50 protein-coding genes (2 of these 50 cut by a window edge) are annotated in these 57,406 nt (G+C 72.2%); 26 read left to right on the top strand and 24 right to left on the bottom strand.

The genetic code is table 11. The features are described from left to right. The 7 genes from valS to FHU36_RS28755 form a co-directional block, all read left to right on the top strand. Positions 1–1,490, top strand: partial view of a valine--tRNA ligase gene (gene valS / locus FHU36_RS28785; protein WP_185086909.1) — the 3' portion only. It extends 1,000 nt beyond the left edge of the window; only the last 1,490 of its 2,490 coding nucleotides appear in the window; its start codon lies beyond the left edge, outside the window; its stop codon occupies positions 1,488–1,490. 100 nt (positions 1,491–1,590) lie between these two features. Continuing rightward, positions 1,591–2,871, top strand: coding sequence for an AI-2E family transporter (locus tag FHU36_RS28780; protein ID WP_312891893.1), 1,281 nt, complete (start codon positions 1,591–1,593; stop codon positions 2,869–2,871). 40 nt (positions 2,872–2,911) lie between these two features. Further along, positions 2,912–3,466: a PaaI family thioesterase gene (locus FHU36_RS28775; RefSeq protein WP_185086908.1), complete on the top strand. Its 555-nt coding sequence runs from the start codon at positions 2,912–2,914 to the stop codon at positions 3,464–3,466. Continuing rightward, on the top strand, positions 3,463–3,939 hold the full coding sequence (gene dut / locus FHU36_RS28770; protein ID WP_246502595.1) for a dUTP diphosphatase: 477 nt from the start codon (positions 3,463–3,465) through the stop codon (positions 3,937–3,939). The genes FHU36_RS28775 and dut overlap by 4 nt, the downstream gene beginning before the upstream one ends. A 39-nt stretch (positions 3,940–3,978) precedes the next feature. Beyond that, positions 3,979–4,614, top strand: coding sequence for a DUF3710 domain-containing protein (locus FHU36_RS28765; protein ID WP_312891892.1), 636 nt, complete (start codon positions 3,979–3,981; stop codon positions 4,612–4,614). A gap of 39 nt (positions 4,615–4,653) precedes the next feature. Continuing rightward, on the top strand, positions 4,654–5,040 hold the full coding sequence (locus tag FHU36_RS28760) for an OB-fold nucleic acid binding domain-containing protein (RefSeq protein ID WP_185086907.1): 387 nt from the start codon (positions 4,654–4,656) through the stop codon (positions 5,038–5,040). A gap of 3 nt (positions 5,041–5,043) precedes the next feature. Continuing rightward, a complete protein-coding gene (locus FHU36_RS28755) occupies positions 5,044–5,712 on the top strand; it encodes a DUF3159 domain-containing protein (RefSeq protein WP_185086906.1) in 669 nt (222 codons plus the stop codon). 92 nt (positions 5,713–5,804) lie between these two features. On the opposite strand, the gene FHU36_RS28750 is transcribed toward FHU36_RS28755, so the two are convergent. Together FHU36_RS28750 and FHU36_RS28745 are read right to left on the bottom strand one after the other, a co-directional pair. Next, the gene (locus FHU36_RS28750; protein ID WP_185086905.1) at positions 5,805–6,464 is read right to left on the bottom strand and encodes a potassium channel family protein; all 660 of its coding nucleotides are present in this window, start codon (positions 6,462–6,464) and stop codon (positions 5,805–5,807) included. After that, positions 6,464–7,129, bottom strand: coding sequence for a potassium channel family protein (locus tag FHU36_RS28745; protein WP_185086904.1), 666 nt, complete (start codon positions 7,127–7,129; stop codon positions 6,464–6,466). The genes FHU36_RS28750 and FHU36_RS28745 overlap by 1 nt, the downstream gene beginning before the upstream one ends. A gap of 111 nt (positions 7,130–7,240) precedes the next feature. Between FHU36_RS28745 and FHU36_RS28740 the strand changes: the two genes are divergently transcribed. Further along, positions 7,241–9,271, top strand: a complete 2,031-nt coding sequence (locus tag FHU36_RS28740) for an APC family permease (protein WP_221496947.1) — start codon at positions 7,241–7,243, stop codon at positions 9,269–9,271. A gap of 56 nt (positions 9,272–9,327) precedes the next feature. Next, a complete protein-coding gene (locus FHU36_RS28735) occupies positions 9,328–10,587 on the top strand; it encodes a class I SAM-dependent RNA methyltransferase (protein ID WP_312891890.1) in 1,260 nt (419 codons plus the stop codon). A 21-nt stretch (positions 10,588–10,608) separates the two neighbouring features. Here the strand turns inward: FHU36_RS28735 and FHU36_RS45900 are convergent, their stop codons facing one another. After that, complete coding sequence (locus FHU36_RS45900; protein ID WP_185086902.1) at positions 10,609–10,893, bottom strand: iron chelate uptake ABC transporter family permease subunit; 285 nt, start codon at positions 10,891–10,893, stop codon at positions 10,609–10,611. Between FHU36_RS45900 and FHU36_RS28725 the strand changes: the two genes are divergently transcribed. Then, on the top strand, positions 10,892–11,377 hold the full coding sequence (locus FHU36_RS28725) for a DUF732 domain-containing protein (protein ID WP_185086901.1): 486 nt from the start codon (positions 10,892–10,894) through the stop codon (positions 11,375–11,377). The two genes, FHU36_RS45900 and FHU36_RS28725, sit on opposite strands and share 2 nt — an antisense overlap. 90 nt (positions 11,378–11,467) lie before the next feature. Here FHU36_RS28725 and FHU36_RS28720 read toward each other — a convergent pair whose 3' ends face one another. Genes FHU36_RS28720 through FHU36_RS28710 form a run of 3 tightly spaced genes read right to left on the bottom strand, consistent with a single transcriptional unit; the run spans position 11,468 to position 16,391 of the window. Further along, positions 11,468–13,936 carry a polynucleotide kinase-phosphatase gene (locus FHU36_RS28720; RefSeq protein WP_185086900.1) on the bottom strand — a complete coding sequence of 823 codons (2,469 nt, stop codon included), beginning with the start codon at positions 13,934–13,936 and terminating at the stop codon, positions 11,468–11,470. Beyond that, positions 13,920–15,422: a 3' terminal RNA ribose 2'-O-methyltransferase Hen1 gene (locus FHU36_RS28715; protein WP_185086899.1), complete on the bottom strand. Its 1,503-nt coding sequence runs from the start codon at positions 15,420–15,422 to the stop codon at positions 13,920–13,922. Before FHU36_RS28715 ends, FHU36_RS28720 begins: the two co-directional genes overlap by 17 nt. A 54-nt stretch (positions 15,423–15,476) precedes the next feature. After that, a complete protein-coding gene (locus FHU36_RS28710) occupies positions 15,477–16,391 on the bottom strand; it encodes an LLM class F420-dependent oxidoreductase (protein ID WP_185086898.1) in 915 nt (304 codons plus the stop codon). A gap of 152 nt (positions 16,392–16,543) precedes the next feature. Here FHU36_RS28710 and FHU36_RS28705 point away from each other — a divergent pair, with 152 nt between their 5' ends. The 5 genes from FHU36_RS28705 to FHU36_RS28685 all read left to right on the top strand — a co-directional run bounded on the left by FHU36_RS28705 (position 16,544) and on the right by FHU36_RS28685 (position 22,116). Continuing rightward, positions 16,544–17,749, top strand: a complete 1,206-nt coding sequence (locus FHU36_RS28705; protein WP_185086897.1) for a glycoside hydrolase family 18 protein — start codon at positions 16,544–16,546, stop codon at positions 17,747–17,749. Between the two features lie 50 nt (positions 17,750–17,799). After that, positions 17,800–18,924: a sensor histidine kinase gene (locus FHU36_RS46560; protein ID WP_185086896.1), complete on the top strand. Its 1,125-nt coding sequence runs from the start codon at positions 17,800–17,802 to the stop codon at positions 18,922–18,924. Then, complete coding sequence (locus tag FHU36_RS28695) at positions 18,921–20,048, top strand: sensor histidine kinase (protein ID WP_185086895.1); 1,128 nt, start codon at positions 18,921–18,923, stop codon at positions 20,046–20,048. Before FHU36_RS46560 ends, FHU36_RS28695 begins: the two co-directional genes overlap by 4 nt. Beyond that, a complete protein-coding gene (locus FHU36_RS28690) occupies positions 20,045–20,644 on the top strand; it encodes a response regulator transcription factor (RefSeq protein WP_185086894.1) in 600 nt (199 codons plus the stop codon). The genes FHU36_RS28695 and FHU36_RS28690 overlap by 4 nt, the downstream gene beginning before the upstream one ends. A gap of 71 nt (positions 20,645–20,715) precedes the next feature. Then, on the top strand, positions 20,716–22,116 hold the full coding sequence (locus FHU36_RS28685; protein WP_185086893.1) for a sugar porter family MFS transporter: 1,401 nt from the start codon (positions 20,716–20,718) through the stop codon (positions 22,114–22,116). Between the two features lie 47 nt (positions 22,117–22,163). On the opposite strand, the gene FHU36_RS28680 is transcribed toward FHU36_RS28685, so the two are convergent. The 4 genes from FHU36_RS28680 to FHU36_RS28665 are packed head-to-tail and all read right to left on the bottom strand — an operon-like array spanning position 22,164 to position 24,214. Continuing rightward, a complete protein-coding gene (locus FHU36_RS28680; RefSeq protein WP_185086892.1) occupies positions 22,164–22,619 on the bottom strand; it encodes a nuclear transport factor 2 family protein in 456 nt (151 codons plus the stop codon). A gap of 35 nt (positions 22,620–22,654) precedes the next feature. Continuing rightward, entirely contained in the window at positions 22,655–22,846 is a 192-nt protein-coding gene (locus tag FHU36_RS28675) for a ferredoxin (RefSeq protein WP_185086891.1), read from the bottom strand. Between the two features lie 11 nt (positions 22,847–22,857). After that, positions 22,858–23,754, bottom strand: coding sequence for a pyridoxamine 5'-phosphate oxidase family protein (locus FHU36_RS28670; protein WP_185086890.1), 897 nt, complete (start codon positions 23,752–23,754; stop codon positions 22,858–22,860). 7 nt (positions 23,755–23,761) lie between these two features. Next, on the bottom strand, positions 23,762–24,214 hold the full coding sequence (locus tag FHU36_RS28665; protein ID WP_185086889.1) for a VOC family protein: 453 nt from the start codon (positions 24,212–24,214) through the stop codon (positions 23,762–23,764). 99 nt (positions 24,215–24,313) lie between these two features. On the opposite strand from FHU36_RS28665, the gene FHU36_RS28660 reads away from it, so the two are divergent. After that, positions 24,314–24,916, top strand: coding sequence for a CGNR zinc finger domain-containing protein (locus FHU36_RS28660; protein WP_312891888.1), 603 nt, complete (start codon positions 24,314–24,316; stop codon positions 24,914–24,916). Between the two features lie 108 nt (positions 24,917–25,024). Here the strand turns inward: FHU36_RS28660 and FHU36_RS28655 are convergent, their stop codons facing one another. From FHU36_RS28655 to kdpF, 6 genes are read right to left on the bottom strand one after another with little or no spacing between them, the layout of a single operon-like run. Next, positions 25,025–25,693 carry a response regulator gene (locus tag FHU36_RS28655; protein ID WP_185086888.1) on the bottom strand — a complete coding sequence of 223 codons (669 nt, stop codon included), beginning with the start codon at positions 25,691–25,693 and terminating at the stop codon, positions 25,025–25,027. Positions 25,694–25,697: 4 nt separating this feature from the next. Beyond that, positions 25,698–28,229 (bottom strand): DUF4118 domain-containing protein, encoded by a 2,532-nt coding sequence (locus FHU36_RS28650; protein WP_185086887.1) that lies wholly within the window; start codon positions 28,227–28,229, stop codon positions 25,698–25,700. Then, the gene (locus FHU36_RS28645) at positions 28,226–29,086 is read right to left on the bottom strand and encodes a potassium-transporting ATPase subunit C (protein ID WP_185086886.1); all 861 of its coding nucleotides are present in this window, start codon (positions 29,084–29,086) and stop codon (positions 28,226–28,228) included. Before FHU36_RS28645 ends, FHU36_RS28650 begins: the two co-directional genes overlap by 4 nt. Then, a complete protein-coding gene (kdpB, locus tag FHU36_RS28640) occupies positions 29,087–31,198 on the bottom strand; it encodes a potassium-transporting ATPase subunit KdpB (RefSeq protein ID WP_185086885.1) in 2,112 nt (703 codons plus the stop codon). 2 nt (positions 31,199–31,200) lie between these two features. After that, positions 31,201–32,862, bottom strand: a complete 1,662-nt coding sequence (kdpA, locus tag FHU36_RS28635) for a potassium-transporting ATPase subunit KdpA (protein WP_185086884.1) — start codon at positions 32,860–32,862, stop codon at positions 31,201–31,203. Beyond that, on the bottom strand, positions 32,862–32,951 hold the full coding sequence (kdpF, locus tag FHU36_RS44950) for a K(+)-transporting ATPase subunit F (protein ID WP_185086883.1): 90 nt from the start codon (positions 32,949–32,951) through the stop codon (positions 32,862–32,864). Before kdpF ends, kdpA begins: the two co-directional genes overlap by 1 nt. Before the next feature lie 625 nt (positions 32,952–33,576). Between kdpF and FHU36_RS28620 the strand changes: the two genes are divergently transcribed. After that, positions 33,577–36,993: a M28 family peptidase gene (locus tag FHU36_RS28620; protein ID WP_246502594.1), complete on the top strand. Its 3,417-nt coding sequence runs from the start codon at positions 33,577–33,579 to the stop codon at positions 36,991–36,993. A 47-nt stretch (positions 36,994–37,040) separates the two neighbouring features. On the opposite strand, the gene FHU36_RS28615 is transcribed toward FHU36_RS28620, so the two are convergent. Then, positions 37,041–39,992 carry an ATP-binding protein gene (locus FHU36_RS28615; protein ID WP_185086882.1) on the bottom strand — a complete coding sequence of 984 codons (2,952 nt, stop codon included), beginning with the start codon at positions 39,990–39,992 and terminating at the stop codon, positions 37,041–37,043. Positions 39,993–40,297: 305 nt separating this feature from the next. Here FHU36_RS28615 and FHU36_RS28610 point away from each other — a divergent pair, with 305 nt between their 5' ends. Then, positions 40,298–42,148, top strand: coding sequence for a glycoside hydrolase family 15 protein (locus FHU36_RS28610; protein ID WP_185086881.1), 1,851 nt, complete (start codon positions 40,298–40,300; stop codon positions 42,146–42,148). Positions 42,149–42,442: 294 nt separating this feature from the next. Next, positions 42,443–43,429, top strand: a complete 987-nt coding sequence (locus FHU36_RS28605) for a S1 family peptidase (protein WP_221496613.1) — start codon at positions 42,443–42,445, stop codon at positions 43,427–43,429. Between the two features lie 14 nt (positions 43,430–43,443). On the opposite strand, the gene FHU36_RS28600 is transcribed toward FHU36_RS28605, so the two are convergent. From FHU36_RS28600 to FHU36_RS28590, 3 genes are read right to left on the bottom strand one after another with little or no spacing between them, the layout of a single operon-like run. After that, positions 43,444–44,085, bottom strand: a complete 642-nt coding sequence (locus FHU36_RS28600; RefSeq protein ID WP_185086880.1) for a TspO/MBR family protein — start codon at positions 44,083–44,085, stop codon at positions 43,444–43,446. Positions 44,086–44,113: 28 nt separating this feature from the next. Further along, complete coding sequence (locus tag FHU36_RS28595) at positions 44,114–44,722, bottom strand: DUF1707 SHOCT-like domain-containing protein (RefSeq protein WP_185086879.1); 609 nt, start codon at positions 44,720–44,722, stop codon at positions 44,114–44,116. Between the two features lie 4 nt (positions 44,723–44,726). After that, on the bottom strand, positions 44,727–45,485 hold the full coding sequence (locus FHU36_RS28590) for a PadR family transcriptional regulator (RefSeq protein WP_185086878.1): 759 nt from the start codon (positions 45,483–45,485) through the stop codon (positions 44,727–44,729). Between the two features lie 324 nt (positions 45,486–45,809). On the opposite strand from FHU36_RS28590, the gene FHU36_RS28585 reads away from it, so the two are divergent. Continuing rightward, complete coding sequence (locus FHU36_RS28585) at positions 45,810–46,538, top strand: metal-dependent hydrolase (RefSeq protein WP_185086877.1); 729 nt, start codon at positions 45,810–45,812, stop codon at positions 46,536–46,538. 153 nt (positions 46,539–46,691) lie between these two features. After that, positions 46,692–49,469, top strand: a complete 2,778-nt coding sequence (acnA, locus tag FHU36_RS28580; protein WP_376774176.1) for an aconitate hydratase AcnA — start codon at positions 46,692–46,694, stop codon at positions 49,467–49,469. Positions 49,470–49,600: 131 nt separating this feature from the next. Here the strand turns inward: acnA and FHU36_RS28575 are convergent, their stop codons facing one another. Both FHU36_RS28575 and FHU36_RS28570 read right to left on the bottom strand, forming a co-directional pair. After that, positions 49,601–49,933 carry a type II toxin-antitoxin system PemK/MazF family toxin gene (locus FHU36_RS28575; RefSeq protein ID WP_185086875.1) on the bottom strand — a complete coding sequence of 111 codons (333 nt, stop codon included), beginning with the start codon at positions 49,931–49,933 and terminating at the stop codon, positions 49,601–49,603. Beyond that, positions 49,914–50,237, bottom strand: a complete 324-nt coding sequence (locus FHU36_RS28570; RefSeq protein ID WP_185086874.1) for a hypothetical protein — start codon at positions 50,235–50,237, stop codon at positions 49,914–49,916. Before FHU36_RS28570 ends, FHU36_RS28575 begins: the two co-directional genes overlap by 20 nt. A gap of 100 nt (positions 50,238–50,337) precedes the next feature. Here FHU36_RS28570 and FHU36_RS28565 point away from each other — a divergent pair, with 100 nt between their 5' ends. The 5 genes from FHU36_RS28565 (at position 50,338) to FHU36_RS28545 (ending at position 55,722) form a co-directional block, all read left to right on the top strand. Continuing rightward, positions 50,338–51,063, top strand: a complete 726-nt coding sequence (locus FHU36_RS28565; protein ID WP_246502593.1) for a sulfite exporter TauE/SafE family protein — start codon at positions 50,338–50,340, stop codon at positions 51,061–51,063. A 209-nt stretch (positions 51,064–51,272) separates the two neighbouring features. After that, positions 51,273–52,385, top strand: a complete 1,113-nt coding sequence (locus tag FHU36_RS28560; RefSeq protein WP_185086873.1) for a sugar ABC transporter substrate-binding protein — start codon at positions 51,273–51,275, stop codon at positions 52,383–52,385. Between the two features lie 63 nt (positions 52,386–52,448). Further along, positions 52,449–53,213, top strand: coding sequence for an ATP-binding cassette domain-containing protein (locus FHU36_RS28555; RefSeq protein WP_185086872.1), 765 nt, complete (start codon positions 52,449–52,451; stop codon positions 53,211–53,213). Beyond that, positions 53,210–54,472 (top strand): sugar ABC transporter permease, encoded by a 1,263-nt coding sequence (locus FHU36_RS28550; RefSeq protein ID WP_185086871.1) that lies wholly within the window; start codon positions 53,210–53,212, stop codon positions 54,470–54,472. Before FHU36_RS28555 ends, FHU36_RS28550 begins: the two co-directional genes overlap by 4 nt. A 35-nt stretch (positions 54,473–54,507) precedes the next feature. Then, positions 54,508–55,722: an ROK family transcriptional regulator gene (locus FHU36_RS28545; protein WP_185086870.1), complete on the top strand. Its 1,215-nt coding sequence runs from the start codon at positions 54,508–54,510 to the stop codon at positions 55,720–55,722. Between the two features lie 25 nt (positions 55,723–55,747). On the opposite strand, the gene FHU36_RS28540 is transcribed toward FHU36_RS28545, so the two are convergent. Both FHU36_RS28540 and FHU36_RS28535 read right to left on the bottom strand, forming a co-directional pair. Next, positions 55,748–56,500, bottom strand: coding sequence for a neutral zinc metallopeptidase (locus FHU36_RS28540; RefSeq protein WP_185086869.1), 753 nt, complete (start codon positions 56,498–56,500; stop codon positions 55,748–55,750). A gap of 175 nt (positions 56,501–56,675) precedes the next feature. Beyond that, positions 56,676–57,406, bottom strand: the 3' portion of a protein-coding gene (locus FHU36_RS28535) for a neutral zinc metallopeptidase (protein ID WP_246502592.1). It continues 106 nt past the right edge of the window; 731 of the gene's 837 nt are visible here — the last part of the coding sequence; its start codon lies beyond the right edge, outside the window; its stop codon occupies positions 56,676–56,678.

Genomic DNA, 57,406 nt, shown 5'->3' with positions numbered 1-57,406 from the left:
CCGGCAAGACCGTGCACAGCGCCCGCGAGCGGATCGTGGAGCTGCTGCGCGAGTCCGGCGACCTCGACGGCGACCCGCGGCCCGTGCAGCGGACGGTGAAGTTCTACGAGAAGGGCGACCGGCCGCTCGAGATCGTCACCACCCGGCAGTGGTACATCCGCAACGGCGGCCGCGACGCCGGGCTGCGCGAGCAACTGCTGGCCCGGGGCGCCGAGCTGCGCTGGCACCCGCCGCACATGCGGGTCCGCTACGACAACTGGGTGCAGGGGCTGGCCGGCGACTGGCTCATCTCCCGGCAGCGGTTCTTCGGCGTGCCGTTCCCGGTCTGGTATCCGCTGGACGACTCCGGCGAGCCCGACTACACCCGCCCGCTGCTGCCCCGCGAGGAGGAGCTGCCGATCGACCCCTCCTCGCAGGTCCCCCACGGCTACACCGAGGACCTGCGCGGCAAGCCGGGCGGCTTCGTCGGCGACCCCGACGTCATGGACACCTGGGCCACCTCGTCGCTCTCCCCGGAGATCGCCGGCGGCTGGGAGCGCGACCCCGACCTGTTCGCCCGGGTCTTCCCGATGGACCTGCGGCCGCAGGCCCACGAGATCATCCGCACCTGGCTGTTCTCCACCGTGGTCCGGGCGCACCAGGAGTTCGGCACGCTGCCGTGGAACGACGTGGCCATCTCGGGGTGGATCCTCGACCCCGACCGCAAGAAGATGTCCAAGTCCAAGGGCAACGTGACGACGCCGCTCGGGCTGCTGGAGGAGTACGGCTCCGACGCGGTCCGCTACTGGGCGGCCAGCGGGCGGCCCGGCACCGACACGGCCTTCGACACCGGGCAGATCAAGGTCGGGCGCCGGCTCGCGATCAAGATCCTCAACGCGTCGAAGTTCGTGCTCGGCTTCCCCGCGGCCGAGGCCGAGGTCACCGAGCCGCTCGACCTGTCCATGCTGGCCGCGCTGGCCGACGTGGTGGAGGAGGCGACGCGGGCGTTCGAGGGCTACGACTACACCCGGGCGCTGGAGGCGGCCGAGCGGTTCTTCTGGTCGTTCTGCGACGACTACCTGGAGCTGGTCAAGGCCCGCGCCTACGAGTCCGGCCCGCGGGCGGCCTCCGCCCACGTGGCGCTGCGCCGGGCACTCGACGTGCAGTTGCGGCTGTTCGCGCCGTTCCTGCCGTTCGTCACCGAGGAGGTCTGGTCGTGGTGGCGCGAGGGCAGCGTGCACCGCGCAGCCTGGCCCGCCGCCGAGCGGGGCACCGGTGACCCGGCCGTGCTGAGCGTCGCCTCCGAGGTGCTGCGCCAGGTCCGCAAGGCCAAGTCGGCGGCCAAGCTGTCGATGCGCGCCGAGGTCTCCCGCCTCACCGTGTCGGGCCCCGAGGCCGGGCTCGTGCGGCTCGCCCAGGACGACCTGTGCGGGGCGGGCACCGTGGAGGAGTTCGTCCTGCGCGACGGCCCGGAGCTGACCGTCGAGGTCACCCTGGAGGAGAGCCGGTAGCGCCGGGCGGCGCGGCGCCCGCCGTCCGGGAGCGGGTGCCGCGCCAGACCCGATCATTTAACCGCGCGCATCTCCGCGCCGGACGTGCCAGTCTGGGGGTGTGCTGAAGGACCGCCCCACCAAGCTCGTGCCACCCGTGCTGGCCACGATGGCCGCCTGGTGCGCCTGCCTCATCCTCGTCGGTGTGGTGGTCTACTTCTTCGCCCAGGGCATCGGCCGCCTCAGCTTCGTCGCGCTGCCCGTGGCGATCGCCCTGCTGCTGACCGCGCTGCTGTTCCCGCTGACCAACAGCCTGCGCCAGGCCGGGATGCGGCCCATCTACGCCACCTGGATCACCATGCTGGTCGCGCTGACCGTGCTCGTCGGCACCGGCTGGCTGATCGGCGCGCGCGCCACCGAGGAGTTCCCCAACCTCGTCGAGCAGGTGCAGGCGACCGCCCGCGACGTCCAGACCTGGCTGATCACCGGCCCGCTGCACCTGCAGCAGGCGCAGATCACCCAGTACGTCGACGAGGTCGCGACGATGGTCAACACCCAGCGCACGGCCATCACCGGCACCGTCCTGACGGCCGGCGCGGTCGCCGTCGAGGTGCTCGCCTCGCTCGTGCTGATGCTCTTCGTCACGTTCTTCCTGCTCAAGGACGGCGAGCGGATCTGGGGGTGGTTCCTCAAGGGGTTCGGCTCGATGTCGCCGCGCGTCGACCGGGCCGGCCGCGCCGCGTGGACCACGCTCTCCCACTACGTGCAGGGCACGGTGGCCGTCGCGGCCGTCCACGGGCTCATCATGGGCATCGTGCTCGCCGGCATGGGGGTGCCGCTGTGGGCGCCGCTGGCCGTGCTCATCTTCCTGGCCAGCTTCATCCCGATCGTCGGCATCTTCTTCGCCGGCACGATCGCCACGCTCGTCACGCTGGGCGCCAAGGGCATCGTGTACGCGCTGATCTTCGTCGGCATCCTGGTGGTGGAGCAGCAACTGGAGAACCACGTGCTCCAGCCGCTGATCGTCGGCCGGGCGCTCAACTTCCACCCGCTGGCGATCATCATCGTGCTGGCGGTCGGCGGCATCCTCGGCGGCATCGCCGGGGCGGCCGTGGCGGTGCCGGTCGCGGCCGTGATCTACCGGGCGTTGCCGGAGCTACGCCACGACGAGCCGATGGCCTTGCCACCGGCCGGACCATCGGCCCCACCGGGCGGCCCGGAGCCACCGGGCCCGGCGGAGCCGTCCGGCGACGATGACGCCACGCGGCTGGAGACCCCGGGCGCCGAGGGTGCCGCGACGCCCGAGAGCCAGGGTTCCGAGACGCCCGTGCGGCCCCGCGCCTCGGCCCTCGGAGGGACCGCCCGCCCGCCCGGCACCTCGCGCGGGGCCGAACCCGCCTGACCGTCCGCCACCGCCCGGCCAGGCAGTAACCTCGTCATTCGTGACCCGTTCACCCGTGACGACCCCGCCGCCGGAGGCCGACCAGCCCGCGGCGCACTTTGACGCACCACCCCCGGGCTCCGCGCTCGGATCCCACTACAGCCGCTGCTTCGGCTGCGGCGCCGACCACCCCACCGGCCTGCACCTCGCGGCCGTCACGCCCGACGGCGCGACCGTCGAGGCGGAGTTCACCGTGGGGGAGGCCCATCAGGGGGCGCCGATGCTCGCCCACGGCGGAGTGCTGGCCGCCGCGATGGACGAGATCATCGGCATGTCCGTCTGGCTGTTCCAGCGCCCGTACGTCACCGCGCGGCTGGAGACCGACTACGTCCGCCCCGTCCCCGTCGGCACGACACTCCATCTGCGCGCCTGGTGCAACGGGATCGCCGGCCGCAAGGCGTACCTTGAGGCTGAGGGGCGCATCGGCGCCCCCGACGGTCCGGTCGCCGTCCGGGCGGCCGCGCTCTTCGTCCAGGTGGACATGGAGCACTTCGCCCGGCACGGCGACGCGGCGGCCATCGCCGCCGAACACCACGATTTCGAGGTGAATCCTTGACCGGCACCGACCCCGGGGCGACGGGCGACCGGCCGGGCGCGCTGGAGATCGTCATCCAGCGGCTCGACCCCGGCCTGCCCGCGCCCGGCTACGCCCACCCTGGCGACGCGGGCGCCGACCTGTACGCGGCCGAGGACGTCGAGCTGCTGCCCGGCGAGCGGGCGGTCGTCGGCACCGGTCTGGCGATCGCGCTGCCCGACGGCTACGCCGCGTTCGTGCACCCGCGCTCGGGGCTGGCCGCCAGGCACGGCGTCACCCTCGTCAACGCGCCCGGCACCGTCGACGCCGGCTACCGGGGCGAGATCAAGGTGACGATCATCAACACCGACACCAAGGAGCCCTTCCGCGTCAGGCGGGGGGACCGGGTGGCGCAGCTGGTCGTCCAGCGGGTGGAGCGGGCGGTGTTCCGCGAGGTGGAGCTGCTGCCCGGCTCGGCCCGGGGCGCCGGCGGATTCGGTTCGACAGGACGTTGAGCGTCCGGCAGGACGCCCAGGCAGGGGAGAGTGAGACACGTGTTCCGACGTCGTCGTCGCGAGCAGCCCGAGCGGAACGTGCCCGCCGAGCCGGCCGCGCCCATGCGCGAGTCCGGCCCGTGGGACGCCGAAGAACCCCACCCCGACAGTGACAGGATCGACCTCGGCGGCCTGCGGCTGCCGCACAACCCCGACTTCGACGTCCGGCTGGCCTCGGTGGGAGACCAGCACATCGGCGTCGTCGTCATCCACGGCGACAGCACGCTGCAGCTCCAGGCGCTCGCCGCGCCCAAGACGCTGGGCCTGTGGGACGAGGTCAAGACCAAGGTCATGCAGCAGGTGAGCGCGTTGCGCGAGCAGCAGGGGCCGTTCGGCGCGGAGCTGGCCGGCGAGATCGCCGGCGAGGGTGTCACCCGCCCGGCCCGCTACATCGGGGTGGACGGCCCGCGCTGGTGCCTGCTGGCCATCATCCACGGCAAGGCGGCCGACGACGATGCCGCGGCCGAGCCGTTCCTCGACTTCCTGCGCGACGTCGTGGTCGTGCGCGGTGCCGAGCCGATGGCCCGCGAGGAGCCGATCGTGCTGCGCAGGCCCACCGAGCCCGGCGTCGAGGCCGAGGAACGGCCGGGGCTCAACCCGTTCAGACGAGGGCCGGAGATCAGCGAGACTCGCTGACGGTTCGCATCCGGCTCTCATCGCATAAGCTGATTCATCATGACTACGGCAGGGCCCCCCAGACGCGGGGGATTGCGCGGGTTCTTCAGCCGGCTGGCCTCCCCCCAGACCGAGATCGAGGCCCAGGAACTGCGGGCGGAGGCCGAGCAGACCGGCGCGACGCCGATCGCCTCGTGTGGCGGACGGCGTCGCTTCTGCGTAGCCGGTACGCTGCGTACGGTGACATTGCGCCCGCGGGGAGGGTCCCCCGCGCTTGAGGCCGAGCTGTATGACGGCTCGGACGTCATCGACCTGGTCTGGCTCGGCCGCCGCAAGATCGCGGGTATCGAGCCGGGCCGCATCGTCAAGGCCGAGGGTCTGGTCAGCATGCAGGATGGGCGCAAGGTGATGTTCAATCCACGCTACGAGCTGCGCCCAGGGAGTTGATCAGTGAGTACCGAGGCGGACGAGGTCGCCCACGACACCGTGGAGGCGGCCGTACGCTCCCAGCTCGCCAGGGCGTTCGGCGGGGTACGCGGCATCATCGAGGCGGCGGTGCCCACGGCGGCGTTCACGCTGTCCTGGATCACCACCGAGGACCTGAGGCTGTCGCTCATCATCAGCATCGCGCTGTCGGTGGTGCTGCTGGTGGCGCGGCTGGTGCAGCGCTCCACCCCGCAGTTCGTGATCAACAGCCTGATCGGCATCGCCATCGGCGCGTTCTTCGCCAGCCGCACGGGTGACGCCAAGGACTACTTCCTGCCCGGCATCCTGTGGAACGGCGCCTACGCGGTCGCCATGCTCGTCTCCATCGTGACCCGCTGGCCCGTCGTCGGGTTCCTCATCGGCTCGGTGACGGGCGACCCGACCGGCTGGCACAAGGACCCCGGCGTCGTGCGGCTGTGCACCCGGCTGACGTGGCTGCTCATGCTGCCGTGCGTGGTGCGGGTGGCGGTGCAGCTCCCCGTCTACCTGTTCGGCGGCGGCGACCAGGCCGTGGCCGCGCTGGGCCTCGCCAAGATCGCGATGGGCTGGCCGTTGCAGGTGGCGGCGCTGGGCGCGATGGTATGGATGCTCGGCAGGGGCCGCACCCCGATCAAGCCCGTCGCGCCCGCCTGAGCCGCCGGCGCCCAGCCGACGGCGGCCGCGTGCTCGCGCGCCGCGTGCTCGCGCGCCCGCGAGCGGAACGCGCGAGCCGGCCGCCCGGGGCGTCAGTGCTGGGACAGCAGGTGGGCGAGCTCCTGCTCGACCTCCTGGCTGGCCACGAACAGCAGCTCGTCGCCGGCCTCCAGCGGGTCGTCGTCGGAGGGCACCAGGACGCGGCCCTCGCGCAGGATGGCCACCAGCGCCGAGTCGACCGGCCACGGCACCGAGCCGGCCCGCTGGCCCACCACCGGGGCGTCGTCGGCGAGGGTCAGCTCCACGAGGTTGGCCTGCCCCTGGCGGAACGTCATCAGCCGCACCAGGTCGCCGACGCTGACCGCCTCCTCCACCAGGGCGCTCAGCAGGCGCGGGGTGGAGACGGCCACGTCCACGCCCCACGACTCGTTGAACAGCCACTCGTTGTTGGGGTGGTTGATCCGGGCCACCACGCGCGGCACCCCGTACTCGGTCTTGGCCAGCAGCGACACGACGAGGTTGACCTTGTCGTCACCGGTGGAGGCGACGACGACGTGGCAGTTGTTGAGGCCCGCCTCGTCGAGCGAGGCGATCTCGCAGGCGTCGGCGAGCAGCCACTCGGCGCGTGGCACACTGTCGATCTTGATGGCCCTGGGGTCGATGTCGACGAGCAGGACCTCGTGGCCGTTCTCCAGGAGCTCCGCGGCGATGGACCGGCCGACCGCGCCGGCCCCGGCGATCGCGACGCGCATCAGTCGTCCTTCCCCGGTGCGGCGGCGAGCACCTTGTTGATCCGGTCCATGTCGTTCTCGGCGGCGATGACGTGCAGGATGTCGCCCTCCTGCAGCACGGTGTCGTCGGCGATGACCAGCGCCTCGCCCATGCGGTTGATGAACGCGGCCCGGCACCGGGCGCGCGGCTCCAGGTCCGCGGCGCGGATGCCGATCCAGGCGGGGTGCACGGGCACCTCGGCCAGCACGACGGCCCCGGTCGGGTCGCGCCAGAGCGGCTCGGCCCCCTCGGGCATGACGCGGCGCAGGATCTGGTCGGCCGTCCAGCGCACGGTCGCCACAGTGGGGATGCCCAGCCGCTGGTAGACCTCGGCGCGGCGCGGGTCGTAGATGCGGGCGACGACGTTGTCGACGCCGAACGTCTCCCGCGCCACCCGTGCGGAGATGATGTTGGAGTTGTCGCCGCTGGACACCGCGACGTAGGCGGTCGCGGTCTCGATGCCCGCGTCGGTGAGCACCCCGCGGTCGAAGCCGATGCCCGTCACCCTCCGGCCGCGGAACCCGGCACGCAGGCGCCGGAACGCCTGTGGGTCGCGGTCGATGATCGCGACCGAGTGGCCGTTGTCCTCCAGGATGTGCGCCAGGGTCGATCCGACCCGGCCACATCCCATGATCACTATATGCATACTCCCCCGCATCTCGCGGTCGGCCGGTTGCTCGACACCAGTATGGCCTGATAGGGGAGTGCTCGACTGCAACCACGGAACCAAGGACTACGCTCTCGTTCTGTGGCGAAGATGACGGATCTTCTCAAACGCCTCCTCGTGGGGCGGGCGCTGCGCAGCGGGCAGCTCCACGAGCAACTGCTGCCCAAACGCATCGCCCTGCCGGTGTTCGCGAGTGACCCGCTGTCCTCGGTGGCGTACGCACCCCTGGAGATTCTCGTCGCCCTGTCGGTGGCCGGGGTGGCGGCGTACGCGTACGCGCCCTGGATCGCCGTGGCCATCGTCGTGCTCATGTTCACCGTCGTGGCCTCATACCGGCAGACGGTGCACGCCTATCCGAGCGGCGGCGGCGACTACGAGGTCGCGATGACCAACCTGGGCCCGAACGCCGGTCTGACGGTGGCGAGCGCGCTTCTCGTCGACTACGTGCTGACCGTCGCCGTGTCGGTGTCCTCCGGTGTCGACAACATCGGCTCGGCCATCCCCTTCGTGGCCGAGCACAAAGTCGGGGTGGCCGTCACCATGGTCGTCCTGCTGACCGTGCTGAACCTGCGCGGCATCCGCGAATCGGGCACCATCTTCGCCGTCCCGACCTACGCGTTCGTCGTCGGAGTCCTCGGCATGATCGCGTGGGGGCTCACCAGAGTCGGCGTTTTCGGTGACGAGCTGGTAGCGCCGAGCGCGGGTTACGAGCTGCGGGCCGAGCACGAGGGGTCCGCTCTAGCCGGTCTCGCTCTGGCGTTCATGCTGCTGCGAGCCTTCTCCAACGGATGCGCTGCGCTCACGGGGGTCGAGGCCATCAGCAACGGCGTGCCCGCCTTTCGCAAGCCCAAGAGCAAGAACGCGGCGACGACCCTGGCGATGATGGGTCTTGTCGCGGTCTCGATGTTCGTCGGCGTCATCGCGCTGGCGCTCATGTCGGGAGTCAAGGCGGCGGAGGACCCGGCCAGGCAGCTCCTCATCGACGGGCGGCCCGCGCCCGCCGGATTCACCAACGAGGCGATCCTCCCGCAGGTCGCCTCCGCGGTGTTCGGCCACGACTCGGCCGGGTTCCTGTTCATCAGCGCCATCACCGCGCTGATCCTCTTCCTGGCCGCCAACACCGCGTTCAACGGCTTCCCGGTCCTGGGCTCGATCCTCGCGCAGGACCGCTACCTGCCCCGCCAACTGCACACCCGCGGCGACCGGCTGGCCTTCTCCAACGGGATCGTGTTGCTGGCCGGGTTCGCCTGCCTGCTGATCTTCGTCTTCAACGCCAACCCCAGCGCGCTCGTCCACCTGTACATCGTCGGGGTGTTCGTGTCGTTCACGCTGAGCCAGATCGGCATGGTGATCCACTGGACCAGGCTGCTGCGGACGGAAACCGACCGACAGGCCCGTAGGCGGATGGTCCGCTCCCGGCTCATCAACGGCTTCGGCGCCGCGTTCACCGGGCTGGTACTGATGGTGGTGCTGGTGACGAAGTTCCTGATCGGCGCGTGGATCGTGGTGCTGGCCATGCCGGTGCTGTTCATCCTGATGCGGAGCATCCGCAGCCATTACGACAAGGTGGCGTCCGAACTGGAGATCACCGGTGACTACGACGCCACCGTGCTGCCGGCCCGCAACCACGCCATCGTCCTCATCTCCAAGATCCACAAGCCGACGATGCGGGCGCTCGCCTACGCCCGGGCCACCAGGCCGTCCACGCTGGAGGCCGTCACCGTCGGGGTGGACGGGGCGGAGGCCCGCCGGCTCCAGGAGGAGTGGGAGCGCCACGGCATCCCGGTGCCGCTGAAGATGCTCGACTCGCCGTACCGGGAGATCACCCAGCCGATCCTCGACTACGTCAAGCACCTGCGGCGCCGCTCGCCCCGCGACGTCGTGACGGTGTTCATCCCCGAGTACGTCGTCGGCCACTGGTGGGAGCACCTGCTGCACAACCAGAGCGCGCTGCGGCTGAAGGCGCGGCTGCTGTTCAAGCCCGGGGTCATGGTGACGAGCGTGCCGTGGCAGCTCCACTCCTCCGACCGGCTGACGGGGCGTCCCGAGCCGTCCGCGCCGGGGTCGGTGCGCCGGCCGTCGCGGCGCCGTGCCGAGGACGAGGAGATCAGCGCCCGCTGACTCCTGTCCGGGCACGGCCGACCGGGGCGAGTCCGGCCACGGCATAGGGTGTCCGTGTGGACAGTAGGGACAGGGAATCTCTGGAGCTGACGGTCGGTCCGGTCGCGCACGGTGGTTGGTGCGTCGCCCGCCATGAAGGGCGGGTGGTGTTCGTCCGGCACGCGCTGCCGGGCGAGCGGGTCGTCGCCGAGGTCACCGAGGAGACGGCCCGGTTCCTGCGCGCCGACGCGGTGCGCGTCCTCGACCCGTCGCCCGACCGGGTGACACCGCCGTGCCCCTACGCGGGCCCGGGCCGCTGCGGCGGCTGCGATTGGCAGCACGCGAGCCTGGAGGCGCAGCGGGCGCTGAAGGCCGACGTGGTGGCCGAGCAGCTCCAGCGGCTGGCCGGCATCGAGGCGAAGGTCGTGGTCGAGGAGGTGCCGGGCGCGCCCGGCGGGCTCGGCTGGCGCACCCGGGTGCAGTTCGCCGCCCGCCCCGGCGGCGAGCTGGGCTTCCGCAAGCACCGCTCGCACGACATCCAGGTGGTCGACGCCTGCCTCATCGCCCACCCCGAGGTGGAGGCCGTCGGCGCGGAGCGGCGCACGTGGCGGGGCGCGGCCGGCGTCGAGGTGATCGCCTCCGTCGGCGGCGACCGGGCCGTGGTCGTCAGGCCGCGCTCGCACCGCACCGTCGCCGTGCCCGACCTCGACGCCCCCGCCTCGATCCTGCTCGACCAGGGCAAGGGCCGCACGGTGGCGCGGCACGGCTCCGGAGTGCTGCGCGAGCGGGCCGGCGAGCGGGAGTTCCGGGTGTCGGGCAGCGGCTTCTGGCAGGTGCACCCCGGCGCCGCCGAGACCCTCCTCGACGCCGTGCTGGCCTACGCGGCGCCGGAGCCGGGGGAGTGGGCGCTCGACCTCTACTGCGGCGTCGGCCTGTTCGCCGCCGGGCTGGCCGAGATGGTCGGCCCGGAGGGCGCGGTGTTCGGCCTGGAGTCCGACGCCGCCGCCGTCCGCGACGCCCGCGCCAACCTGCGCGACCTGCCGCAGGCCAGGGTAGAGCGCGGCCGGGTGGAGGAGGCGCTCGACCGGTTCGAGATCGAACGCGCCGACCTGGTGGTCGTCGACCCGCCGCGGTCGGGGCTCGGCCGCGAGGTGGTCGAGCGGATCGCCGGGCTGGAGGCGCCGCGCATCGTGTACGTCTCGTGCGACCCGGCGACGCTGGCCCGCGACCTGGCGTGGCTGGCCGAGCGCGGCTACCGGCTCGACGGCCTGCGCGCGTTCGACGCCTTCCCGATGACCCACCACGTGGAGTGCGTGGCCCTGCTGGTCCGCGGCTAGCCGGACGGGCCGCCGTCCCGCTCAGCGTGGCGGCCGGGAGCGGGCCAGCAGCCACAGCAGCAGTGGCGCCCCGAGCACCCCGGTGACCACGCCGACCGGCAGTTCCACGTCCGGGATCAGCCGCCGGGCGGCCAGGTCGCTCGCCAGCACGAGGAACGACCCGGCCAGCGCGGAGACGAGCGGCGGCGGCCAGGCCCTGGTGCAGCGCGGCGCGCCATAGGGGGCGGGCCGGGGTGCCGTTTCCGGGTGTCCGGTTCGGGAAATGCCGGGTGGCGGGGTACGGATGGGGCGTACGGTGCTGATCATGCGTCTTCACCGGTACCGGCCCCGCACCGCCGAGCCCGGTCCGCCGGAGGTCCCGCCGCGCCGGCGGGGCCTGATGACGGCGGCGCTCGTCACGGCGGGCATCGCGGCCGCCGTCGCGGGGGCCGCCGGGGTGGCCGGCCGAGTCCCCGGCGACGTGCTGTCGTCGAGCGGCGGCTCCGTCAGCGGCTCCGTCGGCGAGTCCGTCGGCGGTGTCCCCGGCTCGCTGACCCACGGCGAAGCCCGGGCGGAGCCGCCCGCGCCCGGGCAGCGGGTGGAGTTCCTGGCCCGGCTCGGCCTGATCGCCCCCTGGCTGGCGGCCGAGAAGGACCGCTCGCTGATCCGCGCCCGTGCCACCTGCGACGACATCCGCCGGGGCAGGCCGGACGGCCAGCTCGTCAGCGACGCCCAGGAGCGCTTCACCGACGTCACCGCCGGCCAGGCCGCCGAGATCGTCGAAGCCGTCAGGCGCTGGTGCGCGCCCTGACGGCCCCTGCGCCCGGTGCCCGGGACCGTCCGGCGCCTGGAGCGGCGGCGGCCCGGGACCGTCCGGCGCCTGGAGCGGGCCGTCCGGCGCCTAGAGCCGCGGGTCCACCGGCTCCGACTCCAGGGCGAGGACGGCGAATACCGGCTCGTGCACCCGCCAGCCCGGCTCCCCGTCGGTGAGGCGGGACAGCGCCTCCAGACCCAGCGCGTACTCCCGCAGCGCCATCGACCGCTTCTTGCCCAGGAAACGCCGGCGCAGCACGTCCAGCGACTCGGTGTAGTCGGGCCCGTAGATGATGCGCAGGTACTCCCGCCCGCGCACCTTGACGCCCGGCTGGACCCGGCCCGGCACGTACCCGGCCGGCTTGACCACCATGCCCTCGCCCCCGGCGGCCGTCAGCGACTCCCACCAGTCCACCGCCTCCGCCCGCGACCGGGCGGAGTCCAGCGACACGAACACGTGCCGCGTCGGCGTGATCAGCGGCGAGTCGAGCCGCGAGAGCGCCGACAGGTGCCAGGCGTGCGGCTCCAGCGCCGTGGTGCGGCCCTCGCAGGCCAGGATCTGGAACGGCGCCAGCCGCACCCCCTCCAGCCCGTCCACCGGCCAGCAGTAGCGCGCGTAAGCGTCGCGGAACAGGGCAGCGTTCGCGGAACGGCGCCGGGTGCGGTCGAGCAGTCCGCCCACATCCAGGCCGCGCCCGGCCGCCGTCTCCAGCGCCGACACGGCCTCCGGCAGCGCCGTCCGCGCCGCGGCGCCCACCGAGGCGTACTGGCTGCGGATCAGCTCACCGGCCTTGGCCGACCAGGGCAGCAGCTCGCAGTCGAGCACCACCCAGTCCGACCCCAGCTCGGCCCACAGCGGCTCGCACGCCTCCCGCAGCCGGTCCACCAACGGCGCCGTGTCGTCGAAGAACGGCCGCCCCGTGCGCGTGTAGACGCTGCCCGTGCTGCCGTCGGCGACGCCGAACCGCTCCCGCGCCACCTCCGGGGTACGGGCCAGCACGGCCACGGCCCGCGAGCCCATGTGCTTCTCCTCGCACACGACCTCGCTCACCCCGGCGGCGGCGAACTCCTCGAACGCCTCGTGCGGGTGCTCCAGGTAACCGTCGAGCGCAGACGTCTCCGGCGGCGCCATCGTCGGCGGCAGGTAGACCAGCCAGCGCGGGTCCACCGCGAACCGGGTCATCACCTCCAGCGCGGCGGCGGCGTTCTCCTCCACGACCTTGACCCGGGTGCCGAACCGCGTCTCCACGTGCCGGGTGCCCCGCACGTCGTCGATGTCCAGCATGCCCGGCTCGCGGCCGGAGCCGGGACCGCCGCCGAGGGGTTTGGCCGGCTCGTACCAGACCTTCTCGGCCTGCACCTGGACCAGCTCGCGCTCGGGGTAGCGCAGCGCCGTCAGGTGGCCGCCGAAGACGCAGCCGGTGTCGAGGCAGATGGTGTTGTTGACCCATTCGGGACGGACCGTGGGGGTGTGGCCGTAGACGACCATGGCACGGCCCCGGTAGTCGTCGGCCCACGGGTAGCGCACCGGCAGGCCGTACTCGTCGGTCTCGCCGGTCGTCTCGCCGTACAGGGCGAACGCGCGGACCCGGCCGGAGGCGCGGCCGTGGAACGCCTCCTTCAGCCCCGCGTGCGCGACGACGAGCCGGCCGCCGTCGAGCTGGTAGTGGCTGATCAGCCCGTCCATGAACGCCCGCGCCCGCGCGGTGAACTCCGGCGGCTCGGCCGCGAGCTGGTCGAGCGACTCCTGCAGGCCGTGCGCCACCTTGACCTTGCGGCCGTTCAGCGCGCGGACCAGCTTCTGCTCGTGGTTGCCCGCCACGCAGATCGCGGTGCCGGCCTCGACCATGTCCATGACCAGGCGCAGCACGCCCGGCGTGTCCGGGCCCCGGTCCACCAGGTCGCCGACGAACACCGCCGTGCGCCCCTCGGGGTGCCGCACGCCCTGCCAGCCGAGCCGCTCCAGCAGCGACTCCAACTCGGCACGGCAGCCGTGCACGTCGCCGATGATGTCGAACGGGCCGCTCAGCTCCCGCTTGTCGGTCCACGCCCGCTCGAACCCGACGACGGCGGCGTCGATCTCGTCGAGGCCGCGCAGCACGTGCACCCGGCGGAAGCCGTCCTTGGAGATCTTCGACAGCGACCGGCGCAGTTCCTTGCGCTGCCGGACCACCACGCCCGCGCCGAAGTCGCGGTCGGGCCGGGTGGCGTTGCGCTCGATCGCCACCTCCTCCGGCACGTCGAGCACGATCGCATCGGCCAGCACGTCGTGGCTCCTGGCCAGGTCGATCAGCGCCTTGCGGGCGGGGTACTGCACGTTCGTGGCGTCCACGACGGTCAGCAGGCCGCGCGACAGGCGGACCCCGACGATGTGGTGCAGCAGGTCGAACGCCGCGGGCGTGGCCGACTGGTCGGTCTCGTCGTCGGAGACCAGGCCGCGGCAGTAGTCGGACGAGATGATCTGCGTCGGCTTGAAGTGCCGGGCGGCGAACGTCGACTTCCCGCTGCCCGAGACGCCGACGAGCACCACGAGGGACAGCTCAGGAACCCTGATCACGGGTGAAGACTCCCATCTGGGTGGGCGGGCCGAGCTCCGGGTCGTCGTCGCCCACGGGTTTGACGGCGAAGCGGTAGCCGTACCGGGCGGCCACGTCCGTGGCCCAGCGCGCGAACTCGGCGCGGGTCCACTCGAAACGGTGGTCCGGGTGGCGCATCCCGGTCAGGAACTCGTAGCGCACGTTGTACTCGGCGTTCGGCGTGGTCACCAGCACGTGCGGCGGCCGGGCGTGCCCGAACACCACCCGCTCCAGCGCCTCCAGGCGCGGCGGGTCGACGTGCTCGACGACCTCCATGAGCACGGCCGCGTCGTAGCCGGACAGCCGCTTGTCGGTGTAGGTGAGCGAGCCCTGGAACAGGTGCAGCCTGGCGCGCTTGCGCTCCGGCATCCGGTCCAGCTTGAGCTTGCGCGCGGCGATGGTCAGCGCCATGGACGACACGTCCATCGCGCCGACGCGGGCGAAACGCGGCCTGGCCAGCAGCTCGCCGGTCAGCTCGCCCTGGCCGCAGCCCAGGTCGATGACGCTGGACGCGCCCAGCTCCTCCAGCGTCGCCAGGACGGCCTCGCGCCGCTTGACGCTGAGCGGGCTCGCGGGCCTGGCCGGCGACTCCTCCCGCGGCACGGCGGCCTCCCCGGCCGGTTCGGCCGCGGCCGTCTCCTCGGCGGGGGATGTTGCCTCGGTGGGGGACGTCTCCTCGGCGGGGGTCGGCTCCTCCGCCACAGCGGGCTCCAACCGCTCCTCGGTGTCGTCACCGAGCTCCGCCAGCCGGGCCAGCGCCGTACGGGCCAGCGCCCGGTGCCGTCCCAGGTAGCGCCGCGTGATCAGCCCGCGCTCGGGGTGGTCGCGTAACCATCCCTCGCCGGCTCGGATCAGCTTGTCCACCTCGTCGGGCGCGATCCAGTAGTGCTTGCCGTGGTCGAGCACGGGCAGCAGCACGTACAGGTGGTTGAGCGCGTCGGCCAGCCGCACGGCGCCGCGCAGCTCCAGCCGCACGTAGCGCGAGTCGCCCCACTCGGGGAAGCCCTCGTCCAGGGGCACGGCCTGCGCGGACACCTCCCAGCCGAGCGGCTCGAACAGGCGTCCGGCCAGCTCGGGTCCGCCGCGACAGGGCAGCACGGGCAGCCGGACCTCCAGCGGCAGCGGCCGTTCGGCCAGCTCCGGCCGGATCCGGCACCGCCCGGCCCGGGCGGTGCGGAACACGTCGGCCAGCGCCACGGCGAGCAACGACGACGCCGCGTACGGCCGGTCGTTGACGTACTGCGACAGGCTGAAGTCGGGCGAGCCCTTGCCGCGCGAGCGGGCCAGCGACACCGGGTCCACGTCGAGCAGCAGCGCCGCCGTGCAGCGCTCCTCGCCCGCCTCGGGATAGAACACCGTGGCCGTGCCGAAGGACTGGCCGAACTCCTGCACCCGGTCGGGATGCTTGTGCAGGAGGAAGCCGAGGTCCGTGGCCGGGCGCGCGGTGGTCGAGATCGTCAACAGCACGGGGCAAGTCTGCCGGAGCGGGCAAGTCGGCGCTATCGGATATGCCGCGAGAAGCTACACGTGAGGCAGCACCTCCGCCGCGATCAGCTCCAGATGCTCCAGGTCGGACAGATCCATCACCTGGAGGTAGACCCGCTCGGCCCCCAGCTTCGCCAGCTCGCCGATCCTCTCGACCACCTCGCCGGGCGTGCCCGCGAGCCCGCTCTCGCGCAGCCCGTCCAGGCCGGTGCCGATGGCGGCCGCCCGCCGCTCCAGCTCGGCCTGGTCACGGCCCACGCACACGGTCTGGGCCGCCGACAGGATGATCGTCCGCCCGGCGTCCGCCGCGGCCCGCCGTACCCGCTCGAAGGCCGCGCCCGTGTCGGGCAGCGTCCGGAACGGCACGTTGTACTCGTCGGCGTAGGCCGCGGCCAGCCGCGGCGTGCGCTTGGCGCCGAACCCGCCGATGATGATCGGCGGGCGGGGCCGCTGCGCCGGTTTCGGCAGCGCGGGGGAGTCGGCGAGCCGGTAGTAGCGCCCCTCGAACGAGTACGGTCCCTCCGCCGTCCAGAGGCCCTTGATGATCTCGAGCTGCTCCTCGAACCGCCCGAAGCGCTCGCTCACCGGCGGGAACGGGATGCCGTACGCCGTGTGCTCGGCGTCGAACCAGCCCGTGCCCAGCCCCAGCTCCACCCGGCCGCCGCTCATCCGGTCCACCTGCGCGACGCTGATCGCCAGCGGACCGGGCAGCCGGAACGTGGCCGGCGTCACCAGCGTGCCGAGCCGGATCGTGGAGGTCTCCCTGGCCAGCCCGGCGAGGGTGATCCAGGCGTCGGTGGAGCCCGGTCCCGGGTCGCCCGCGCCGATGCGCTGGTAGTGGTCCGAACGGAAGAACGCGTCGAAGCCGAGCCGTTCGGCGGCCCGGGCGACGGTGAGCAAATCGTCGTAGGTGGCGCCCTGCTGGGGCTCGGTGAAGATCCGCAACTTCATGACGCCATTATCGGCACAGAACGGACGGCATCCGGAGAATGCCCCCCGCGCCGCCCCCGGCCCTTGCTAACGTCTGCCGCCAGCGCTCTGTGTGACCAGGTGACGACTCGGGGTGGGCAATGTCGGATTCGCGGCGCCAACGGGAGCCGGGCATGCTCCCACGCCCTCTCGCGTTCCTCGCTGCGCTGGCGCTGTCCGGCACGACCGGGGCGGTGATCGCGCTGCTTCCCGGCCGGGCGGAGCCCGACACGGGTCCCGGCTCGCCGCCCGCGGCTGGGTCCGGCGCGGCCGCGGACGCCGCCCGGCCGCCCGGTCCCTCCGCCGCGGGCGGTGGGCGGTCTCCCTCCCCAGGGGTGGGGGCCGCGGCGGGCTCGGACGAGGGGGAGGGCGCCCCGGGGGTGGGGTTCGTCGCCTTCGCGGACGCCGCCCGCGGGCCGGCGCTCGATCTCGCCGCCCACGCCCGCCGGACGGGCCTGCGCCGGTACGCCGTCGGCCACGTGATCGCCGCCCCCGTCGGCTGCGCGCCCCGCTGGGCCGGCCCGGCGGCCACGAGCGGCCCGTCGATCCCGGGCGGCCCGGCAGCCCCCAAGGGGACGGCGGCCGCCGAGGGACCGGAGGCCGCCGGTGGCGCGGCCGTCGCGTTCGGCGACCTGCGCGGGCGCTTCGCGGAGCTGCGCGCCGAAGGGGGAGAGGCGGGGCTGGTGCTCGGCGGGCCCGCGGGCCGCGGGCTGGCCGGCGCCTGTGCGACCACCGGCGACCTCACCGCCGCCTACCGCCGGCTCGTCACCGTGACCGGCGCCGCGTTCCTCGACTTCGAGGTGAGTGACGGCGCCGACCACGCCGCCGCCGAACGCCGGGCGCTGGCCGTCCGCGCGCTGCAGGACGACCTGCCGCTGCGGGTCGGCTTCACGCTGCCGCTGCACCCGGACGGCCTGAGCGCGCACGACGTCGAACTGCTCCGGCTCACCCACCGGCTCGGCGTGGACGTCACCACCGTCAACCTCCTGGCTCCCGTCGAGCCGCGCGAGCGGAGCTCGTCCTCCCCCGTGCACGAGGTGGCCGCCTCGTGGGACCGGCGGCCGGAGACCGGGGCGTCCGGGGGCCGGTTGCGCCGGGTGGCGTCCGCCGTCCGGGCGGCGCGCGACCAGATCGCCGACGCCCAGGGCCTGGCCGACGCCCGCGAGGCGGCGCGCCGCCTCGCGCTGACCCCCGTGCTCACCGGCCCCCACGGCCTGAGCGAGGCCGACGCCCGCAGGCTCGCTGCGTTCGCCGACCGCCACGGCCTCGCCTGGCTCTCCCTGCGCGGCACCCCGCAGAACCCCGCCGTGGCCCGCATCCTCTGGCGTATCCCCGCCTGAACTATAGGATCTCGCACGAAAGCGATGATGTGCGGTGAGGGGGAGGGGCGGTGACGGCCCGGCCGGATACAGCGAGAAAGGTCCTCCTCTACTGGATGGACGGCCTGGTCGGCCTGTACATGTTGGGCATCACCGCCTACATCGTGTTACGGACCGCCCAGGGCAGGATCTCGGTCCCGCGCGCCGTGGCCGCCGAGGCGTGCCTGCTGACGCTCTTCGGGCTCTTTCCGTTCCTGCTGCGCCACGCGTTCGACGCCCGGCCGCGCCCCACGGTGCAGCTCGCCGTCGCCGGGCTCGCCGCGGCCGCGGCCGTGGCGCTCGTGCCGGCGCCGCCGGACGGCATCACCATCGAGGGCTCCTGGGCGATGGTGGCGTTCCTGTGGCTGTCGGCCGCCGTCCTCTACCTGCCCGTGTGGGGGGCGCTCGCCCTGAGCGTCGTGGTGGTCGGCCTGACCAGCTCGTACGTGATCCTGATCAGCGGCCGGCCGTGGCCGGGCGTGCTGGTCACCGAGGCGGTCACCGCGGCCGTGACGGCCGTGGCCATGTGGCTGTGGCGCTGGCTGTGGTGGACGATCAGGGACGCGCACGACAGCAAGGAGGCCAAGGCACGGCTGGCCGTCTCCGAGGAGCGCCTGCGCTTCGCCCGCGACCTGCACGACCTGCTCGGCCACAGCCTGTCGGTCATCACGCTCAAGAGCGAGCTGGCCGCCAAGCTCGCCACCAAGGACGCCGGGCGGGCGGCGCGCGAGATGGCCGACGTGCGCCGGCTCGTCGCCGATTCGCTGGCCGAGGTGCGGCAGGCCGTGGACGGCTACCAGGCGCTCGACCTGGAGGCGGAGCTCGCCGGGGTGCGCGCCGCGCTCGAGGCGGCGGGCACCCGCTGCACGATCGAGGCCAGGGCCGGTGACCTGTCGCCGGCCGCCCGCGTGCTGCTCGCCTGGGTGGTGCGCGAGGGCGGCACGAACGTGCTCAAGCACAGCGCGGCCACCCGGTGCGCGATCACGATCGACGGCGGGGTGCTGGAGATGCGCAACGACGGCGTCCGGGGGCCGGCGGCCGGGCCGGGCAGCGGCCTGCGCGGGCTGGCCGAGCGGATGACCACCGCCGGCGGCTCGCTGACCGCGACGGGGATGCCGGACGGCGAGTTCGTGCTCCGGGCGGCGGTGCCCGCATGAGCGGGCCCGCACCCCGCGGTCTCGGGCGGTTCGCCCGGAAGGCGACCAAGCTCGACAAGGTCCGCTGGCTGATCGTCTACTCCACCGACATCGTGCACGGGATCGCCCTGTTCGGCTGGTTGGACCTGTATCTCATGTGGGACCGGCATGGCCTGCCGGCCGCCTCGGCGATCTTCGCCGCCGTCCTGCTGGCCGTGCTCGTCGTGCTGGCGGGGCGGGGGTTCCGGGTCGCGGTCCGGGGCGGCTCGCGACCCACGATCCTCCTCGGGGTCGCCGGGGTGATCGCGCTGCTGCTGGCCGCCATGCCGATCGTGTACGCGGCCGCGCTCTGGCCCGGCATGCTGGCGCCGTTCGTGCGCCGGCGCAGCGTGGTCCTGACCTCCGTCGCGACGGTCGTCGGGCTCAACGCGTTCGTGACGCTGGTCGATGCCCTGTCCTGGCCGCTCGTCGTCATCCAGAGCGCGCTGACCGGGGTCGTGGTCGCCGCCGTGCTGGCCGACCTGGGGCTGTGGCGGGTGGCCAGGGAGGCGCACGAAGGGCAGGAGGCCAAGGCGTTGCTCGCCGTCTCCGAGGAGCGGCTGCGCTTCGCCCGCGACCTGAACGACCTGCTCGGCGAGAGCCTGGCCGGAATCTCCGCCAGGACCGCGCACGCGCAGGAGAGGCTGCGCGACGACCCCGCCGCGGCCGCCGCCGAGATGTTCGAGGTGCGCGACCTGACCCGGCAGGCGCTGCGCGAGGTGCGGACCACCGTGCAGAGCTACCGGGCCCTGGACCTCGACGAGGTGCTCTCCAGCGTGCGGGCGGTGCTGGAGGCGGCCGGCGTGCGCTGCGCCGTGGACGCCGACACGGCGCCGCTGGCGCCGGAGACCCGCACCCTGCTGGCCACCGTCGTCCGCGAGGGGGCCACGAACGTGCTCAAGCACAGCAAGGCCGAGCACTGCAGGATCACGATCAAGGACGGAGTGCTGGAGATGTCCAACGACGGAGTGACCGGCCCGGCCGGAGACCCCAACCCGAACGGGCTCGGCGGGCTGTCCCAGCGCGTCGGCGCCGCGGGCGGCTCGCTGTCGGCCGCGCCCACGCCCGAGGGAACCTTCCTGCTCCGGGCGGCGGTGCCGGCATGACGACGCGCGTGCTGCTGGCCGACGACGAGCACCTCATCCGCGGCGCCCTGGCCGCCCTGCTCGACCTGGAGGACGGCATCGAGGTCGTCGCCCAGGTCGGCCGGGGCGACGAGGTGCTGGCCGCCGTCGCCGAGCACCGGCCGGACGTGGCGGTGCTCGACATCGAGATGCCCGGCATGGACGGGCTGAGCGCGGCCGAGCAGATCAGCTCCCTGTGCAAGATCGTGATTCTGACCAGCCTGGGCCGTCCCGGCTACCTGCGCCGCGCCATGGCCGCCGGGGTCAGCGGCTTCCTCGGCAAGGACGCCTCCGCCGAGGAGCTGGCCATGGCCATCCGCAAGGTGCGGACGGGCGGCCGTTACCTCGACGCCGAGCTGGCCGCCGCCGCCATGGCCGCGGGAGACAGCCCGCTCACCGAACGCGAGCGCGACGCGCTGCGGCTGGCCAGCGACGGCGCCGCCATCTCGCGCATCGCCGCCGAGCTGCATCTGACGGAGGGGACGGTGCGCAACTACCTGTCCAGCGCCATGACCAAGCTCGGTGCCCAGAACCGGCTGGAGGCCATCCGCACCGCCCAGCGCATGGGCTGGCTGTGATCGGCCGGAACGGCCCGGTGCCATAAACCCTGTTTCGCCGGGTAGGGGCCGTCACCTGGGAAGGGGCGGACATGGCTACTCGCGACACGCATCAGGAGCACCTCGGCCACGTCGTCTTCATCACGGCGGCGGCCGCCATCGGTGGGTTCCTGTTCGGGTACGACAGCTCGGTGATCAACGGAGCCGTCGTCGGCATCCAGAAACACTTCGCCGTGGGGCCCGTGGAGATCGGCATCGTGGTCGCCATCGCGCTCCTCGGCTCGGCCATCGGCGCCTACATGGGGGGCCGTCTGGCCGACCGTTGGGGGCGGACCAGGACGATGCAGGTGGCGGCCGCGATGTTCGCCGTCAGCTCGATCGGGCAGATGCTGCCGTTCACCGTCTGGGACCTCGCCGGGTGGCGTGTGCTGGCCGGTATCGCGATCGGCATGGCGTCCGTGCTCGGGCCCGCCTACATCGCCGAGGTGGCGCCGGCGGCCTACCGCGGGCGGCTGGGGTCGTTCCAGCAGCTCGCCATCGTGCTCGGCATCGCGGTCTCCCAACTGGTCAACTACGTGATCGCGCGGCTGGCGGGCGGCAACGTCAACAACCCGCTGTGGGGGCTGGAGGCCTGGCAGTGGATGCTGGGCGCCTGCGTCGTGCCCGCGCTGCTCTACTGGCTGTTCGCCGCGAACATCCCCGAGTCGCCCCGCTACCTGATCATGGCCGGCCGGGACAAGCAGGCGCGCAAGGTGCTCGCCGAGGTCGAGGGCGACCACGTGGATCTGGACGCCCGGCTCGCGGAGATCCACAAGGTGCTCAGGACCGAGGACAAGCCGACGCTGCGCGACCTGCGCGGCTCCGCCCTGGGCCTGCTGCCGATCGTCTGGGTGGGCATCGTCCTGTCGGTGTTCCAGCAGTTCGTCGGCATCAACGTGATCTTCTACTACTCGTCGGTGCTGTGGCAGTCGGTCGGCATCACGCAGGCCAACTCGCTGCTGATCAGCTTCTCCAGCTCCGTCATCAACATCATCGGCACGTTCATCGCGATCGCGCTGGTGGACCGGATCGGACGCAAGCCGCTGCTGCTCATCGGCTCGGCGGGCATGGCGATCTCGCTGGCCACCGCCGCCTGGGCGTTCAGCACCGCCCGGACGGTGGACGGCTCCGTCTCGCTGCCCAGCCCGCAGGGCCCGATCGCGCTGGTGGCCGCCAACTCGTTCGTGCTCTTCTTCGCCCTGTCCTGGGGCGTGGTGGTCTGGGTGCTGCTGGGTGAGATGTTCCCGAACCGGATCCGCGCCGCCGCCCTCGGCGTCGCCGCGTCGGCGCAGTGGATCGCCAACTGGGTGATCACGGTGACGTTCCCCGCGCTGTCGGAGTGGAACTTGCCGCTCACCTACGCCATGTACGCGGGTTTCGCGGTGCTGTCGTTCCTGTTCGTCTGGCGCTGGGTCCGCGAGACCAAGGGGCGGCGGCTGGAGGAGATGGGCTGACCCGGCGGCCCCCGTCATCCTCCCCGGGCGGGTGCACCGGGCGGGCCTCAGGCGAGCGGGATCGGCGTGTCGTCCTCGCCCGGCCGGCGCGGGCCGAAGATCCGCCGCTCGGCCGCGGTGATGGCGACGTCGTTGATGCTCGCCTCCCGCCGCCGCATCAGGCCCTGCGCGTCGAACTCCCACAGCTCGTTGCCGTAGCTGCGCCACCACCGCCCGTCCGCGTCGCGCCACTCGTACTGGAAGCGGACGGCGATGTGGTCGTCGGTGAACGCCCACAGCTCCTTGCGCAGGGCGTAGTCGAGCTCCCTCTCCCATTTGCGGGTGAGGAAGGCGGCGATCTCCTCCCGGCCCGTGACGAACTCGTCACGGTTGCGCCAGACGGAGTCGGGGGTGTAGGCGAGCGCCACGCGGTGCGGGTCTCGGGTGTTCCACGCGTCCTCGGCGGCCCGCACCTTGGCACGGGCCGTCTCGGCGGTGAACGGCGGGACGGGCGGTCGGGTCATGGGTTTCCTTCCGATCTCCACTGGTGGTGCGGGGCTCAGTCGTGGTGCAGGGTGATGGCCTGCACCGGACAGGCCCGGGCGGCCAGCTCGACCTCGCCGGTCAGGGCGTCGTCCGGCGCGGCCTCGTAGGTCAGGACGTCGTCGCCGTCGAGGGCGAAGACGTCCGGCGCGGCGAACACGCACTGGGCGTGGGTCTGGCACAGGGTCATGTCGACGTGGACGCGCATGGCGGGTCCCTTCAGGTGGTGACGGGCGGGTTGAACCGGGAGTACCCGCCGAACGTCCAGCGCTGCGGGAGGGCTCCGGCGACCTCGACGACCCGCTCGACGTCGAAGTCGACCAGTCGCTGCGCGCCCGGGACGGCCGCGGCCCGCTCCGGGTCCCAGTCGATGCGGGCGCGGCCGGTCAGGTGCAGTGCCCTGCCGCCCTCCCAGTCGAGGAACAGCAGCCCGCAGCGGGGGTCGAGCTCCAGGTTGCCCAGGGTCATGAACATGGCGTTGCCGGCGTAGTCGGGCCAGGTCAGCCGCCGGGCGCCGGTCACCCGGACGAAGCCGGGGGCGCCGCCCCGGTGCGAGGCGTCGGCGCCCTTGCCCGGCGCGCGGGTGGCGACGAAGAACGTGTCGGCCCCCGCGATCCAGTGGAGCTGGTCCTCGGCGACCTCGCCGCTCCTGGCGACCGTCCTGGGCCCCTCCGGTGTGCCGTCGCCGTCGGGCGTACGGGTCTGGATGTACTTCGGGCAGTTCGCGTACACCTGTTCCGTACGGACCCGGAGGCCGGAGCCGTCCCGGCGGGCGCGGCCGTTGACCCGCATCCGCCTGCGGCTGCCCGGCTCCAGCGCCAGCATCCCGACGTCGTGCTCCTCGTCGAACAGGCCGGCAAGCGGGTCGCCTGCGGCGGGCAGCCGGTCCACCACGACGGTGCGCTCGTCCGGCGCGGCGGCGAACCCCGGCGGCCCGGTCAGCGGGCTCGCCCACAGCGCCCCGTCGCCGTCCGCGGCGGCGATCACCAGCAGCCGCTGCCGGGCGAGGAACTCCGCGGCCACGGCGGGCACGGCGGCCCGCACCCCGGCCGACCCCCAGCCGGAGCCGGTGAACCCGGCCCGCCGCTGCACCGTCAGCTCTCCCTCGTGCATCATCGTGTTCCTAGAAGAATCCGCAGGTCGGTGCGCCCTGCGTGGGCGCCGGAGCGGCGCCGGCACCGCTCGGGGCGTAGATCTCCAGGCGGATCCCGTCGGGGTCGGTGAAGAACACCCCGCCGGACGAAGCGCCCTCGCCGTGGGGCACGACACCGTCGTAGACGAGGGTCGCGCCGAGCTCGCGCAGCACCTTCTCGGCCCGGTGCACCGCCTCGACGTCGGGCACCTGGAACGACAGGTGGTGCAGGCCCGGCCGGTCGGTCGCGAACGCACCGCCGCTCTGCTGCCACAGCGTGACCATCAGCGTGCCCTCGCGACCGAGGAGGGCGTACCGGCGGTCGCCGGTGGTCTGCTCGCGGACCACCTCGAAGTCGAAGACCTGCCGGTAGAAGGCGATGGAACGGGCCAGGTCGGTGACGTTGAGGCCGACGTGGCCGGTCTGCAGGGTGGGCGTGCTCATGCGGGACCTCCAGCAGTTTCTAACGGTTGATTACACTGCCTACCATTAGAATAGTGGCGGAGATTTCTCACGTCGTCAACCGTTGGGTAGCGTTAGAACGTGAATGTGGCCGACTTCATCGGCGGGGGCGCCCCGCTGCTCGGAGAGCCGCCGCCCATCGAGCTGGCCAACACCGTCCACGCGGTGCGCGGCCACCGGCGCGACGGCCTGCGCACGATCGAGCACCTGGCCGCCTGGCTGCGGGACGTCCGCCCGCGCCTGGCGGTCCCGCTGACGGACGCCGAGCTGTGCGAGGTGACCGGCGAGGACCTGGCCGACGCCAGGGAGCTCCGCGACGCCATCCGCGCCCTGGCCTCCGCCGCCGCCCCCGAATCCGGCGATGCCGCGCTGGACCCCCGGGCCGCCGAGACGCTGAACCGCCACGCGAGGCGCTCGCCCCGGTGGCGCGAGCTGCTCCTCGACCCGGAGCCGCACGCGGTGGTGCGTGGCACGGGCCGTCCCGTCGCCGCGGCCCTGGCGGCCGTCGCCGAAGAGGCGGTCGACCTGTTCGCCGGCCCCGCGCGGCACAGGCTGCGCGCCTGCCAGGGGCCCGGCTGCGTCCTGCACTTCGTCCGCGAGTCGCCCCGGCGCGAATGGTGCTCGGCCGGCTGCGGCAACCGCGCCCGTGCCGCCCGCCACTACGCCAAGGTGCGCCGCCCCTGATCGACCCCTCCTCCGACGTCGCTGTTCAGCGGCCTCGACCCGGGCCTGATGTCCGAGGCCACCGGCCACGGCGGCCCGAGAGGCCGGTGCCGAGCCGGTGCATGGACGTCAAGAGGTGAAGCGGTAGCCCATGCCGGGTTCGGTGATCAGGTGGACCGGGTGGGCGGGGTCGCGTTCGAGTTTCTTGCGGAGCTGGGCCATGTACTGGCGCAGGTAGTTGGTCTCCTTGACGTAGCTGCTGCCCCACACCTCGGTCAGCAGGTAGCGCTGGGGGATGAGCTTTCCGGGATTGCGGAGCAGGACTTCCAGGATGTGCCATTCGGTGGGGGTGAGCCGTACGCCCCCCGAGATGGCCTTACGGGTCAGGTCCACGGTGTGGTCGCCGATCTTGATGCTGGCCAGTTCGGCCTCCTGGACGGCGGCTCGGCGGGCGACGGCGCGGATGCGGGCGAGGAACTCGTCGATGCCGAACGGCTTGGTGACATAGTCGTCGGCTCCCGCGTCCAGGGCTTCGATCTTGTCGGCGCTGCCGGCCCGGCCCGACAGGACGACGATGGGGACCTTGGTCCAGCCGCGCAGGCCGTGGATGACGTCGATGCCGTCGATGTCGGGCAGCCCGAGGTCGAGGACGACGAGATCGGGATGCCATTCGGCGGCTTCACGCAGGGCGGAGCCGCCGTCGGCGGCGACCGCGACCTGGTAGTGGCGAGCGGCCAGATTGATGCGCAGCGCGCGCAGGATCTGCGGCTCGTCGTCGACGACGAGGATCTTGGTCATGGTGTCACCGCCCGGAGTGGATCGGCATTCTGATGATCATCGTGAGTCCGCCTCCTGGTGTCTCTTCGGGAATGAGGGCGCCGCCCATGGCCTCGGTGAGCCCGCGTGACAGCGCGAGGCCGAGGCCGACGCCGGTGCCGTTGTCGCGGTCACCGAGCCGCTGAAACGGCAGGAAGACCCGCTCGTACGCCTCGGGCGGGATGCCGGGGCCGCGGTCGATGACGCGGATCTCGACCTGGTCGTCGTGCCAGCTGGCGGTGACGAGAACCTTCTGCGCGGGCGGGCTGTAGCGGACGGCGTTGCTCATCAGGTTGACCAGCACCCGTTCGAGCAGGGCCGGGTCGGCGACGATCTCGGGCAGGTCGACGGGGATGTCGCCCTCGACCCGGTCGCGCAGCGGCCCGAGGTCGTCGATGGCGTGGGGGACGACCTCTTCCGGGGCGAGGGGCTGGAGGGAGAGCCCGAGCGCGCCCGCCTGCAGGCGGCTCATGTCGAGCAGGTTCTCCACCAGCCGGTCCAGCCTGGCCAGGGATTCGTCGGCGGTGGCCAGCAGCTCCTCGCGGTCTTCCGGAGTCCAGTCGACGTCGTGGCTGCGCAGGCTCTCGACGGCGGCCTTGGCCGCCGACAGCGGGGTGCGCAGGTCATGGCTGACGGCCGCCAGCAGCGCGGTGCGCATCCGGTCGGCCTCGGCCAGCGGCTTGGCCTGTTCCGCCTCCCGCTGCAGGCGTTCCTGGCGCAGCGCGACGGCGGCCTCGGCGGCGAACGCCTCCAGCACCCGCCGGTCGCTGGCATCCAGCAGCCTTCCCCGCGCGGCGAGCACCAGTTGGTCACTGATGGTCACGTCGGTGTCGGCCGCGGCGGGGGTGGTGCAGGGCGCGGAGCCGGAGGTGGCGACGATGCGCCAGGCGCCGGCTTCGGATTGATCGTCCGGCGTGGGCTCGCCGACGCGTTCGAGCAGGGTGACCGAGTCCAGGGCGAACGTCTCGCGCAGCCGCCCGAGCAGGGAGGACAGCGCGGCCTCGCCGCGCAGCACGTGCCCGGCCAGGGTGGACAGCGTCGCGGCGTCGGCGCGGGCGCGGGCCGTCTCCCTGGTACGCCGGGCGGCCAGGTCGACGATCGCGCTGACCGCGGTCGCCATCAGGACGAACACCACCAGGGCGAGAAGGTTCTCCGGGTCCTCGATGGTCCAGGTGTACAGGGGAGGGGTGAAGAACCAGTTGAGCAGGAGAAATCCGCCGATCGCCGCGCTGATCGCCGGCCAGGTCCCGCCGATCAGCGCGACCCCGATGACCAGGCTCAGGAACAGCAGGATCTCGGTGGGCAGCGAGAGCACGCCGGCGAGCGGGGCGAGCGCGGCGGTCAGCAGCGGCAGGCCCGCCGCCGCGACCGCCCATCCGGCCAGCCTGCGCTTCCTGGTGAGCGCGGCCCGGGAGCGCTCGGGGTGGCGACGGCCCTTCTTGGCCTCCTCGTGGGTGACCAGGTGGACGTCGATGGGGCCGGACAGGGCCGTGGTCTCGACTCCGACGCCGCGGGAGAAGATCTGGGCGAAACGCCCCCTTCTCGACGCTCCCAGGACGAGCTGGGTGGCGTTGACGCCGCCGGCGAAGTCGAGCAGCGCCCGCGGGATGTCGTCGCCGACGACCTGGTGGTAGGTGCCACCCATGCTTTCGATCAGGGTGCGCTGGCGGGCCAGGTTGGCCGGGTCGCCCCCGTCCAGCCCGTCGGCGCTCGTGACGTGGACGGCCAGCAGGTCGGCGCCCTTCGTGCGGGCGGCGATGCGGGCGGCCCGGCGTACCAGCGTGTCTCCCTCCGGGCCGCCGGTCAGCGCCACCACCACGCGCTCGCGCGTCTCCCAGGTGCCTTCGATGCCGTGGTCGGCGCGGTAGCGGTCGAGCTGCTCGTCCACCTTGCCCGCGACCCAGAGCAGGGCGAGCTCGCGCAGCGCGGTCAGGTTGCCGACGCGGAAGTAGTTGGACAGCGCGGCGTCCACCTTCTCGGGGGCGTAGACGTTGCCGTGCGCCAGGCGGCGGCGCAGCGCCTCGGGGGACATGTCGACCAGCTCGATCTGGTTCGCCTGCCGCACCACCTCGTCGGGCACGGTCTCGCGCTGCGGGATGCCGGTGATCTGCCGCACCACGTCGTTGACCGACTCCAGGTGCTGGATGTTCACCGTGGAGACGACGTCGATGCCCGCTTCCAGGATCTCGTCGATGTCCTGCCAGCGCTTGACGTTCTTCGAGCCGGGCACGTTGGTGTGGGCCAGCTCGTCGATCAGCGCCACCTTCGGCGCGCGGGCGATGACGGCGTCCACGTCCAGTTCGGTGAAGGTGGCCCCGCGGTAGACCAGCGTCCTGCGGGGGACCACCTCCAGGCCCTCCAGCAGGGCGGCGGTGCGGGCGCGGCCGTGGGTCTCGACGAACCCCACGACCACGTCCCGGCCGCGCTCACAGGCCCGGCGGCCCTCGCCGAGCATCGCGTACGTCTTGCCCACCCCGGGGGCCGCCCCGAGGTAGACCCGCAGGCGGCCCCTTTTCACGAGCGGTCGAGTCCGAGGTTGAGTTCGAGCACGTTCACCGCCGGCTCGCCCATGAAGCCGAGCGCCCGGCCGACGGTGTGCTCCTTGATGAGCCGCTCCACCCTGGCCTGGTCGAGACCGCGTTCCTTGGCCACGCGAGACGCCTGCAACTCGGCGTAGGCCACCGAGATGTGCGGGTCGAGGCCGGAAGCGCTCGCCGTGACCGCGTCGGAGGGCACGGCCGGCGTTCCCGTGTTCCCTCTGACCGGCACGGTCTTCCCGGCCGCGTAGTCCTCGCCCGGCCTGGCGCACTCCACCTTCAGGCCCTGGTAGGCGGGGGTGAAGGGGGTGGCGGGGCAGGCCTGGTTGACGCTGACGGCGCGGTCGGAGAACACCTTCAGCACCGCGCCCACCCCGTCCGGGGTGCAGTACGGACGGGCCCCGCTGACGCCCTCCAACTCGCCGACCGCCTTGGAGCGAGCGCACACCTGGGTGAGCAGCGACTGCTTGCCCTCGTCCGGATTGCCCTCCTCGTCCTTCGCGCCGGGCACCGGCAGAACGTCCACGACGTCCTCGGGGCCCAGATTGCCGGCGCTGGTCGAGGTGGGATCGTAGCCGTCACCGGCGGCCGACGGGCGGGACTGGAAGTACGTCCTGATCGGGTTGCCGTCCGCGTCGGTGAAGGACTGGCCGATCAGCGCGCTGCCCACGGTCTTGCCGTCCTTCTCGACGAGCGAGCCGTTGGCGTTCCCGTTGAACAGTGCCTGGGCCACGCCGGTGGCGGCCAGAGGGTAGACGATGCCGGTGACCACCGTGAGCACGAGCAGCGCGCGAAGCGCGGCGACGTGCTGGCGGACCCAACTGGGCATGCGGTTCATTTATGACATCCCCGGAAGGAACTGGATCAGAAGATCGATGACCTTGATGCCGGCGAACGGCACCACGATGCCGCCCAGGCCGTAGACGTAGAGGTTGCGCGACAGCAGTTTGGAGGCGCTGGAGGGCCGGTAGCGCACCCCGCGCAGCGCCAGCGGGATCAGGGCGATGATCACGAGGGCGTTGAAGATGACCGCCGCCAGGATCGCCGACTGCGGGCTGGCCAGGCGCATGATGTTGAGCGCGTCCAGGCCCGGGTAGACCGCCGCGAACATCGCCGGGATGATCGCGAAGTACTTGGCGATGTCGTTGGCGATCGAGAACGTCGTCAGCGCGCCCCGCGTGATGAGCAGTTGCTTGCCGATCTCGACGATCTCGATGAGCTTGGTCGGGTTGGAGTCCAGGTCGACCATGTTCCCGGCCTCCTTGGCGGCGCTGGTGCCGGTGTTCATGGCGACGCCGACGTCGGACTGGGCCAGGGCGGGGGCGTCGTTGGTGCCGTCGCCGGTCATCGCGACCAGGCGGCCGCCCTCCTGCTCCCTCTTGATCAGCGCCAGCTTGTCCTCGGGCGTGGCCTCGGCCAGGAAGTCGTCCACCCCGGCCTCGTCCGCGATCGCCTTGGCGGTCAGCGGGTTGTCACCGGTGATCATGACGGTGCGGATGCCCATCCGGCGCATCTCGTCGAACCGTTCTCGCATGCCTTCCTTGACCACGTCCTTGAGGTGGATCACCCCCAGGACCCGGCCCCTCTCGGCCACCACCAGCGGGGTGCCACCGGAGCCGGAGATGCCGTCCACGATGTCGCCGACGCCGTCGGTCGGGTGGCCGCCGTTGTCACGGACCCACTTCATGACCGCGGTGGCGGCGCCCTTGCGGACCTCGCGGCCGTCCAGGTTCACCCCCGACATGCGGGTCTGCGCGGTGAACTGGACCCACTCGGCGCCGTGGATCTCGCGCTCGCGCAGCCCGTACCGCTGCTTGGCGAACACCACGATGGAGCGGCCCTCGGGGGTCTCGTCGGCCAGGCTGGACAACTGGGCCGCTTCCGCCAGTTCCCGCTCGCTCACGCCGGGCACGGGGACGAACTCGCCGGCCTGCCGGTTGCCCAGGGTGATCGTGCCGGTCTTGTCCAGCAGCAGCGTGGACACGTCGCCGGCGGCCTCGACCGCGCGGCCGGACATGGCCAGGACGTTGCGCTGCACCAGGCGGTCCATGCCGGCGATGCCGATGGCCGACAGCAACGCGCCGATCGTGGTCGGGATCAGGCAGACGATCAGCGACACCAGCACGATCCCCGACACGCCGTCGGCGGTCAGCGCCAGGGAGTCGGGCACGCCCGGGTTGACGGACTTGGCGAAGATCGCCAGTGGCTGCATCGTCGCGGTGGCCACCAGGAAGATGATCGTCAGCGCGGCGAGCAGGATGTTGAGCGCGATCTCGTTCGGTGTCTTCTGCCGGTTCGCACCCTCCACCAGCGCGATCATGCGGTCGACGAAACTCTCGCCGGGCTTCTGCGTGATCTGCACGATGATCCGGTCGGACAGCACCTTCGTGCCGCCGGTCACCGCGGACCGATCGCCGCCGGACTCGCGGATCACCGGCGCGGACTCGCCGGTGATGGCCGACTCGTCCACCGACGCGATGCCCTCCACCACATCGCCGTCACCGGGGATGATCTCCCCGGCCTCGACGACCACGAAGTCGCCCTGCCTGAGTTCGGGCGCGCCGACCACGTCCCACTCGGCCGAGGCACGGCTCTTGAGCCGGCGGGCGGTGGTGTCGCGCTTGGCCGCCCGCAACGTGGCGGCCTGCGCCTTGCCGCGCCCCTCGGCCACGGCCTCGGCCAGGTTGGCGAAGACGACGGTCAGCCACAGCCACACCACGATCGCCCAGGCGAACCAGGAGGGATCGCCGATCGCCAGGACGGTGGTGAAGACCGCGCCGATCTCGACGATGAACATCACCGGGTTGCGCCACATGGTGGCCGGGTTGAGCTTCTTCAGCGCGTCCGGCAGCGATCGGATCATCTGCTTGGGGTCGAGCAGCCCGCCGCCGACCTTTCCACCCTGGGGTGCGGGGGTACGGCCCGGCGCCTGCACTGTCTGCGTGGCCATGGCTAGCGAATTCCTTCTGCGAGCGGCCCGAGCGCCAGCGCGGGCAGGAAGGTGAGGGCGACCAGGATGATCGTCACGCCGACGACCATGCCGACGAACTGCGGCCGGTGGGTGGGCAGCGTGCCGGCCGACGCCGGGACGGGTGCCTGCCGGGCCAGCGAGCCGGCCAGCGCCAGCACCAGCACGATGGGCAGGAACCGGCCGAGGGCCATGCACAGTCCGAGGGTGGTGTTGTGGAACGGGGTGTTCACGCTGACTCCGGCGAAGGCGGAGCCGTTGTTGTTGGAGGCCGAGGTGTAGGCGTACAGGATCTCCGACAGGCCGTGCGGGCCGCTGTTCAGCATCGCCGAGCGGCCGGTCTCGGTGGCCATCGCCACCGCCGTGCCGACCAGCACCAGTGCCGGGGTGATGAGGAAGTAGAGCGAGGCGAGCTTGATCTCGCGGGCGCCGATCTTCTTGCCCAGGTATTCGGGGGTGCGGCCGACCATCAGCCCGGCCACGAACACGGTGATCACGGCGAGGATCAGCATGCCGTACAGACCCGCGCCGACTCCGCCGGGAGCGACCTCGCCGAGCAGCATGTTGAAGATCAGCATGCCGCCGCCGAGCGCCGTGTAGGAGTCGTGGAAGGAGTCGACCGAGCCGGTACTGGTCAGGGTGGTGGAGGAGGCGAACATGGCCGAGTTCGACACCCCGAAGCGCGCCTCGCGCCCCTCCATCGCCGCCCCGACGGCCTGCGGCACCGTGCCGCCCGCGCTCAGTTCGGCCCAGTTGGTCAGCGTCACGCTGATCAGGAAGATGCTCGCCATCACCGCGACGATGGCGTAGCCCTGCCGGTTGTCGCCGACCATCCGGCCGAAGGCGCGCGGCAGCGAGAACGAGATCACCAGCAGCAGGAAGATCGTCAGCCAGTTGGTCCACGTCGTCGGGTTCTCGAACGGGTGGGCCGAGTTGACGTTGAAGATGCCGCCGCCGTTGGTGCCCAGGTCCTTGATCGCCTCCTGCGAGGCGGCCGCGGCCGGGGTGAACGTCTGCTCCCCGCCGGTCAGCGTCGCCCACGTGCTGTGATCGGCGAACGTCTGGATCGCGCCCCCCGCCACCAGTACCAGCGCCGCGACGAAGGCGATCGGCAGCAGGATGCGGATCGTGCCGCGGACCAGGTCCACCCAGAAGTTGCCCAGCGTCTCGCTCTGCCTCCGGGCGAACCCGCGCACCAGCGCGACCGCCACCGCCATGCCGGCCGCCGCGGAGACGAAGTTCTGCACCGCCAGGCCCGCGGTCTGCACCACGTGGCCCATCGTGGACTCGCCGGAATAGGCCTGCCAGTTGGTGTTGGTGACGAAGCTGACCGCGGTGTTCCAGGCCAGTGCCGGCTCCACCGGCTCCATGCCCAGGGACAGGAACAGGTGGTTCTGCAGCCGCTGCAGGCCGTACAGGAACAGGACCGACACCAGCGAGAACGCCAGCACGCCACGCGCGTAGACGCCCCAGCGCTGCTCGCTGTCGGGTCGCACACCGATCAGCCGGTAGATCATCCGCTCGACCCGGGAGTGCTTGGTGCCGGTGTAGACGCGGTACATGTAGTCGCCCAGCGGCCGATGGCACAGCACGAGGGCGAGCAGCAGGGACGCGATGAACAGGATCCCCGCCAGAGTCGAGGACATCAGAAGCGCTCCGGGAACAGCAGGGCCGCGACCACGAAGACCAGCAGGCCGACGACCACGACCAGACCTGCGGCGTTGACGGCGCTCACAGCCGTTCCACCGCCTTCACAACCAGCCCGAGGATCACGAAGACCGCGATCGTCAGGCCGACGAAGATGACGTCGGTCATCCTCACTCCTCGACTGGATGATGGGTGTTTCGCCCGCCGGAGCCGGCGGCGCCAGGGCCAGCAAATCCCGGAATTTCGGGTGTTTTGCCGTTCTTGACGGGTTTCATACGAGTGGAGCCCGAGAATTGACGCCATTGCTACGCGCCGGGTGATCAGGGGATGATCTCGGTGCCGGCCGTCGGACGGCGCCCGTGGGGCTGGGTGGGGAGGCGCCGGTTCGAGTACGGCGGCCTGATCGGTCATCCGCGACTCGACCAAGACGGCTCCGTCGTCTGGAGCTCGTCGTGAAGACGCGGACTGAGCTGCACCGAAAGGGCGAGTCCTGATTTATCGGTATGCCTACCGATAGGTCTACGGATATTCGGCTGTGCCGGCAGCGCCTACCGTCTGGCGGCAGCAGGGCGTACACCCCCACCACGGAAGACGAGCGCGCGCCCTGCACCACCCCCCGTTCCCGGCAGGCCGTGCTCCCAGGCGATCCCTGCGGCACGGTCGGCGCGCGCCCACCCGGGCGCCCGGCCGGGAAAGCCGAAAGGAGCCCAGCCTTGAAACGCAAGCCACTGGCCGCCGCGACCGTGGGAGTAGCCACGGCCGCGGCCATGGTGTTATCCGCCTTACCCGCGCACGCGGCGCCGCCCGGAGCCCAGGGAGCCGGCGGGCAGGCGCGCGCCGCCGCCGCGGCCGACCCGGAGTCGCAGGCCGCCGCCGTCGCCGACCAGGCGGTCGCCAGCAGTCTCGACAACCTGGCCAAGGGGCCCGACGAGGCATACCGCCGGCTGAACGTGGTCCGCGGCGCCGGCGACATGTTCTTCGTCTCCTACGAGCGCACGTACAAGGGGCTGCCGATGGTCGGCGGCGACGCCGTCGTCGTCACCGACTCCGCCGGGCGCGTCCGCGACACCGTCGCCGAGTCCGGGCCGAGCCCGAGCGACGTGGCCACCACCCCCAAGATCAGCGCCGCGCGGGCCACCCGGGTGGCCAAGACCCGGCTCTCACGCGTGGACGAGACCGGTGACCCGCGCCTGGTGGTGCTGGCCTGGGGCGGCAAGCCGAAACTGACCTGGGAGGCGGTCGTCGGCGGCGTGGCCGACGGCAAGCCGAGCATCCAGCACGTGTTCGTGGACGCCCGCACCGGCGAGGTCGCCGACTCCTACGACCTGGTCCGCGAGGGCACCGGCAACGGCCACTACTACGGGCAGGTCACGATCAACACGAGCGGCTCCGGCAGCTCGTACTCGATGACCGACCCGACGCGGCCCGGCATCAGGTGCGGCGGGCAGAACGGCTCCGCCTACACCGGCCCCGACGACTCCTGGGGCAACGGCCAGGGCACCAACCTGGAGGCGGCCTGCGTCGACGCGATGTACTCCGTGCAGCGCGAGTGGGACATGCTGCGCGACTGGCTCGGCCGTGACGGCATCAACGGCCAGGGCGGCGGCTTCCCCGCCCGCGTCGGACTGAACCAGGTCAACGCCTTCTGGAACGGCAGCTACACCAACTTCGGCCACAACCAGGCCAACACCCGCCAGGCCACCCCCATCGACGTGGTCGCCCACGAGTACGGCCACGCCATCTTCCAGACCACGCCCGGCGGCGCCGGCTCCGGCAACGAGAACGGCGGCATCAACGAGGCCACCGGCGACATCTTCGGCGCGGTCACCGAGCACTTCGCCAACCACCCGAGCGACCCGCCCGACTACCTCGTCGGCGAGGAGGTCGACCTCGTCGGCGACGGCCCGATCCGCAACATGTACAACCCCGGCGCCCTCGGCGACCCCAACTGCTGGTCCACCTCCATCCCCGGCACCGAGGTGCACGCCGCGGCCGGCCCGCTGAACCACTGGTTCTACCTGCTGGCCGAGGGCAGCAGCCCCGGCGGCGGCAAGCCGAACAGCCCCATCTGCTCCGGCGGCCCCTCCTCGGTGACCGGCATCGGCGTCGAGAAGGCCGCCAAGATCTTCATGGGCGCCCTCAACCGCAAGACGTCGAGCTGGCGGTACGCCAACGTCCGGTCCGCCTCCGTGGCCGCGGCCGTCGAGCTGTTCGGCGCCAACAGCGTCGAGTGCAACACCACCAAGGCGGCCTTCAGCGCGATCAGCGTGGCGGCGCAGTCCGGCGAGCCCGCCTGCGGCACCCCCGGCAACGACTTCTCCCTGTCGCTCAACCCGGCGTCGGGCACCGCCCAGCCCGGGCAGCAGGTGACCACCACGGTCAACACCCAGACCACGTCCGGCAGCCCGCAGACGGTCACCCTGACCGCCTCCGGCCTGCCGAGCGGCGTCACGGCGAGCTTCAACCCGTCGTCGGTCACCTCCGGCAACTCCGCCACGCTCACCCTGTCGGTCGGCTCGTCCGCGGCCCAGGGCACCTACCAGGTCACCGTCACGGGCACCGGGTCGTCCCCGCACACCGCGATCTACAGCCTGCAGGTCGGCTCCGGCGGGCCCGGCGGCGACGAGCCGCCGGACATCAGCCTCGCCAACGTCAAGGCGCACCTGTCGCAGTTCCAGACGATCGCCACCGCCAACGGGGGCAACCGCAGGTCCACCGGCAGCGGCTACACCGCGTCCGTCTCGTACGTGGAGCAGAAGCTGCGCGACGCCGGCTACACCGTGGTCCGGCAGAGCTGCGCCTCCGGCTGCACCAGCGGTTCGGGTCCGAACCTGATCGCGGACTGGCCCGGCGGTGACGCCAACCAGGTCATCATGGCCGGTGCGCACCTCGACGGCGTGTCCGCCGGCCCCGGCATCAACGACAACGCCTCCGGCTCCGGCGCGCTGCTGGAGGTCGCGCTGACGCTGGCCGCCGAGCGGCCCACCATGGCCAAGCACGTGCGGTTCGGCTGGTGGACGGACGAGGAGCAGGGCCTGAACGGCTCCGAGTACTACGTCAACTCCCTCTCCGCCACCGACCGGTCGAGGATCAAGGCGTACTACAACTACGACATGGTCGGCTCGCCCAACGGCGGCTACTTCATCAACAACATCACCACCGCCGTCGCGCAGCCGCTCAAGGAGTTCTACGACGGCCTGAACCTGCAGCCGGAGGAGAACACCGAAGGCGCCAACCGCTCCGACGACGCCTCCTTCCGCAACGCGGGCATCGCCACCTCGGGCGTCGCCGCCGGCGCGAGCTACACCAAGAGCACGGCCCAGGCGGCCAAGTGGGGCGGCACGTCCGGACGGGCGTACGACTCCTGCTACCACGCCGCGTGCGACACCATCAGCAACATCAACGACACCATCCTGGACCGGGCCGCCGACGCCGCCGCCCACGCCATCTGGAAGCAGGCCGTCGGCGGTGGCACGCCGAGCCGTGACTTCTCGATCTCGGCCAACCCGGCCTCGGGCACCGTCCAGGCGGGCTCGCCGGCCACCACCACGATCGGCACCACCACCACGGCGGGCACCGCGCAGTCGGTGAACCTGTCGGCGACGGGCCTGCCCACAGGCGCCTCCGCCTCCTTCAACCCCGCCTCGGTGACGTCGGGCGGCTCGTCCACCCTGACGATCTCGACCGCGCCCACCACTCCCGCCGGCTCCTACACCGTCACGGTGACGGGCACCGGCGAGACGGCGACGCGGTCCGCCACGTACGCGCTGACCGTCCAGGGCACCTCGGGCGGCAGGACGTTCACCAACGGCACCGACTACCAGATCCGGGACTACACCACCGTGCAGAGCCCGATCACGTCCACGGCGACGGGCGCCGCGACCTCCCCGGTCAGGCTCTCCGTCACCATCAACCACACCTGCGCCGAGGACCTCGACATCTGGCTGCGCGGGCCGAACGGCCAGTGGTACGCGGTCGACCGGTACGGCGGCACGAGCTGCACGTCGTACGGCACCAGGACGTACACCGTCCCGCTGAGCCAGCAGGCGGCGGGCACCTGGGTGCTCGAAGTCAGCGACGTCTACAGCGGTGACACCGGCTACCTGGACACCTGGAGCGTCACCGTCTGACCCTTCCGATCAGCGAAAGGCCCCGGCCCCGGCCGGGGCCTTTCCCGTCACAGCGGCCAGGCGACGTCGTTGCGGGTGCGCACGCCGAGCTTGTGCAGCACCTTCGCCACGTGCGTGTCGACCGTGCGGCGCGACAGGAAAAGCACCTCGGCGATCTCCCTGTTGGTCCGGCCCTGCGCGACCAGCCTGGCCACCTCGCGCTCCCTGGGCGACAGCCCGCCGCCGGCGGGCCTGCGCCCCCGGCGCGGCGGGCAGCCGGCGCCGATCTCCCGGAGCAGGTGACGGCAGCGCGCCGCGTCATGGGTGGCGCCGAGCGTCGCGTACCGCTCGGCCGCGTCGGCGACGATCTCCGCGGCCCGTTCCCCGCCGCCCAGCTCCAGCCGGGCGCCCGCCTCCGCCTCCGCCGCCCGCGCCGCGCCGTGGGGCCGGCCCATCGCCTCGTACGCCGACCGCGCGCGGGCCTGGCACGCCACCGCCTCCTCGAACCGGCCGCCGGCGTGCGCCAGCGCGCCGCGCACCACCTCCAGCGCGGCCACGGCCGACGGCGCGCTGCGGCCCTCGATGCCGGCGGCGAACTCGGCCACCAGCTCGCCCGCCTCGTCGTGGCGCCCGGCCCGCAGCAGCGCGGTCACGGCGGGCGGGACGAGCTGGTCGCCCCACACCCACACGCCCTTGCGGCGCAGCCGGGCCACCGCCGCGCGGGCCTCGGCCAGCGCCGCGTCCACCCGGTCGCGGACGAGGAGCAGCTCGACCAGCCCGCCGGAGGCGGCCGCGGCGACCGGCAGGAAGGCGGAGTCCGGCTCCCGTACCCCGGCGTCCTCCAGGTGGCGGCCGGCCTCGTCCCACTCGCCGCAGGCCAGCGCCAGCATGCCGAGGACGAGCTGCGCGTCCACCCCGAGCAGGGGCGTCTCCGGCATCATCTCGACGGCCGCGACCGCCCGCTCCCGCAGCCCGGACCAGCGCCCGGTCAGCCAGTCGAGCCTGATGGACGACATCTCCACCAGGTAGACCGGGTACAGGGCGCCGCTCTCCTCGGCGACCCGGCGGCCCAGCGCGGCGTACCGCCTGGCCGCGGCGTAGTGGCCGAGCGGGATCGCCGCGTCGCACAGGTTGGAGTAGGCACGGGCGACCTGCCGCCGCACCCCCGCCGACGGGTGGCCCACCGGGAGGGTGTCCGCCAGCGCGAACGCGTCCGGAGAGCCGATCAGCATGGCGAAGGCGACCTTGTTGGCGTGCACCGTCGCCGTCAGCTCCGGGTCGCCGTCGGCGACCACCAGGCTCTCGGACCGGTCCATCCACTGCCGGTGGGTGGCGATCGGCTCGGTGCCCCACGCCGGCATGGCCAGCAGTGCCAGCCCCCTGGCGGCCATGCCGGGCCGGTCAGCGAGGTCGGGCAGCGCGGCGAGCACCTCCTGCCGCCCGGCGGCGATGGCGCCCGCCTGGTTGGACAGCAGCACGCCCAGGTTGAGCCGGGCCTCGCCGCGCACCTCCCGCGACAGGAAGTCGTCGGCCAGGAGGTGACGCAGCAGCCGGACGACGCGCCGGTGGGACAGCCCGACCGCGGCCAGCCTGCTGAGCCGCAGGGCCAGCGGACCGCGGGCGTCGCGCGGCAGCTTGGGGTCGGCGAGCATGCTCTCCAGCAGTTCGACGGCGAGCGGCACGTCGCCGAGCGCGGCGGCCTGGTCGGCGGCGGCGGCGCCGTACCGCCGCCAGGCGCCGAAGTCGCCCGCGCGCCGCGCGTGGTAGGCGATCTGGACGAGCGGCGGCTGGTCGAGCGTGGCCAGCGCCGTCACGGCCCGCCGGTGGATCAGCCGCCGGTCCGGGCCGGGGATGGCGTCGTAGACGGCCTGCTGGGCGAGCGCGTGCCGGAAACCGTGCTGGCCGTCGGGGTGTTCGAGCAGCACGCCCGCCTTGAGCGCCTCGCACAGCCCCGCCCTGACTCCCAGGCCGCCGCCTCCCACGTCGCCGCCGCCTGGGCCGCCTCCTGGGCCGCCGTCCCCCAGGCCGCTGTCCCCAAGGACGCCGACTCCCGGGCCGTCGTCTCCCGAGGCGGCGTCCCCCAGGACGGCGGAGATCAGCGGCTCGTCCGCCGGAAGCTTGAGCACGGCGGCGGCGTGGACGACGCGCAGCGCCACGGGGGACAGCTCGGCGAGCCGCTCCGCCATCGCCTCGCGCAGCAGCAGCGGCACCGCGATGCTGTCCAGGGCCTTCGGCTCCTCCCCGCCGCCGTCGTCGAGCAGCGAGCGGACGACCTCCTCCACCACGAACGGGACCCCGGCGGTCCGCTCGTGCAGCCGCGCCGCGAAGGCGGCGGACAGTCCGGGACGGCCGAGCAGGCCGCCCGCCATGAGCCTGACGCCCTCCACGTCCAGCGGGGCCAGCGCCACGACCTCGCTGTTGACGCCCGGCGGATGCCGGTACGCGTGCCCGAACGGCAGCCCCGGCACCGGCAGGTCCTCCCGCCGGAACGTCACCACCAGCGCCAGTCCGGCGGGCGGCTGGTCGGTGAGGAACCGCAGCAGGTCCCGCGTTCCGTCATCGGCCCAGTGCAGGTCCTCCACCACCAGCACGACCGGCCCGGCGGCCGCCAGTAGCGCGTGGACGGCGCGGAACAGCCGGTGCCGTTCGGCGCGCGGGTCGTCCACCGGCGGCGGAAGCGGCGCCGGAGGCAGGTCGCCGGCCAGCTCCGGCAGATAGCCGCGCAACGCCCCCGTCACCGGGTTCAGCGCCGACCGCGCGGGCAGGGCGGCGGCGACGTGGCGCAGCGCGTCGAACACCGGCCCGTACGGGAACGGCTCCCTGAGCTGGTGGCAGTGACCGAGCAGCACGGTGCGCTCCCCGTCGGGCAGGAGCTCGACGGCCGCCCGGACCAGGCGCGTCTTGCCGATGCCCGCCTCGCCCTGCACCAGCGCCACCGCGGGCGGGCGGGTGATCGCGCCGAGGAGTGCTCTGAGCTGCGCGTCGCGGCCGACGAGCGCGGGAGGAGAGAGGCCCGTCATCGGAGTCTCCGGATCAGTGCGGCGGCGTACCGGAACTCCGTTATCCACTACCGGTCAATCTTGGTCAACAGTCTCCTTACACCTCCGGCCGCGTCCGCGGGGTCCTTCAGGACGCGAGCAGGTCGAGGTGGAATCCCACCAGGAACAGCGCCCGCCCTGCGGTCGTCGCGTACCTCTCGCGCGGCTGTCCCTCTCCCGGGCGATGGCGCCGACCACATACTCCGACCCGTCCTTCGCCCTGTCGAGGGGATCGGCGTAGCACCATGGGCAGAGGAGGGCTGCACGTCCGGAGAAAGGCTGTCGCGATGGCCGGAACATTCCACCCTGGGGACCCGGGCAGAGCGCCGTCCCGCTATCTGCCGATCGCCGAGCACGGCCTGATCGGTGACCTGCGGACGGTGGCCCTGGTCGGCACCGACGGCACCATCGACTGGTACTGCTGTCCGTCCTTCGACTCGCCCAGCGTCTTCGCCGCGATCCTCGACGCGGACCGGGGCGGGGCGTTCGAGCTGACCGCCGCCGTGCCCGCCAAGACCAAGCAGTTCTACTTCCCCGACACCAACGTGCTGATCACGCGGTTCTTCACCGAGGACGGCGTGGGCGAGATCCAGGACTTCATGCCGGTGAGCGACGGCGAAAGGAGCGACGGAGGCGAGGCCGACCGGCACCGGCTGATCCGGCGGGTCGTCTGCGTGCGCGGCACGATCCCGTTCCGGGCGCGGGTGGCCCCCCGCTTCGGCTACGGGGAACAACCGCACGACGTGTGCGAACGCGGCGGCGCGGTGGTCTTCTCGGCCGCAGATCTGAGCCTCGCGCTGACCGCCACGGTGCCCGTCGACTGCGACGACCTGGACGCCACGGCCGCGTTCACGCTCAAGGAGGGCGAGTCCGAGGTGTTCGCGCTGGACCGGGTCGACACCCGGGTGGAGCCGCGCGGCTGCCCGCACGCGGAGGCGGAAGAGGAGTTCGCCGCCACGGTGCGGTTCTGGCGGCGCTGGCTGTCCGCCTCCCGCTACCGGGGCCGGTGGCGGGAGATGGTGCACCGGTCGGCGCTGACGCTCAAGCTGCTCACCTACGCGCCGACCGGCGCGATCGTCGCCGCGCCCACCACGAGCCTGCCCGAGCAGATCGGCGGCGAGCGCAACTGGGACTACCGCTACCTGTGGGTACGCGACGCCGCCTTCTGCGTGTACGCGCTGCTCCGGCTCGGGTTCACCGGCGAGGCGGAGGCGTTCATGGACTTCCTGGCCAGGCGCGTCTGCCGCCGCGCCGACGGCCCGTCCGGCCCGCTGCAGATCATGTACGGCATCGACGGCCGCACCGACCTGCCCGAACGCGTCCTCGGCCACCTGGAGGGCCACCAGGGCTCGGCCCCGGTGCGGGTGGGCAACGCCGCCGCGGAGCAGCTCCAGCTCGACATCTACGGCGCCCTCATCGACTCGATCTACCTCTACGACAAGTGGGGGCAGCCGATCTCCAGCGACAACTGGGACGACGTCTGCGCCCTCGTGGACTGGGTGTGCGCGCACTGGGACCAGCCCGACGAGGGCGTCTGGGAGACCCGCGGCGGGCGCAAGAACTTCCTGTACTCGCGGCTGATGTGCTGGGTGGCGATCGAGCGGGCCATGCGGATATCCCGCCGCCGCGGCCTGCCCGCCGACATCCAGCGCTGGCGGGACACCCGTGACGCGATCTACCGGCAGCTCATGCGCCGCGGCTGGTCGACCGCCCGGGGAGCCTTCGTCCAGCACCAGGACGGCGACGTGCTCGATGCCGCGGTCCTCATGATGCCGCTGGTCAAGTTCATCTCGCCGACCGATCCCAAGTGGCTGTCCACCCTCGACGCGCTCACCGCCAACCTGGTGTCCGACTCGCTGGTCTACCGGTACGACCCGCAGGCCAGCCCGGACGGCCTGCGCGGGGAGGAGGGCACGTTCTCCATCTGCTCGTTCTGGTACGTCGAGGCGCTGGTGCGCGCCGGGCGCGTGGAGGAGGCGCGGCTGGCGTTCGAGAAGATGCTCACCTACGCCAACCACCTCGGCCTGTACGCCGAGGAGATCAGCCAGAGCGGCGAGCAGCAGGGCAACTTCCCGCAGGCCTTCACCCACCTGGCGCTGATCAGCTCCGCCTTCCACCTCGACCGGGCTCTCGGATGAGACCCGCGTGCGGCGGCGGCCCGTGGGCCCGCAGACCCTTCGCGGCCGGGTGCGGCTCCCGGCCCCGCGCCGCTCCGGCCGCGAAGGCGTGCGCCCCACGAGGGTCGCCGATACCGCCCGCAGGCGTCTGACATGCCGAAACACGGGTAGCCTGACGCCAGTGGCCGGACGCCGGGCGCCCCTGGCGCCTGCGACCGGTCGCGGCACCTCGTCTCCCCGCGGGCCCGGCCGGGCCCCTGATGGATCCGCAGCGAGCAGTGACTCCCACCCGCCCCCTCGAACGAGAGGACACGCGTGTTCCAGGCAACCGCCAGGCGCTCGGCGGCGCTCGCGGCCACCCTCATGGCCACGGGGCTCGCGCTGACCACCGCCACCACCCCCGCCGCGGCCTCCCCGCCCCCTGCGGCCACCATCGCCACCGCTGCCACCCCTCCCACCGCGGGGACCACGCCCGTCGCGGGCACCACGGCCGTCGCGGCCTCCCTCACGACCGGCTCCGACCGGCCCGCCATCATCGGCGGGAGAACCGCGACGGAGACCTACCCCTTCATGGTGTCGTTCCGGCTGCCCCAGGAGCCCGACCACCACTGCGGCGGCGCCCTCGTCGCCGTCGACTGGGTCGTCACCGCCGCCCACTGCAAAGGGCTCCTGAAGCCCGGCGGGACACGCGTGCGCGTGGGCTCCCTCGACCGTGACGAGGGCGGCGTGCCCGCCGGCGTGAAGCGTGTCGTCGTCCACCCCGACTTCGGCTCCCGCCGGGAGCGCAGGGGAGTCGAGGCCGACATCGCGCTGGTGCGGCTCGACCGGCGGGTGGACCTGACGCCCATCCCGATCGCCGGCGACGCGGGAGACGTGGGCGAGCCGAGCCGCGTCCTCGGATGGGGCATGACCTGTGAGGACAGGGAGGACCCGGCCTGCGCGGGCGGCCCGCGCGTGCTGCGCGAGCTCGACACCGTACGCGTGGCCGACGACCGGTGCGTCACCCTCGACGGCGTCGCCGAGCTGTGCGCCGGCGAGCGCGACGGGCGGGCGGCCAGCGCCTGCAACGGCGACTCCGGAGGGCCGCAGATCCGCCGGGTCGGCGACCGGTGGGAGCTGATCGGGGCCACCTCGCGCGACGGCGACGACGTGGACGACCGCATGGACGGCGCCGCCGGCTGCTCCACCAACCCGTCCGGAGGTCCGGGGGTGGGAATCTGGACCGACGTCACCCACTACCGCTCCTGGATCGCGCGCATCCTCGGCGAGGAGGCTCCCGCGGAGGTCCGCAGCGCCTCCTGATCGCCGGGGTGGCGTCAGGCGTCCGGGTTACGGGCGACGATCGCGCCGTTCAGGGCCGTCGCGAAGGCGGTCCAGGCGACGTACGGCACCAGCGCCAGCCCCGCGCGGCGGTCGGCGCGCAGGAAGCGGCGCAGCAGCACGAGGTTGGAGGCGTTCAGCGCCAGGATGTCCAGCATGGCCAGCCTCGGGGAGCGGGCGGCGAAGAACAGCGGCGTCCAGGCGGTGTTGAGCGCCAGGTTCACGGCGAACGCCCACGCCAGCCCCGCCCGCCCGACCCCCACGTCCGCCCCCGCTCCCGAAACCTCCGCCCCGGAAGTCTCCGTCCCGGAAGTCTCCGTCCCGGAAGTCTCCGTCCCGGAAGTCTCCGTCCCGGAAGTCTCCGTCCCGGAAGTCTCCGTCCCCGCTCCCGCCGGGGCCGGTCGGGTCGGGGTGGAGGCGGTGGTGAGGGCGCGGGCTCCGGCGTAGGCGAGCAGGGCGTACAGCGGTGTCCAGACCAGCCCGAAGGCCTGCGGGGGCGGCTGCCACGGCGGTTTGCGCAGCTTCCGGTACCACGGGGAACGGCTGTCGGTGGACCGGGCGCCGATCGCGGCGCCCGCCGCCACGGCCGTTCCCGTCGCGAGCAGGGTGCGGGCGAAACGGCCTGCGTTGCGTGTCATCCCACCCGCCTACCCCGGCCCGGCCAGATCACCCGCGGTGGTGGAACCGCCGGCGCAGCATGCTGAAGACCATGGCGCCGAGCCAGATCACGAACAGCACCTTGACGACGCCCCACCCGCCGGCCACCATTCCGACGAACATCATCCCGAACAGGATCGGCAGCCATGGCCCGCCGTGCCGGTGGGGACCGTGCGGGTGCGGGCCGTGACCGTGCGGGCCCCGGCGCGGATGATGCCGGCGCATGGCCTCCATCTGGTGCCGGTGCGCGTTCACCGCGGCACGCCAGTCGCCGGGGCCCGGCGCGACCGGCTCGTGATGGCCGGGCCGGTAGCCGGGGCCCGGCAGGTCGGCCGTCACCTCGGCGAGGTCGCGCGCCGTGCGCGCCGCCAGTGTCCGGTCGAGCCGCTCGTCCAGTTCGGCGTGGTCGAGGCGGCCCAGCGCGAAGTGCTCGCGCAGGTCGGCCATCGTCTGCTCACGCTCGGCGTCGCCGATGCGCAACTCGCCGGGGTCCGGGCGCGGGTCTCGGTCACGGTGCCCGGCCGGGCCCGTCCGTCGCTCCTCGCCGATGCCGTGGTGGTCCGGGTCCATGTGTGACTCCTCCTCTGCGGACCGGTTGCCCGTCGTGGCGCCGGTCATCGGGTCACTCCTCGCCCGGGTCGCCGTCGGCCAGGATCTGGTAGAGCTTGCGCCGGGTCTCCACCAGAGTCTTACGCGCTTCGCGGATCTGTGCGTCGCTCCCGGTCTGCAGAACCTGCATCATCGCGAACGCCGACTGCCGGGCCAGGTCCCACAGATCGGCGGTGTTGTCGTCGATGTCGGGCCGCATCTCGTCCCACGGGGCGCGCACCTCGTCGCCGTGGGCGTCGATGTAGGCGCGGCCGGTCTCGGTGAGGCGGAAGGTCTTGCGGCCCTCGTTCTCCTCGGAGACGACCAGCCCCTCGTCGGTGAGCTGCTGCAACGCCGGGTAGACGGCGCCGGGACTGGGCTTCCAGCCGCCCTCGCTGCGCTCGGCGATCTCCTGGATGATCTGGTAGCCGTTACGCGGCTGCTCGGACAGCAGCGCCAGGATCGCGGCGCGCACGTCGCCCCGCTTGGCCTTGCGGCTCCGGCCGCCCCAGCCGCGGTGGCCGAACGGCCCGCCGTGGCCGAACGGGCCCCCCGGACCGAACGGGCCGCCCGGACCGAACGGGCCGCCGCGCCCGAACTCGGGCGGGAACGGCCGCCTGCCGCGGTGCCTGTGGTCGTGCGGGCCGTGGTCGTGCGGGTGATGGTCGTGCGGGTGGTGGCGCCGTCCGGCGTCCTCCCAGGCCCCGGCCACCGCCTTGAGCGCCTCGACGGCGGAACGCCTGAACTGGCGCGGGTCGGGCCAGGGGCCGCTCATCGCATGTGTCGCTGTCATGGGGGTTCCTCCAGTTTTCGACTGTTCTCGATGCTTCAAAGATATATCGCCAACATGTCGTCAGCAATACCTGCGTCTGAGTGAGCCAGATCACGAAAAACTTGAGAAATACGGGAACAGGATCGGCGGTGTGGCCGTTGTTCCCATCAGACGAGGTCGTTCCGCGTCGGCAGGGCTGGGGGGTGCTGTCGCCGCTGGAGACGACCTCGTCTGCGTTTGCGGCCAGTCCCGTGTCCACAGGGCGTCCCGCCCGCACGCGGTGTTGTCCGCAGGCCACCCGTACGTGGCGCCCGGGTGTCCGCGCCATGCCGTACAGTCCGGATCATGATGGGTCACACGCACGCGATGACGGGTGCCATCGCCTGGCTGGGGCTGGCGCCGGGGCTCGCGGCCCTGCCGATGGTGATGGAGTCCAACCGGTTCATCGAGACCGGGATCATGGTCAACGCGCTCTCTCCGGCGGAGCTCATCGCCGGGGCGCTCATCTGTGCCGGGGCGGCGATGCTGCCCGACCTCGACCATCCCAGCGCCACGATCGCGCAGACCTTCGGCCCCGTGACGTGGGTGCTGAGCAAGGCGGTCAACTGGATGAGCGGCGGGCACCGCGGCGCCACCCACTCCTTAGCCTTCGCGGTGGCGATCGGATTCGGCGCGCACTGGCTGGCGTCCTCCTATCCCATCGGCCGCGACATCATGGTCGTCCTGCTCATCGGCCTCGCGCTGCGCGCGATCGGCATCGGCATCCCGGGCAACAAGGCCGGCTCGGCGCTGGTCAACATCGGCCTGACCGCGGGCCTGTACGCGGTGTTCCTCTCGCTCGGCGTCGGCTACGCCTGGCTCGGGCTGGCCGTGGGGATCGGCTCGTTCGTGCACGTCGTGGGCGACTGCATGACGGAGAAGGGGTGTCCGGTGCTGTGGCCCATGTCGGTGAAGTTCCTGCTGCCGTGGAAGATCGGCATCAAGACCGGCAAGAAGTTCGAGCAGAAGATTCTCGCCCCCGTGCTGTCGGTCGCCATCATCGGGTTGCTCTTCCTCCGTCTGGTCCCCGTCTGAGGCGTCACCCGGTTAACTTGATGTCGAGATAGTTCTGTCGATATCTTGATATCGAGACATCTGCCGCGCTCTCGACTTAGGGTCACCTAACGTCCTGGTCGATCCCGGGGTGCGGGAGGATTCCCATTGAGCAACTGTCTATGGAGGAGGCGAATCACCGTGTCCGCGAACAGCTTCGGCAGCCGTGACACGCTGCGCGTCGGCGACGCGTCATATGAGATCTTCCGGCTGGATGCCGTCGAGGGTGCTGCCCGCCTCCCGTACAGCCTGAAGATCCTGCTGGAAAACCTCCTCCGCACCGAGGACGGCGCCAACATCACGGCCGACCACATCCGGGCGCTGGGCGGCTGGGACCCGAGTGCGCAGCCGAGCGTGGAGATCCAGTTCACGCCGGCCCGCGTGATCATGCAGGACTTCACCGGTGTGCCCTGCGTGGTCGACCTGGCCACGATGCGCGAGGCCGTACGCGACCTGGGCGGCGACCCGGCCCGCATCAACCCGCTGGCCCCCGCCGAGATGGTCATCGACCACTCGGTCATCGTCGACTACTTCGGCCACCCCGACGCGTTCCAGCGCAACGTCGAGCGCGAGTACGAGCGCAACCGCGAGCGCTACCAGTTCCTGCGCTGGGGCCAGACGGCCTTCGACGAGTTCAAGGTCGTCCCGCCGGGCACCGGCATCGTGCACCAGGTCAACATCGAGCACCTGGCCCGCGTCGTCATGACCCGGGACGGCAAGGCCTACCCCGACACCTGCGTCGGCACCGACTCCCACACCACGATGGAGAACGGCATCGGCGTCCTCGGCTGGGGCGTCGGCGGCATCGAGGCCGAGGCCGCGATGCTCGGCCAGCCGATCTCCATGCTGATCCCGCGCGTGGTCGGCTTCAAGCTCAGCGGCAAGCTCCCCGCGGGCGCCACCGCCACCGACCTGGTGCTCACCATCACCGAGATCCTGCGCAAGCACGGCGTGGTGGGCAAGTTCGTGGAGTTCTACGGCGAGGGCGTCTCCAGCGTGCCGCTCGCCGACCGGGCCACGATCGGCAACATGAGCCCCGAGTTCGGCTCCACCTGCGCGATCTTCCCGATCGACGGCCAGACCGTCGACTACCTGCGCCTGACCGGCCGCTCCGAGGAGCAGATCGCGCTGGTCGAGGCATACGCCAAGGCCCAGGGCCTGTGGCTCGACCCGTCGGCGCCCGAGCCCGTGTTCTCCGAGTACATCGAGCTCGACCTGGGCACGATCGTCCCGTCGATCGCCGGCCCCAAGCGCCCGCAGGACCGCATCGCGCTCTCCGACGCCAAGAAGGCCTGGCGCGCCGCCGTGAAGGACTACGCGCCGACCGTGGAGGGTCCGATCGACGAGGCGTCCGCCGAGTCGTTCCCCGCCTCCGACTCCCCGGCGATCAGCCACGGCGGCAACGGCGACGAGCCGCACGCCGCCGTTCTCAACGGCTCCCGGCCGCACAAGAAGATGCCGGTCACGCTGGCCGACGGCACCTCGTTCGAGATCGACCACGGCATCGTCGCCATCGCCGCGATCACCTCGTGCACCAACACCTCCAACCCGTACGTCATGCTCGGTGCGGCCCTGCTGGCCCGCAACGCCGTCGAGAAGGGCCTGACCCGCAAGCCGTGGGTCAAGACCTCGCTCGCGCCCGGCTCGCAGGTCGTCACGGGCTACTTCGAGCGCTCGGGGCTCCAGCCCTACCTCGACAAGATCGGCTTCAACCTCGTCGGCTACGGCTGCACCACCTGCATCGGCAACTCCGGCCCGCTGCCGGAGGAGATCTCCGAGGCGGTCCAGGCGGGCGACCTCGCGGTCACCGCGGTGCTGTCCGGCAACCGCAACTTCGAGGGCCGCATCAACCCCGACGTCAAGATGAACTACCTGGCCTCCCCGCCGCTCGTCGTGGCGTACGCGCTGGCCGGCACGATGGACGTCGACCTCGACAACGAGCCGCTCGGCACCGGTTCCGACGGGCAGCCGGTGTTCCTGCGCGACATCTGGCCGGCGCCCGAAGAGGTCTCGGCCGTGGTCCACTCCTCCATCGGCCGCGACATGTTCGAGCGCGACTACGCCGACGTGTTCAAGGGCGACGACCTCTGGCGGTCGCTGCCGATCCCGACGGGCAACACCTTCGAGTGGGACCCCGACTCGACCTACGTGCGCAAGGCGCCCTACTTCGAGGGCATGCCGTCGCAGCCGGAGCCCGTCTCCGACATCACCGGCGCCAAGGTCCTGGTCAAGGTCGGCGACTCGGTCACCACCGACCACATCTCGCCGGCCGGCTCCATCAAGACCGGCACGCCCGCCGCCCAGTACCTCCAGGCCAACGGGGTCGAGGTCAAGGACTTCAACTCCTACGGCTCGCGGCGCGGCAACCACGAGGTGATGATCCGCGGCACGTTCGCCAACATCCGCCTGCGCAACCAGATCGCGCCGGGCACCGAGGGCGGCTACACCCGCGACTTCACCCAGCCCGACGCCCCGGTGTCGTTCATCTACGACGCCTCGGTCAACTACGCCGCCGCGGGCACGCCGCTGGTGGTGCTGGCGGGCAAGGAGTACGGCTCGGGCTCGTCGCGCGACTGGGCGGCCAAGGGCACCGCGCTGCTCGGCGTGCGCGCCGTCATCGCCGAGTCGTACGAGCGCATCCACCGCTCCAACCTGATCGGCATGGGCGTGCTGCCGCTGCAGTACCCCGAGGGCGTGAGCGCCGAGTCGCTGGGGCTGACCGGCGAGGAGACGTTCGACATCACCGGGGTGGAGGAGCTCAACAAGGGCGGCATTCCGCGCACGGTGCACGTCAAGGCCGGCGACGTGGAGTTCGACGCGGTGGTCCGCATCGACACGCCGGGCGAGGCCGACTACTACCGGCACGGCGGCATCATGCAGTACGTGCTGCGTTCCCTGCTCGCCAAGTCCTGACCGTGCGGCCGTCGGGGTCGCCGATAAAAGGGGGCGGATCTCGCCTCCCGGCAGCGCCGACGAGGGCGGCTCTGGCACGATGAAGGATGCCACCCGGCGAACTATCACTTCGCCGGGTGGCACGGCCGTGGTCAGATCATCTGCTTGAGCACGCTGATGGCCTCGTCGACCACCTCATCCGGCGCGTGGCCGACGTAGAACTCGAACCGTTCGGGTGACATGGCCCGGATCTGCTCCACCATCGCCCAACTCGTCTTCGCCAGCCCCGTCCCGCTGGCGGAGACCCTGACGTGGGTGAGGTAGCCACGTTCTCGCGTCGTCAGGGGGATCGCGAAAACGAGCCCCAGCTTCGAGCGATTGAGTCGATCGTTGCTGAGGATGAGCACGGGGCGCGAAAAGCCCTGCTCCCGGCCGGTCGGATCGCCGAGATCGGCGAGCCAGATCTCACCTCGGGTGGCCTTCATCTTTCTCCTCGGGGAACGTGATCAGCCCCTCCCATTCGGGGGCGATCCGGCGTGACCGGGATCGCGGGCCCATGACCAGCTCGCGTTCGGCGAGATAGTCGGCCCAGGCCTGGGGGTCCTCTCGCTGGGTGCGCTCGATCTGCTCGTTGAGCTCCTCCCAGAAGTGCTTGCGTTCGTAGTCGTGGATCGCTTCGTCGAGCACCTCGGTCATGCTCCGGCCCTCCTGTCGGGCGATGCGGGCGATGCGGTCTCTCGTGGCGACGCTGACGCGTATCGTCGTTGCTGCTTTGGGCTTCACGCTCATACTCCAGAGGCTACGTCGGCGTCTATCGAAACCCTACAGCCAAACGACTACGCTCGATGCACGAACGGCAACTGTCCGTAAAGATGGTTGACTCTCCCGCATGTCGAACGAGTTGCTGGTGCTGGTCGTCGGTGGGGTCGCGGTGTTCGCCGGGGCCGTGGTGCAGGGGAGTGTGGGCTTCGGCCTGGGGCTGGTGGCCGCGCCCGTGCTGGCGCTGCTCGACCCCGGCATCATGCCCGGCGCCATCCAGGTCGTGAACCTGACGATGCCGCTGTTCACGCTCGCCGCCGAGTGGCGCAGGGTCGATTGGCGCGGTGTGGGGTTCGCGTTGCTCGGGCGACTGCCGGGTAGTGCCATCGGTGCTGTCATCGTTGTCTACGTTTCCGTCTACACGCTGGGTGTCTTCGTGGGCGTCATGGTGCTCGTGGCCGTGGCTCTGACCGCGCGGGCGTTGAGCGTGCCGCGCACCGGGGCGACGGTGGCCGCCGCCGGGTTCGTCTCGGGGATCACCGGCACCGCGACGGGCATCGGCGGACCGCCGATCGCGCTGGTCTACCAGGGCGCCAAGGGGCCCGAGATCCGGGCCACGCTCGCGATGTTCTTCTCCGTCAGCGCCGCGCAGGCGCTGGTGATCCTCGCGCTCGTCGATCACCTGCCCGCCCGCGCCCTGACCACGGGGGCGGTCCTCGTCGTGCCGATGGTGCTCGGGTTCGTGGTGTCGGGTCCGGTGCGCCGCTATCTGGACGGCGGGCGGGTGCGGGCCGCCGTCCTGGCCGTGGCGGGAATCTCCGCCGTGGTCCTCATCGCGCAGAGCCTCGCGGTGTGAGGCGGGCGGGTCGGGAAAGCGCTTGCAGGCTGGCGGGGACATGAACCGCACGTGGCGGGGGAAGTCGCGGGCGTTGACCTTGTGTTTCCCGATTGTTACCTGGAACAACAAACTACCCCCTGACAGGGTCTTCCCAAGCAGGCCACCGCGGAATACGTTGCCGCAAACAACATTCATCCGGGCCCCTCCGGAAGAAAGGACCCATGCACATGCGCAAGGGGATCCTCAGCATGACCGCCGCGGCCGCCGCGCTCGCCCTCGGTCTCACCGCCTGCGGGGGCGACAGCGGTCAGACCACGACCGGCGCCACGGCACAAGGCTCACCGCAGCAGAAGGCCGGCAAGGTCGGCGTCATCCTGCCCGACAGCAAGTCGTCGGCCCGCTGGGAGACGGCGGACCGCAAGTACCTGGAAGAGGCGTTCAAGGCCGCCGGGGTGCAGTACGACATCCAGAACGCCCAGAACGACAAGACCGCCTTCCAGACCATCGCCGACCAGATGATGACCAACGGCGCGACCGTGCTCATGATCGTCAACCTGGACAGCGGCACCGGCAAGACCGTCATCGAGAAGGCCAGGTCGCAGGGCGTGGTCACCATCGACTACGACCGGCTCACGCTGGGCGGCAACGCCGCCTACTACGTCAGCTTCGACAACACCAAGGTCGGCACCCTGCAGGGCGAGGGGCTGGCCACGTGCCTGGCGGACAAGAAGGCCGACAAGCCGATCGTGGCCTACCTCAACGGCTCGCCGACGGACAACAACGCCACGCTGTTCAAGCAGGGCTACGACGGCGTGCTCAAGCCGAAGTTCGACTCCGGCGAGTACGTCAAGGGCCCCGACCAGGCCGTGCCCGACTGGGACAACACCCAGGCCGGCACGATCTTCGAGCAGATGCTGACCAGCCAGCCGAAGATCGCCGGCGTGCTGGCCGCCAACGACGGCCTCGGCAACGCCGCCATCACCGTGCTGAAGAAGAACAACCTCAACGGCAAGGTGCCGGTCACCGGCCAGGACGCCACCGTGCAGGGCCTGCAGAACATCCTCGCGGGCGACCAGTGCATGACGGTCTACAAGGCCGTCAAGAAGGAGGCCGACGCCGCGGCCAAGCTCGCCGTGGCGCTGGCCAAGGGCGAGAAGCCCCAGGCGAGCGGCAGCGTCAAGGACCCGGAGACGGGCCAGGACGTCCCGGCCGAGCTGCTGGACCCCCAGGCCATCACGATCGAGAACGTCAAGGACGTCGTGGCCGACGGGTACGTCACCAAGGAGGAACTGTGCACCGGTGAGTTCGCCGCCAAGTGCACGGAAGCAGGAATCCAGTAACAAGCGGAACAGGGTACGGCCGGCGCCGCCGGGCCCGGCCGTACCCCTCCCCGAGGGAGACCCATGACCCCCCTGCTCGAAGTGCGCGGGATCGACAAGAGCTTCGGCCCGGTGCAGGTCCTGCACGACGTCACCTTCCAAGCCCACGCGGGTGAGGTGACCGCGCTCGTCGGCGACAACGGCGCCGGCAAGTCGACGCTCGTCAAGTGCATCGGCGGCATCCACCCCATCGACGCCGGAGAGATCCTCTTCGACGGCAGACCCGTCCAGGTGCACGGTCCGCGCGACGCGGGCGAGCTCGGCATCGAGATCGTCTACCAGGACCTGGCGCTCTGCGACAACCTCGACATCGTCCAGAACATGTTCCTCGGCAGGGAACGCCGCAGCGGCCTGGTCCTCGACGAGGCCACGATGGAGGAGCTCGCCCAGCAGACGCTGAGCGGCCTGTCCGTGCGCACGGTCAAGTCCATCAGGCAGCAGGTCTCCAGCCTGTCGGGCGGCCAGCGGCAGACCGTCGCCATCGCCAAGGCCGTCCTGTGGAACAGCAAGGTCGTCATCCTCGACGAGCCCACCGCGGCGCTCGGCGTCGCCCAGACAGCGCAGGTGCTGGAGCTCGTGCGCAGGCTCGCCGACACCGGCCTCGCGGTCGTCCTCATCTCCCACAACATGAACGACGTCTTCGCCGTCTCCGACCGGATCGCGGCGCTCTACCTCGGCAGGATGGCCGCCCAGGTCAAGACCGCCGACGTGACGCACGCCCAGGTCGTCGAACTGATCACCGCCGGCCGAAGCGGGGACCTCGGCCTGAAGAACGGGGTCACCCCATGAGCAAGACCACTGAACTGACCGACGAGGCCATCGTCGAGGCCGCCCGGCAGCCGTCGATCGGCAACACCGCCCGCGCCTACACCGAGCGGGTCCGCCGCGGCGACATGGGCGCGCTGCCGGCCGTGCTCGGCCTGCTCGTCCTCTGCACGGCCTTCGCCGTGGCCCGGCCGTCCTTCGTCACCGCCATCAACTTCGCCAACCTCTTCACCCAGGGCGCCGCGATCACCGTGATCGCGATGGGCCTGGTCTTCGTCCTGCTGCTCGGCGAGATCGACCTGTCGGCCGGCTTCACCAGCGGCGTCTGCGCGGCCGTCCTCGCCGTGGTGCTGACCAACATGGGCATGCCCTGGTACGTCGGCGTGCTCGCGGCCATCGTGACCGGCACCGTCATCGGCTCCATGCTCGGCAGCCTGGTGGCGAAGATCGGCATCCCGTCGTTCGTGGTGACGCTCGCGGCGTTCCTCGCCTTCCAGGGGCTCGTCCTGGTGCTGGTGAACGAGGGCACCAACATCTCCATCAGCGACCCGGTCATCCGGGCGGTCGCGCAGAAGAACCTGCCGCCCGCGCTCGGCTGGAGCCTGTACGCCGCATGCGTGGCGATCTACGCGCTCGTGCAGATCGTGCGGTCGCGCAAGCGGGCCGCGCGCGGCCTGGTGTCCGACCCGATGTCGCTCATCGCCGCCCGCGTCGCCGCGCTGGCCGCGATCGCCGGCGCGGCCGTCTACCTGCTCAACCTGGAGCGCAGCCTCAACCCGGCGTTCGCCTCGCTCAGCGGCGTGCCCATCGTCGTGCCGATCATCGTCGCGCTGCTGGTGCTGTGGACGTTCGTGCTGCGCCGCACCGCGTTCGGCCGGCACCTGTACGCCGTCGGCGGCAACGCCGAGGCGGCCCGCCGGGCCGGCATCCCGGTCGACCGGATCAAGGTCAGCGCGTTCATGATCTGCTCGTCGATGGCGGCGGTCGGCGGCATCATCGCCGCCTCCCGGGCCAGCTCGGTCGACCCGAACACCGGTGGCAGCTCCGTGCTGCTCTACGCGGTGGGCGCGGCCGTGATCGGCGGGACCAGCCTGTTCGGCGGCAAGGGCCGGGTGCTCGACGCCGTGCTCGGCGGCGCCGTCATCGCCGTCATCGACAACGGCATGGCCCTGATGCAGTACGGCGCCAGCGTCAAGTACCTGGTCACCGGGTTCGTGCTGCTGCTGGCGGCCGGCGTGGACGCCCTCGCGCGCAAGAGGGCGGCCGCCGCTGGTCTAAGGTGAGCACCGACCTCCCGCCCCCGAAGGAATCCCAGAAGATGCGTGCCGGCCCGTCCCAGGAGGACATCAGGCGCCACAACCTCGGCGCCCTGCTCCGCCATGTCCATCTGGGCGGGCCGATCTCGCGGGCCGAGCTCACCACGCGGATGGGGCTCAACCGCAGCACGATCATGGCGCTCACCTCCGACCTGACCGCGGCCGGCCTGGTGCGCGAGGAGCTGCCGCGCGAGACCGGCCGCGCGGGCCGGCCCTCGCTCGTCGTGCGCCCGGAGTCGTCGCGCGTCTACGTCTTCGCCTTCGACGTGGGCCCCGACCGGCTCGCCGCGGCCCGGGTCGGGCTGGGCGGCGCCATCCTCGACCGCAGGGAGGCCGCGCGGCAGCGGGGCCCGTTCCAGTTGGAGGAGCTGGCCGGCGCCCTGGCCGGCTTCGCGCGGCAGATGCGGCGCAAGACCCGCGACGACACGGTGTGCGTGGGCGCGGCCGCGGCCGTGTCCGGCGGTGTGCGCAAGAGCGACGGCGTGATCAGGTTCGGGCCCAACCTGCGGGCCGACGAGGTGCCGTTCGGCGAGGAGCTGGGCCGCAGGCTCGGCCTCGGGCTGCCGGTGACCGTCGGCAACGACGCCAACCTCGCGGCCCTGGCCGAGCACAGCCGCGGCGTCGGCCTGGGCGTGCGCGACCTCATCTACCTGCACGGCGACGTCGGCATCGGCGGCGGCATCATCGCGGGCGGTCACCTGCTCGGTGGCCACGACGGCTACGGCGGCGAGGTCGGCCACATGGTCGTCAACCCCGGCGGGCGGGCCTGCGGCTGCGGCTCGTCCGGCTGCCTGGAGGCGGAGGTGGGGGAGCGGGCGCTGCTGGAGGCGGCGGGCCGGCTCGGCCGGCACGGCGCGGCCCAGCACGGCCGCGACGCCGTGCGCGCCGTGGTCGACGCGGCCGACCGGGGCGACATCGTGGCCCAGGAGGCGCTCGGCCGGGTCGGCGACTGGCTGGGCCTCGGCGTGGCCAACCTGGTCAACATCTTCAACCCCGAGATGGTGATCTTCGGGGGCATGCTGAGAGAGGTCTACCTGGGCTCGGCGGCGCAGGTGCGCAGCCGGCTCGCGCTGCACGCCATGGCGCCGCAGCGCGAGAAGCTGCGGTTGCGGACCTCGGCGCTGGCCGACGACGCGACGCTCGTCGGGGCGGCCGAGCTGGCCTTCGCCCACGTGCTGGCCGACCCGCTGGAGGCGCTGGCCCGCGTCAGCGGCTGACCGGCGCCTCCGCGGCCGGCCCGCCCTAGCGGACCCGCGAGGTGGGCGCCGTCCAGGTGTTGCAGGCGCGGGCCGAGCCGCTGTCGTAGCCGCGGTCCTGCCAGTAGGCGAGGTTGCGGGGCTTGCCGTGCGCCTTGCTCTCGCGCGACTCGCCCACCGCGCCGATCCAGTCGGCCCAGCCGATGCCCGGGTCGATCGAGTCGAGCGTGGCGCTGTAGAAGACGCCGGCGAAGCACTCGGCCTGCATCTCCAGGCGGTGGCTGACGATGGAGCGGGCCGTGCCGCGGGCGCGCCAGTACTGCCGGTTGTGCTCGTCCAGCATGCCGGTGAGCTGCTGCACGTGGTGGCCCCACTCGTGGGCGACCGAGTGGGCGATGTTCATCCGGAACGGTTCCCGCAGGTCGCGCTTCATGATCCGGATCGCGACCGTGCGCTGGGCGCTGCAGTACTGCGCGCCATTGCTGGTGATCTTGCCGCAGACCGACGAGCTGCCCGTGGTGATGTGCAGCTTCGGCGGGGTGTAGCGCAGGCCGGCCGCCTTGAACCGGGTGGCCCAGAAGCGGTTCGCGCACCGGGCCAGCGCCCGGTGGAACGTCTTGATGGAGGCCGCGCTGCCCGCGCGGATCTCCGGAACGGAACAGGAGAGGGGGGAGGCCGTGCCCGACCGGTAGATCCGGTTCTTGGTCAGGACGGCGGGTGGTGCCGCGACCGTGGCGTTCGCGCTGGGCCGGGCCGCCTCGGCGCTGGCCGTACCCGAGAGGGCCAGGCCCACGGACACGCAGACAGAAGCTGCGACAAGGGGAATACGCACGATCGCGGATACTAGACCACTTCGTGGCGATTTGTTGGTCAGTCCTTTACTTTGCGCAAGGTATGCCCCGGCGCGAAGGCGCGGCCGCGCCCCGGCAGGACGCGACCGCGCTGGGTGGAAGGGCTGGTGGAGGGAAGCGCCGCTAGGAGACGTAGCGCGGCGAGACGGACCAGGTGTTGCAGGCGCCGGGCGAACCGGAGGCGTAGCCGCGCTTCATCCAGAAGGCCTGCGTGGGGCCCTTGCCGTGGTCGTTCTGCCGCCAGGCCTTGTGACCGTTGTCGTGGAACCAGTCGACGACGCGGTCCCACTCGGCCGGGTTGATCGGCAGCGTGTCCTTGACGGAGCTCATGAAGACCGACGAGAAGCACTCGGCCTGCAGCTCTGAGCGGCGCGACAGCAGCAGCCGGCCCGAGTTGCCGGTCTGCGACCTGGCGACGGTCCAGTAGTTCCAGATGCCGGAGATCTCCTGCACGTGGTGGCCGTACTCGTGGGCCATCAGGCGGGTGATGCCCAGCGCGAACGGCGCGCGCAGCTGCGTCTTCGTGATCAGCATGTACATCGTGCGGTCGGTGGAGCAGTAGACGCCGTCGGCGCCGGCGCCCCACGAGCCGCAGGGGGTGCGCACCTTGCGGGTGATGATCCGCAGGCGGGGCTTGCTGAACTTCAGCCCGGCCTTGCGGAACTGCGAGGCCCACGACCGGTTGAGACAGTTCGTCACCCGGGTGAGGAAGCTCTTGTAGGCGACGGTGCTGCCCCTCGGCAGGTCGCCGGGCGAGCAGTTGGAGCTCGCCAGCCGTCCCGTCTTGTACAGCGGGTTGGCCGTCGCCGCGGCCTTTCCGCGCGGCGGCGCCGCGACCTGCTGTGCCTGCTGGG

The sequence above is a fragment of the Nonomuraea muscovyensis genome (assembly GCF_014207745.1).
GTDB classification, from domain to species: domain Bacteria; phylum Actinomycetota; class Actinomycetes; order Streptosporangiales; family Streptosporangiaceae; genus Nonomuraea; species Nonomuraea muscovyensis.
This window is presented reverse-complemented; position numbering and strand designations above follow the sequence as displayed.

Coding starts and splice junctions, on each gene's coding strand:
- FHU36_RS28740 (WP_221496947.1), top strand. CDS start 7,241: ATGACGGATCTTCTCAAACGCCTCCTCGTGGGGCGGGCGCTGCGCAGC.
- FHU36_RS28680 (WP_185086892.1), bottom strand. CDS start 22,619: ATGACCCGACCGCCCGTCCCGCCGTTCACCGCCGAGACGGCCCGTGCC.
- FHU36_RS28600 (WP_185086880.1), bottom strand. CDS start 44,085: ATGACACGCAACGCAGGCCGTTTCGCCCGCACCCTGCTCGCGACGGGA.
- FHU36_RS28695 (WP_185086895.1), top strand. CDS start 18,921: ATGAGCGGGCCCGCACCCCGCGGTCTCGGGCGGTTCGCCCGGAAGGCG.
- FHU36_RS28585 (WP_185086877.1), top strand. CDS start 45,810: ATGATGGGTCACACGCACGCGATGACGGGTGCCATCGCCTGGCTGGGG.
- FHU36_RS28705 (WP_185086897.1), top strand. CDS start 16,544: ATGCTCCCACGCCCTCTCGCGTTCCTCGCTGCGCTGGCGCTGTCCGGC.
- FHU36_RS28615 (WP_185086882.1), bottom strand. CDS start 39,992: ATGACGGGCCTCTCTCCTCCCGCGCTCGTCGGCCGCGACGCGCAGCTC.
- FHU36_RS28710 (WP_185086898.1), bottom strand. CDS start 16,391: ATGAAGTTGCGGATCTTCACCGAGCCCCAGCAGGGCGCCACCTACGAC.
- FHU36_RS28565 (WP_246502593.1), top strand. CDS start 50,338: ATGTCGAACGAGTTGCTGGTGCTGGTCGTCGGTGGGGTCGCGGTGTTC.
- FHU36_RS28690 (WP_185086894.1), top strand. CDS start 20,045: ATGACGACGCGCGTGCTGCTGGCCGACGACGAGCACCTCATCCGCGGC.
- FHU36_RS28595 (WP_185086879.1), bottom strand. CDS start 44,722: ATGACCGGCGCCACGACGGGCAACCGGTCCGCAGAGGAGGAGTCACAC.
- FHU36_RS28590 (WP_185086878.1), bottom strand. CDS start 45,485: ATGACAGCGACACATGCGATGAGCGGCCCCTGGCCCGACCCGCGCCAG.
- FHU36_RS28760 (WP_185086907.1), top strand. CDS start 4,654: ATGACTACGGCAGGGCCCCCCAGACGCGGGGGATTGCGCGGGTTCTTC.
- FHU36_RS28665 (WP_185086889.1), bottom strand. CDS start 24,214: ATGAGCACGCCCACCCTGCAGACCGGCCACGTCGGCCTCAACGTCACC.
- FHU36_RS28675 (WP_185086891.1), bottom strand. CDS start 22,846: ATGCGCGTCCACGTCGACATGACCCTGTGCCAGACCCACGCCCAGTGC.
- FHU36_RS28745 (WP_185086904.1), bottom strand. CDS start 7,129: ATGCATATAGTGATCATGGGATGTGGCCGGGTCGGATCGACCCTGGCG.
- FHU36_RS28655 (WP_185086888.1), bottom strand. CDS start 25,693: ATGACCAAGATCCTCGTCGTCGACGACGAGCCGCAGATCCTGCGCGCG.
- FHU36_RS28670 (WP_185086890.1), bottom strand. CDS start 23,754: ATGATGCACGAGGGAGAGCTGACGGTGCAGCGGCGGGCCGGGTTCACC.
- FHU36_RS28750 (WP_185086905.1), bottom strand. CDS start 6,464: ATGCGCGTCGCGATCGCCGGGGCCGGCGCGGTCGGCCGGTCCATCGCC.
- kdpB (WP_185086885.1), bottom strand. CDS start 31,198: ATGGCCACGCAGACAGTGCAGGCGCCGGGCCGTACCCCCGCACCCCAG.
- kdpA (WP_185086884.1), bottom strand. CDS start 32,862: ATGTCCTCGACTCTGGCGGGGATCCTGTTCATCGCGTCCCTGCTGCTC.
- FHU36_RS28550 (WP_185086871.1), top strand. CDS start 53,210: ATGAGCAAGACCACTGAACTGACCGACGAGGCCATCGTCGAGGCCGCC.
- FHU36_RS28725 (WP_185086901.1), top strand. CDS start 10,892: ATGCGTCTTCACCGGTACCGGCCCCGCACCGCCGAGCCCGGTCCGCCG.
- FHU36_RS28545 (WP_185086870.1), top strand. CDS start 54,508: ATGCGTGCCGGCCCGTCCCAGGAGGACATCAGGCGCCACAACCTCGGC.
- FHU36_RS28570 (WP_185086874.1), bottom strand. CDS start 50,237: ATGAGCGTGAAGCCCAAAGCAGCAACGACGATACGCGTCAGCGTCGCC.
- FHU36_RS28685 (WP_185086893.1), top strand. CDS start 20,716: ATGGCTACTCGCGACACGCATCAGGAGCACCTCGGCCACGTCGTCTTC.
- FHU36_RS28645 (WP_185086886.1), bottom strand. CDS start 29,086: ATGAACCGCATGCCCAGTTGGGTCCGCCAGCACGTCGCCGCGCTTCGC.
- FHU36_RS28610 (WP_185086881.1), top strand. CDS start 40,298: ATGGCCGGAACATTCCACCCTGGGGACCCGGGCAGAGCGCCGTCCCGC.
- FHU36_RS28575 (WP_185086875.1), bottom strand. CDS start 49,933: ATGAAGGCCACCCGAGGTGAGATCTGGCTCGCCGATCTCGGCGATCCG.
- FHU36_RS28555 (WP_185086872.1), top strand. CDS start 52,449: ATGACCCCCCTGCTCGAAGTGCGCGGGATCGACAAGAGCTTCGGCCCG.
- FHU36_RS28560 (WP_185086873.1), top strand. CDS start 51,273: ATGCGCAAGGGGATCCTCAGCATGACCGCCGCGGCCGCCGCGCTCGCC.
- FHU36_RS45900 (WP_185086902.1), bottom strand. CDS start 10,893: ATGATCAGCACCGTACGCCCCATCCGTACCCCGCCACCCGGCATTTCC.